The 56,357-nt window shown below is 62.2% G+C and carries 55 protein-coding genes and 2 tRNA genes (1 of these 57 running past the window's edge); 36 read left to right on the plus strand and 21 right to left on the minus strand.

The features are described 5' to 3' along the window. The 5 genes from Q3Y64_RS18580 to Q3Y64_RS18600 form a co-directional block, all read left to right on the plus strand. A partial coding sequence (locus Q3Y64_RS18580) for a type VI secretion system Vgr family protein (RefSeq protein WP_303564261.1) occupies window positions 1–1,710 on the plus strand: 1,710 nt, incomplete at its 5' end. 3 nt (window positions 1,711–1,713) lie between these two features. Next, window positions 1,714–3,996 carry a M23 family metallopeptidase gene (locus Q3Y64_RS18585; protein ID WP_303564265.1) on the plus strand — a complete coding sequence of 761 codons (2,283 nt, stop codon included), beginning with the start codon at window positions 1,714–1,716 and terminating at the stop codon, window positions 3,994–3,996. Then, window positions 3,993–4,526 (plus strand): hypothetical protein, encoded by a 534-nt coding sequence (locus tag Q3Y64_RS18590; protein WP_303564267.1) that lies wholly within the window; start codon window positions 3,993–3,995, stop codon window positions 4,524–4,526. The genes Q3Y64_RS18585 and Q3Y64_RS18590 overlap by 4 nt, the downstream gene beginning before the upstream one ends. A 274-nt stretch (window positions 4,527–4,800) precedes the next feature. After that, on the plus strand, window positions 4,801–6,189 hold the full coding sequence (locus tag Q3Y64_RS18595; RefSeq protein WP_303564270.1) for a hypothetical protein: 1,389 nt from the start codon (window positions 4,801–4,803) through the stop codon (window positions 6,187–6,189). A 356-nt stretch (window positions 6,190–6,545) separates the two neighbouring features. Then, the gene (locus Q3Y64_RS18600; protein ID WP_368506666.1) at window positions 6,546–6,860 is read left to right on the plus strand and encodes a contractile injection system protein, VgrG/Pvc8 family; all 315 of its coding nucleotides are present in this window, start codon (window positions 6,546–6,548) and stop codon (window positions 6,858–6,860) included. A 151-nt stretch (window positions 6,861–7,011) separates the two neighbouring features. Here the strand turns inward: Q3Y64_RS18600 and Q3Y64_RS18605 are convergent. The 11 genes from Q3Y64_RS18605 to orn form a co-directional block, all read right to left on the minus strand. Continuing rightward, window positions 7,012–7,088 (minus strand) — tRNA-Pro (locus tag Q3Y64_RS18605). A 60-nt stretch (window positions 7,089–7,148) separates the two neighbouring features. After that, on the minus strand, window positions 7,149–7,523 hold the full coding sequence (locus Q3Y64_RS18610; RefSeq protein ID WP_303564274.1) for a MerR family transcriptional regulator: 375 nt from the start codon (window positions 7,521–7,523) through the stop codon (window positions 7,149–7,151). Next, entirely contained in the window at window positions 7,507–7,809 is a 303-nt protein-coding gene (locus Q3Y64_RS18615) for an integration host factor subunit alpha (RefSeq protein WP_101944294.1), read from the minus strand. The genes Q3Y64_RS18610 and Q3Y64_RS18615 overlap by 17 nt, the downstream gene beginning before the upstream one ends. A 19-nt stretch (window positions 7,810–7,828) precedes the next feature. After that, on the minus strand, window positions 7,829–10,204 hold the full coding sequence (gene pheT / locus Q3Y64_RS18620; RefSeq protein ID WP_303564276.1) for a phenylalanine--tRNA ligase subunit beta: 2,376 nt from the start codon (window positions 10,202–10,204) through the stop codon (window positions 7,829–7,831). 5 nt (window positions 10,205–10,209) lie between these two features. Then, window positions 10,210–11,244, minus strand: coding sequence for a phenylalanine--tRNA ligase subunit alpha (gene pheS / locus Q3Y64_RS18625; RefSeq protein WP_368506667.1), 1,035 nt, complete (start codon window positions 11,242–11,244; stop codon window positions 10,210–10,212). Between the two features lie 93 nt (window positions 11,245–11,337). Continuing rightward, on the minus strand, window positions 11,338–11,697 hold the full coding sequence (rplT, locus tag Q3Y64_RS18630; RefSeq protein ID WP_101944211.1) for a 50S ribosomal protein L20: 360 nt from the start codon (window positions 11,695–11,697) through the stop codon (window positions 11,338–11,340). 19 nt (window positions 11,698–11,716) lie between these two features. Next, window positions 11,717–11,914, minus strand: a complete 198-nt coding sequence (gene rpmI / locus Q3Y64_RS18635; protein ID WP_101944212.1) for a 50S ribosomal protein L35 — start codon at window positions 11,912–11,914, stop codon at window positions 11,717–11,719. Between the two features lie 127 nt (window positions 11,915–12,041). Continuing rightward, window positions 12,042–12,566, minus strand: coding sequence for a translation initiation factor IF-3 (gene infC, locus Q3Y64_RS18640; protein ID WP_101944213.1), 525 nt, complete (start codon window positions 12,564–12,566; stop codon window positions 12,042–12,044). 28 nt (window positions 12,567–12,594) lie between these two features. Beyond that, window positions 12,595–14,511 carry a threonine--tRNA ligase gene (thrS, locus tag Q3Y64_RS18645; RefSeq protein WP_303564279.1) on the minus strand — a complete coding sequence of 639 codons (1,917 nt, stop codon included), beginning with the start codon at window positions 14,509–14,511 and terminating at the stop codon, window positions 12,595–12,597. Window positions 14,512–14,673: 162 nt separating this feature from the next. Beyond that, window positions 14,674–14,750: transfer RNA gene (locus Q3Y64_RS18650), tRNA-Val, on the minus strand. 45 nt (window positions 14,751–14,795) lie between these two features. Continuing rightward, window positions 14,796–15,347, minus strand: a complete 552-nt coding sequence (gene orn / locus Q3Y64_RS18655; RefSeq protein ID WP_303564282.1) for an oligoribonuclease — start codon at window positions 15,345–15,347, stop codon at window positions 14,796–14,798. Between the two features lie 71 nt (window positions 15,348–15,418). Here orn and Q3Y64_RS18660 point away from each other — a divergent pair, with 71 nt between their 5' ends. The 10 genes from Q3Y64_RS18660 (at window position 15,419) to Q3Y64_RS18705 (ending at window position 26,446) form a co-directional block, all read left to right on the plus strand. After that, window positions 15,419–16,669, plus strand: coding sequence for a M48 family metallopeptidase (locus Q3Y64_RS18660; protein ID WP_303564284.1), 1,251 nt, complete (start codon window positions 15,419–15,421; stop codon window positions 16,667–16,669). Beyond that, window positions 16,666–17,565 (plus strand): ribosome small subunit-dependent GTPase A, encoded by a 900-nt coding sequence (gene rsgA / locus Q3Y64_RS18665; protein ID WP_101944217.1) that lies wholly within the window; start codon window positions 16,666–16,668, stop codon window positions 17,563–17,565. Before Q3Y64_RS18660 ends, rsgA begins: the two co-directional genes overlap by 4 nt. Before the next feature lie 80 nt (window positions 17,566–17,645). Then, window positions 17,646–18,542 carry a 5'-nucleotidase gene (locus Q3Y64_RS18670; RefSeq protein ID WP_101944218.1) on the plus strand — a complete coding sequence of 299 codons (897 nt, stop codon included), beginning with the start codon at window positions 17,646–17,648 and terminating at the stop codon, window positions 18,540–18,542. A gap of 123 nt (window positions 18,543–18,665) precedes the next feature. Beyond that, entirely contained in the window at window positions 18,666–19,460 is a 795-nt protein-coding gene (locus Q3Y64_RS18675) for a BPSS1780 family membrane protein (RefSeq protein WP_303564290.1), read from the plus strand. Between the two features lie 45 nt (window positions 19,461–19,505). Then, the gene (locus Q3Y64_RS18680; protein ID WP_101944220.1) at window positions 19,506–20,192 is read left to right on the plus strand and encodes an RDD family protein; all 687 of its coding nucleotides are present in this window, start codon (window positions 19,506–19,508) and stop codon (window positions 20,190–20,192) included. Then, window positions 20,189–21,175 carry a stage II sporulation protein M gene (locus Q3Y64_RS18685; RefSeq protein ID WP_170023293.1) on the plus strand — a complete coding sequence of 329 codons (987 nt, stop codon included), beginning with the start codon at window positions 20,189–20,191 and terminating at the stop codon, window positions 21,173–21,175. The genes Q3Y64_RS18680 and Q3Y64_RS18685 overlap by 4 nt, the downstream gene beginning before the upstream one ends. Next, window positions 21,165–22,694 carry a DUF4129 domain-containing protein gene (locus Q3Y64_RS18690; protein WP_303564295.1) on the plus strand — a complete coding sequence of 510 codons (1,530 nt, stop codon included), beginning with the start codon at window positions 21,165–21,167 and terminating at the stop codon, window positions 22,692–22,694. The genes Q3Y64_RS18685 and Q3Y64_RS18690 overlap by 11 nt, the downstream gene beginning before the upstream one ends. Beyond that, complete coding sequence (locus Q3Y64_RS18695; RefSeq protein WP_303564298.1) at window positions 22,687–24,150, plus strand: DUF4350 domain-containing protein; 1,464 nt, start codon at window positions 22,687–22,689, stop codon at window positions 24,148–24,150. Before Q3Y64_RS18690 ends, Q3Y64_RS18695 begins: the two co-directional genes overlap by 8 nt. After that, complete coding sequence (locus tag Q3Y64_RS18700) at window positions 24,147–25,118, plus strand: MoxR family ATPase (protein ID WP_101944224.1); 972 nt, start codon at window positions 24,147–24,149, stop codon at window positions 25,116–25,118. Before Q3Y64_RS18695 ends, Q3Y64_RS18700 begins: the two co-directional genes overlap by 4 nt. Next, window positions 25,115–26,446 carry a DUF58 domain-containing protein gene (locus Q3Y64_RS18705; RefSeq protein ID WP_303564300.1) on the plus strand — a complete coding sequence of 444 codons (1,332 nt, stop codon included), beginning with the start codon at window positions 25,115–25,117 and terminating at the stop codon, window positions 26,444–26,446. Before Q3Y64_RS18700 ends, Q3Y64_RS18705 begins: the two co-directional genes overlap by 4 nt. Window positions 26,447–26,501: 55 nt before the next feature. Here Q3Y64_RS18705 and Q3Y64_RS18710 read toward each other — a convergent pair whose 3' ends face one another. From Q3Y64_RS18710 to Q3Y64_RS18730, 5 genes are all read right to left on the minus strand, one after another. Further along, on the minus strand, window positions 26,502–27,413 hold the full coding sequence (locus Q3Y64_RS18710) for an amino acid ABC transporter substrate-binding protein (protein WP_101944226.1): 912 nt from the start codon (window positions 27,411–27,413) through the stop codon (window positions 26,502–26,504). Window positions 27,414–27,544: 131 nt separating this feature from the next. Further along, window positions 27,545–28,387, minus strand: a complete 843-nt coding sequence (locus Q3Y64_RS18715; protein ID WP_303564303.1) for a DUF4349 domain-containing protein — start codon at window positions 28,385–28,387, stop codon at window positions 27,545–27,547. Between the two features lie 57 nt (window positions 28,388–28,444). Continuing rightward, a complete protein-coding gene (locus Q3Y64_RS18720; protein WP_303564305.1) occupies window positions 28,445–29,089 on the minus strand; it encodes an HAD hydrolase-like protein in 645 nt (214 codons plus the stop codon). Further along, window positions 29,086–30,174 (minus strand): S9 family peptidase, encoded by a 1,089-nt coding sequence (locus tag Q3Y64_RS18725; protein WP_303564307.1) that lies wholly within the window; start codon window positions 30,172–30,174, stop codon window positions 29,086–29,088. The genes Q3Y64_RS18720 and Q3Y64_RS18725 overlap by 4 nt, the downstream gene beginning before the upstream one ends. A 21-nt stretch (window positions 30,175–30,195) precedes the next feature. After that, the gene (locus tag Q3Y64_RS18730; RefSeq protein ID WP_303564311.1) at window positions 30,196–31,305 is read right to left on the minus strand and encodes an AIR synthase-related protein; all 1,110 of its coding nucleotides are present in this window, start codon (window positions 31,303–31,305) and stop codon (window positions 30,196–30,198) included. Between the two features lie 139 nt (window positions 31,306–31,444). Here Q3Y64_RS18730 and hda point away from each other — a divergent pair, with 139 nt between their 5' ends. The 9 genes from hda (at window position 31,445) to panB (ending at window position 38,988) form a co-directional block, all read left to right on the plus strand. Continuing rightward, the gene (gene hda, locus Q3Y64_RS18735; protein WP_303564314.1) at window positions 31,445–32,158 is read left to right on the plus strand and encodes a DnaA regulatory inactivator Hda; all 714 of its coding nucleotides are present in this window, start codon (window positions 31,445–31,447) and stop codon (window positions 32,156–32,158) included. A gap of 15 nt (window positions 32,159–32,173) precedes the next feature. Then, window positions 32,174–32,884 carry an HAD family phosphatase gene (locus tag Q3Y64_RS18740; RefSeq protein ID WP_303564317.1) on the plus strand — a complete coding sequence of 237 codons (711 nt, stop codon included), beginning with the start codon at window positions 32,174–32,176 and terminating at the stop codon, window positions 32,882–32,884. 68 nt (window positions 32,885–32,952) lie between these two features. Continuing rightward, window positions 32,953–33,336, plus strand: a complete 384-nt coding sequence (locus tag Q3Y64_RS18745; RefSeq protein ID WP_101944231.1) for a DUF6394 family protein — start codon at window positions 32,953–32,955, stop codon at window positions 33,334–33,336. A gap of 7 nt (window positions 33,337–33,343) precedes the next feature. Then, on the plus strand, window positions 33,344–35,041 hold the full coding sequence (locus Q3Y64_RS18750) for an NAD-binding protein (protein ID WP_101944232.1): 1,698 nt from the start codon (window positions 33,344–33,346) through the stop codon (window positions 35,039–35,041). Window positions 35,042–35,189: 148 nt separating this feature from the next. Next, window positions 35,190–36,545: a polynucleotide adenylyltransferase PcnB gene (gene pcnB, locus Q3Y64_RS18755; RefSeq protein ID WP_101944233.1), complete on the plus strand. Its 1,356-nt coding sequence runs from the start codon at window positions 35,190–35,192 to the stop codon at window positions 36,543–36,545. A gap of 3 nt (window positions 36,546–36,548) precedes the next feature. Next, window positions 36,549–37,040: a 2-amino-4-hydroxy-6-hydroxymethyldihydropteridine diphosphokinase gene (gene folK / locus Q3Y64_RS18760; RefSeq protein ID WP_170023307.1), complete on the plus strand. Its 492-nt coding sequence runs from the start codon at window positions 36,549–36,551 to the stop codon at window positions 37,038–37,040. A gap of 10 nt (window positions 37,041–37,050) precedes the next feature. Next, window positions 37,051–37,392, plus strand: a complete 342-nt coding sequence (locus tag Q3Y64_RS18765) for a DMT family protein (RefSeq protein ID WP_101944235.1) — start codon at window positions 37,051–37,053, stop codon at window positions 37,390–37,392. 9 nt (window positions 37,393–37,401) lie between these two features. Further along, window positions 37,402–38,037 carry a deoxynucleoside kinase gene (locus Q3Y64_RS18770; protein WP_101944236.1) on the plus strand — a complete coding sequence of 212 codons (636 nt, stop codon included), beginning with the start codon at window positions 37,402–37,404 and terminating at the stop codon, window positions 38,035–38,037. Window positions 38,038–38,172: 135 nt separating this feature from the next. Next, the gene (gene panB / locus Q3Y64_RS18775) at window positions 38,173–38,988 is read left to right on the plus strand and encodes a 3-methyl-2-oxobutanoate hydroxymethyltransferase (protein WP_303564328.1); all 816 of its coding nucleotides are present in this window, start codon (window positions 38,173–38,175) and stop codon (window positions 38,986–38,988) included. Window positions 38,989–39,128: 140 nt separating this feature from the next. On the opposite strand, the gene Q3Y64_RS18780 is transcribed toward panB, so the two are convergent. Together Q3Y64_RS18780 and Q3Y64_RS18785 are read right to left on the minus strand one after the other, a co-directional pair. After that, window positions 39,129–40,352 (minus strand): J domain-containing protein, encoded by a 1,224-nt coding sequence (locus Q3Y64_RS18780; protein WP_101944238.1) that lies wholly within the window; start codon window positions 40,350–40,352, stop codon window positions 39,129–39,131. Next, window positions 40,352–41,602 (minus strand): ankyrin repeat domain-containing protein, encoded by a 1,251-nt coding sequence (locus Q3Y64_RS18785; protein ID WP_303564330.1) that lies wholly within the window; start codon window positions 41,600–41,602, stop codon window positions 40,352–40,354. The genes Q3Y64_RS18780 and Q3Y64_RS18785 overlap by 1 nt, the downstream gene beginning before the upstream one ends. A gap of 179 nt (window positions 41,603–41,781) precedes the next feature. Between Q3Y64_RS18785 and pgi the strand changes: the two genes are divergently transcribed. Further along, on the plus strand, window positions 41,782–43,416 hold the full coding sequence (pgi, locus tag Q3Y64_RS18790) for a glucose-6-phosphate isomerase (protein ID WP_303564333.1): 1,635 nt from the start codon (window positions 41,782–41,784) through the stop codon (window positions 43,414–43,416). Between the two features lie 96 nt (window positions 43,417–43,512). Further along, a complete protein-coding gene (locus tag Q3Y64_RS18795; protein ID WP_303564335.1) occupies window positions 43,513–43,668 on the plus strand; it encodes a hypothetical protein in 156 nt (51 codons plus the stop codon). Window positions 43,669–44,000: 332 nt separating this feature from the next. Here Q3Y64_RS18795 and secA read toward each other — a convergent pair whose 3' ends face one another. After that, window positions 44,001–46,730: a preprotein translocase subunit SecA gene (gene secA, locus Q3Y64_RS18800; RefSeq protein WP_101944241.1), complete on the minus strand. Its 2,730-nt coding sequence runs from the start codon at window positions 46,728–46,730 to the stop codon at window positions 44,001–44,003. Window positions 46,731–46,910: 180 nt separating this feature from the next. Between secA and Q3Y64_RS18805 the strand changes: the two genes are divergently transcribed. Further along, window positions 46,911–47,354 (plus strand): DciA family protein, encoded by a 444-nt coding sequence (locus tag Q3Y64_RS18805; RefSeq protein ID WP_158239275.1) that lies wholly within the window; start codon window positions 46,911–46,913, stop codon window positions 47,352–47,354. 56 nt (window positions 47,355–47,410) lie between these two features. Here the strand turns inward: Q3Y64_RS18805 and Q3Y64_RS18810 are convergent, their stop codons facing one another. Both Q3Y64_RS18810 and lpxC read right to left on the minus strand, forming a co-directional pair. Then, window positions 47,411–47,599, minus strand: a complete 189-nt coding sequence (locus Q3Y64_RS18810; RefSeq protein ID WP_101944243.1) for a hypothetical protein — start codon at window positions 47,597–47,599, stop codon at window positions 47,411–47,413. 7 nt (window positions 47,600–47,606) lie between these two features. Next, a complete protein-coding gene (gene lpxC / locus Q3Y64_RS18815) occupies window positions 47,607–48,530 on the minus strand; it encodes a UDP-3-O-acyl-N-acetylglucosamine deacetylase (RefSeq protein WP_303564344.1) in 924 nt (307 codons plus the stop codon). 123 nt (window positions 48,531–48,653) lie between these two features. Here lpxC and amrB point away from each other — a divergent pair, with 123 nt between their 5' ends. From amrB to Q3Y64_RS18860, 9 genes are all read left to right on the plus strand, one after another. Next, on the plus strand, window positions 48,654–49,469 hold the full coding sequence (gene amrB / locus Q3Y64_RS18820; protein ID WP_303564346.1) for an AmmeMemoRadiSam system protein B: 816 nt from the start codon (window positions 48,654–48,656) through the stop codon (window positions 49,467–49,469). A gap of 6 nt (window positions 49,470–49,475) precedes the next feature. After that, a complete protein-coding gene (gene amrA / locus Q3Y64_RS18825) occupies window positions 49,476–50,030 on the plus strand; it encodes an AmmeMemoRadiSam system protein A (protein WP_303564348.1) in 555 nt (184 codons plus the stop codon). After that, a complete protein-coding gene (gene amrS / locus Q3Y64_RS18830) occupies window positions 50,027–51,100 on the plus strand; it encodes an AmmeMemoRadiSam system radical SAM enzyme (RefSeq protein ID WP_303564351.1) in 1,074 nt (357 codons plus the stop codon). Before amrA ends, amrS begins: the two co-directional genes overlap by 4 nt. Window position 51,101: 1 nt before the next feature. Further along, window positions 51,102–51,755 (plus strand): hypothetical protein, encoded by a 654-nt coding sequence (locus Q3Y64_RS18835; protein WP_303564353.1) that lies wholly within the window; start codon window positions 51,102–51,104, stop codon window positions 51,753–51,755. A gap of 82 nt (window positions 51,756–51,837) precedes the next feature. Continuing rightward, a complete protein-coding gene (locus tag Q3Y64_RS18840) occupies window positions 51,838–52,944 on the plus strand; it encodes a pectinesterase family protein (protein ID WP_303564355.1) in 1,107 nt (368 codons plus the stop codon). A gap of 91 nt (window positions 52,945–53,035) precedes the next feature. After that, the gene (locus Q3Y64_RS18845) at window positions 53,036–54,478 is read left to right on the plus strand and encodes a hypothetical protein (protein WP_303564358.1); all 1,443 of its coding nucleotides are present in this window, start codon (window positions 53,036–53,038) and stop codon (window positions 54,476–54,478) included. Window positions 54,479–54,577: 99 nt separating this feature from the next. Next, window positions 54,578–55,288, plus strand: a complete 711-nt coding sequence (gene aat, locus Q3Y64_RS18850) for a leucyl/phenylalanyl-tRNA--protein transferase (RefSeq protein ID WP_101944250.1) — start codon at window positions 54,578–54,580, stop codon at window positions 55,286–55,288. Then, window positions 55,288–56,034: an arginyltransferase gene (locus Q3Y64_RS18855; protein ID WP_101944251.1), complete on the plus strand. Its 747-nt coding sequence runs from the start codon at window positions 55,288–55,290 to the stop codon at window positions 56,032–56,034. Before aat ends, Q3Y64_RS18855 begins: the two co-directional genes overlap by 1 nt. A gap of 259 nt (window positions 56,035–56,293) precedes the next feature. Next, window positions 56,294–56,357: the 5' portion of a FadR/GntR family transcriptional regulator gene (locus Q3Y64_RS18860; RefSeq protein ID WP_158239276.1), read on the plus strand. 677 nt of this gene lie beyond the right edge of the window; only the first 64 of its 741 coding nucleotides appear in the window; it begins with the start codon at window positions 56,294–56,296; its stop codon lies beyond the right edge, outside the window.

The raw sequence follows: 56,357 nt of genomic DNA on the forward strand, positions 1-56,357 counted from the left end.
GGCGTCGAGCAAGGAGAGGATGACGCCTTGCTCACCCCGGCCCGCAGCCGGGGCTACGCCAATCAGTTTGAGGCTCAGCGCGTGCATGTACCCTGGCGCCCGGCTTTGCTTGATGGCACTGGGGGACGAATCAATCCACGGCCTACGGCAATGGGCCCGCAAACCGCTACCGTGGTCGGCCCGAATGGGGAGACCACGCCCGGCGAGGCGGGCGAGATCCATACCGATGCACTGCACCGGGTGCGCGTGCAGTTCCACTGGCAGAGCGCCAACCCTGAGCGCAATGAGGCGTGCTCACCCGGCAGTGCCTGGCTGCGCGTGGCGAGCCGCTACGCCGGCAAGGGCTTGGGCGTGCAGTTTGTGCCACGCATTGGTCAGGCGGTGCTGGTGGGGTTTCTGGAGAACGATATCGATCGCCCCATTGTGCTCGGCAGTTTGTATGACGGCGCGGGCGATGAGGGCGTCACCGCCACGCCGGGCGGGCAGGCGTCCTCTCAGTCCTCAGCGCTCAGTCCTCAGCCCTCCTTCCCCCAAGCGAAGGATCACAGCCCCGCACATCAGGGCAATCGTGTCGCCGCCGGCCATAGCCCGGCCTGGCATGGCGAGGCTTCGGCCTATGGACCGATGCGCAACCGCGCTGCACTGTCGGGCTTCAAGTCCTGCGAGTTCAATACCCCACATGCGGGCTATACGCAGCTGGTGTTTGACGATACCGATGGTCAGCAGCGTATTCAGCTGGCCACTACCCAGGCGGCCACGCAGCTGAATCTGGGGCACCTCATCCATCAGGCGGACACCTATCGCGGCAGCCACCGTGGCGATGGCTTTGAGTTGCGCACCGACGCTTACGGGGCGCTACGTGGGGGCCGCGGCTTGCTCATCACCACCTGGCCGATCCAGGCTGCGATCAATCAGGCGCAGAGCGAGCCGGCCGGAGATGCCACCGCCCCCACCGCCCTGCTCAAGCAAGCCAGCGAGCTCTTCAAGAACACCAACCAGATCGCCGCCACACACCAGACCGTGAAGGTCGCCGCCAGCGAGGGTTCAGCCGGGGCGAGCAAGAGTGCGCTCAAGCGCGATCTCGCACCCCAGGCGGCAATGCTCAAGTCTGCCAAGGGGATGACGGATACTCAGTCCTCAGCACTCAGCACTCAGCACTCCGCCAAAGGCGGCAGCGCGGTGCCGCATTCCGAAGACCCATTGCTGACCCTCGCCGGCCGGGGCGGCCTCGGCATCGTCGCCGGTCAGAGTCTGCAATGGGCCAGCGGCGAGACGATCAACTGGGCCAGCGGGCAGGACAGCAACTTCGCGCTCGCCAGCCACCTGCGCATTCACACCGGCCAGGCGCTCGGCCTCCTCAGCAGCGCGCAAGGCAGCGGCCACCTCAAGCTCATCGCCAACAGCGGCCCAGTGCTCGTCCAGGCCCAGGCCGATGCGATGACCCTCGCCGCCAAGGAGCAACTGAAGATGGTCTCCGTCTCCGGCAAGCTGGATATCGCCTCCGCAAAGAAAATCCACCTCGCGGTGGCAGGTGGATCAGCCATCACCATCGAGGGCGGGAACATCACCGTGCAGTGCCCGGGGATGCTCACCGTGCATGCGAGTCAGAGGAGTTTTGTGGGTGGGGCGAAGGTGGAGGCGGCGTTGCCCAAATTCCCGCAAGGGCCGCTGGAATTCAAGTTCAAACGTCGATTCATGTTCTCGGTATAAATCATGCTAATCAGCCCACCCTTTCTACCGACACGCCTGGAGAACGAAGCAGAGGAGGCCTGGCTCAATCGAGCCTTTGAAGTAGCCGCTGGCGAAGGCATGTATCCAGTTAGTAGCAGTTTGTGCTGGCACGGGGGCATCCATCTAAACGCTCCAACAGCTACCGTGGCGAACCAGTTCCTGCCCGTGCGCGCTGTTGCAGACGGCACCGTGGTTTTCCTACGCCGTGGCGAAGCAACGAGAAGCGATGATCCGACCCACGTGCTCAACTACGACGGAGGCTGGACCAGCGACGGTTGCATCGTAATCGAGCACAACACGGAAATCGGCGCGGATGCGCAGAACAATCCCGTGGCGGTTCGTTTCTACTCGGTCTATATGCACCTGATGAACATCCCCACGACGATTCAGCAGGGTCGCCCTATCTATCGCAAGGATTCACTAGGCGATGCGGGCTACATCCGTGGCGAACCGAACCGCATGCACTTCGAGATCGCTTGCGACGCTGCCAATCTGCAACACCTCATCGGGCGCACCACAGGTGACCTGCCCATCACGCAAGACGGGTGCAGCAGCGTGGTGTTTGGGGAGTTGTATTTCCACCTGCCGTCGGGCACACCGATCTATGCCCAGAAGCCCTTGGACAACACGGCTACAGCAGTCTCCTATCAACCACCTCGCCCCACCCCCAACGCACCATTGCCTCCGGTGCAGCCCCTTACGATCCTGACACCCACCACCCTGCCCTGCATTGTTGGCATGCGCTACGCCTGCGGCGAAGGCGTAGCAGCGAATCGCGGCGACCTCACCGTCAGCACCTACCTTGAGGACGGCACACGCTGCGGCGCCGCGCTGCGGGAAGCAGAGTACGAGTACAAGCTCTACACGCGCGCGAAAGAGATCAGCGACGCCTATCCCGCAACCGGCAGGCCCGCACCCAGCGCGGTGCTGGAGTTGCTGCGCTTTGGACGCGTCATCAACACAGCCAACGAAACGCTGACACCAAATGATGTGCCGCACTGGCGCGAGATCGTAATCCCGACCGCAGATGGCACGGGTACGCAACGCGGCTGGGTGAACCTGAACAATCAGGCGCTGGAACAAGTCGTCCGCAAGTTCAGCGACGCCGACTTTCCTCAATGGGCCGGTTGGCGCGTGTTTGATGATGACCTCACAGCGGGAGACAGTCGCTGCGAGTCGACAGCTTTCAAGACGCTTCTGGACATTGATCGCAACGGCGCCGTGACGCCGGACGAACGCCGCACCCGCATGCAAGATGCTGTAGTACAGGCAAAAGCCAAGTGCGCCATCTGCGCCATGCCTTCAGAGTGGAATGCGGCAGATATCGACGCCCGCTGGAGCTGGTTGAAAACCGTCACCGAAGAAAACCCTCTAGCCCTTAGTGAAGAGGACTTTGCTGGGTTCAGTGCGCATGTGCGTGCCTTGTGTGTCGCTGTGCCGGCATTGCATGCGGCGACTTACAGGTTTCATCCGCGAACCTTTATTGAAGCTTTCAGGAAGTGCGGGTGGTTGAGCGCATCGGAGGCTGTTCAAGTACTACCTCGGCGCTTCGTTGGTGAGCACCATGGGACGCGTACGCTCTACCGCTCCTCAATCACCCTCTCACAAGCCCGTGCCCGTATCGGCGGTATGGCGCTTGAGCTTAACCAAACGATGAGAAAGTATTTGATTGAGTCGCGCCAGCGTCAGTCCATCTTTTTAGCCAATGCAATTGTCGAGTCCAGCTACATGGCTCAGTTCTATGAAGGTGGTCGTGGTGCCGGTACTCGATATGGAGACTGGTACGGACGCGGGATCATCCAGATAACCTGGGAAGAGAACTATCTTGCGTACTTCCGATACAGAGGAAGGAATACCTCCAACTCTGCGCAGAACACTGCGTGGCGTGACCGGATCGAAACGGATCTCTATGAGAGGTGTGACAGTGCAGGGTTCTGGTGGGCAAGAAATACCGCCAACCGGCATTCAAGTTCCATAACCGCGAATCAAGCCTGGACAATAACTGTTTGCGAAAATTTTGATTGGCGGCGGCGCCTGTGCGCAGGTGGCTCGACTACGGAAACTCGGCTGTCAAATCCGACACTAGATGTGGTCGGCCGCTTAGTCAACACAGGGGGAGTTAACACGACCGTGAGAGTAAACGGTCTTGTCGAACGGCGAGACATCTTTACTCATGTTCAAACAGTCTTAACTGAAACAGTCTACCCAGATGAAAGCGGCAACCTAACCCGCCTAACCCCTCTTTTCTTTACGGCACAGCGATGAACGCACCGAAGGCATTGACCACTTTCATGCTTGTTTTCCTAGCCACCGCTTGTACGGCTGCACCAAGCCTATCGGCAGCTAATTCGGTAACGATTTATCCAGCAAAGGAGTGCAGTATCGGTGTATCAACAATCGGAGCGGCTATTGCAAAAAAGTTAGACGACCAACGGATCGAACTAACTTGGAAAGCAGGTCAGCTGTCGCTAAAGACTGAACTGCGATTCACATGCAGTACCGCTCAACTAGATCAAGCATTAAGCGAAGCTGGATTTGAACAATCCAAAGGAAAATGGATGCTCTCGGCAAACGGTCAAAACAACAAAGCCTTAGCGGTAAAAACGACAACTTGGTCCGGCTTTTCTGGGACCTACTTCCAAGGGAATGTCTGTCGGGCAGTAGTAGGGGAGTCGGCCAACAAATCGGTAACGTTCACGATCGACTACTGCATTTCCGAACAAGAGTATTCAAAGGCATCACGTCAATTTGAACTACTAGAAAGAAGTGTTGTGCTGAAACCTATTCAGAACTAGCCAGTCCCTTAATCAGATCAATGGTTTTGTTGCACAAATCGCCGAGCATCCATCTTGTGGCCGATAAACTTTCAGGAAGCGCAAGCCGCCGAAGCCGAAATACCGCACCACTAGTTGGAGATCTTTGAGGCGGGGCTCTTCTTTTGGCTAACCAAAACTGATATATATGCACGCAGACGACAACTCAAACGAGGTTTCCGTTATAGTCAACAGCGACGCACCGGAAACATTTAAGAAAAAAAACAGATACCGATAATGTTTTTAAAGAACTGCTATGAAGCATTTTATTTTTATATTTTTATTGCTTGCTCCAGCCAGCCTGATTGCCTCCAGTGGAGAAGGTGAGAATATTGTCGAACGGCCTTCCCCTTCTGCAATAATCAATATTGACAGCCCAATTCAAGATTTCTCCATAGGAGAAAAACACATAAACATTATTCATGTTGTGCCAAACTCACAGCAACAGCTTACTGTATTCGCAATTAAAGACGGCTCTCAATCGTGCACCATTCGCCTCCCCCAAGACGCTGTATTCTCCAGCTCAAAGAAACATCTTATTTATTACAACAATAGCTTTGTGAGAATCGATAATTTAGACAACATCTGCAACACAAACCTCAGTAAAGCAAAAAAAATAACCATAGACAAACACCCTGGATGCCACCGCCTAACAAACCACAACTGCCTAGACATCGACAAAAACGAAAAATACTATGCAATGGCAGAGGATAAATCCAAGGTTGTTTATATCGAAAAAAACGGAACCACATCCAATATAGTAAATATAACAAACTATGTTTTTGATGTAAAGACAGGCCGGCAGGTTATAAAACAAAAATCAAACTCTCTTTACGGCGACTCGATCAGAATTTCGGACGGAGGGGAGTATGTTATTTTTGGAGAAAACCACGGAACCGTTAATGACCTTTCCGCATTCAAACTCAGCACCAGGAAAAACGCTAATAACGACGGAGATTACTCTGATTATGATAGCGCGACATACAGGCACAGCATGCCGGACGACGAAGATCGCGATATAAAATGCCCGCCAAAAAACCCTTGGCCATACTTTGTAACTGAAGACGATAGATCAAAATCATTTTCAGGACTAGACGAAAGCTCTACTAGATTTTCGATCAACATTAAAGGGGATTTTGTTTTTTTAAGAACAATTATTCCAAACCATACTCTACTATTTACGTATTCAAAAACCCATCCCTCTGCGAGTAAAAACACTTCCCCCGTTTTAAACATCCGCAGAATGCCCCCTTGTCTGCCACAAATCTCGCCGAATGACTCCAAATTCAAAATGAAACACCTGAAACTCATCTCCCTGCTCGCACTTGCCCTGTGCCTCACCGCCTGCAAAAGCCGCGAAGAAGAAATTGCTGCCGAGCACGCCAAAGGCACTGCTCTCGTTGAAGACAAGGCCGCCCGCGTGAAAGGCATTGGCGAAGCACTTCAAAGCGACGGCCAGAAAGCAGCGGCTGAACTTTCTACGGGTGTTGGCAAGGTGATCGGCGGGGTCACGCAGGGCATTGACCGCGCCAAGGAAGCCAAGATCACGACCGATGATGGCGCCACAAAACTTGGCGTCAGCAGCGACCGTGCGGTGCTGGAGGTCAATGGCAGGAGGGACAGAACACACTCAAGGCCTATGTAAAGTCTGCCCAAGCGTTCAAAGGCAGTCTGCATCTGCGCGGCTTCGACAACAACAACCGCGAAGTGGGTCGGAGCGCAAAGGAAGAGCGAAGCTTGGCTGCTGATGATGCCGAATACATCGCCTTCACGTTTGATTCGGCCACCCCCATGAATCGCGTAGAGAAGTGGGTGTTGTTCGCAGCAGCCAAATAAAGCTTGGTGGGTAGCGTGCGTACTCCGGCAGCAGTGCAAGGCCCAAAGGCCCAGACCCCCACCGCCCTGCCGAAGCCATGAACCAGGCCTTAGACCCCCGCAGCCTGCCCGCCGCAGCGAGCGCACTGGAGGCGCTGGCCGGCCTGCGTTCCGATACCCGGCTCTATGAATGCGCCATCGAAGGCCTCTCGCGCGTCAAGGCGCCGATCGAGTTCGAAGCCTTCTGCAGTGAGAAGCACACGCAGCTACTGCATGCAGCATCGCGAGAGCGATTTCGATTTCGTCTCGCGCCTGCTCGCGGATCCATTTTCACCGCGCGGACAAGTCAGGAATCCCCGACCTTCTACATGTTGGATGTGGCTTACCTCGACCAACACCGCGCCGGCCGCTAACTTCGTCAGGGAAGTATCGCCCGGAGTCAACGATGCATTACGGCGCTTGATGCGAAAACTGGAAGAGGTACCGGCCGACAGCCAGTAAGAAACCCGTGGCGCCCTCTAGCGAGATCAGATCAGCCCGTTCGCCAGCAGATTAAGCGCACTAGTGTTCGTCAAACGGCAACCAGAAACGATACTTGGCGTTAGATAGCAAAAAGGCCACTCTTCCGAGTGGCCTAAGTGCTTGTTTCTGTTGGTCGGGGCGGCGGGATTCGAACTCGCGACCCCTTGCACCCCATGCAAGTGCGCTACCAGGCTGCGCTACGCCCCGACACAGAAGAGAGATTATAGCAGGAGATTCTAATCTTGCCAGCCTCCAAAGAGGCTTTTCTTATTCGCGCAGGAGGGCAAGGATTGATTGCAGTTCGCTACGCACCTGCGCGTTGGTTGCACGGCCACGCTCGACGATTTCGTCCGTCTCGCGGCGCAGGATCTGGTACTCCTCCAGGCGATTGCGCGCACCACTGATGGTAAAACCTTCGCTGTAGAGCAACTCGCGAATGCGACGCACGAGGAGAACTTCGTGGCGCTGATAGTAGCGGCGGTTGCCGCGCCGCTTGACCGGCTTGAGCTGCGTGAACTCCTGCTCCCAATAGCGCAGCACATGCGGCTTCACTCCGCACAGCTCACTCACCTCGCCAATGGTGAAGTACCGTTTGGCGGGGATAGGGGGAAGCTCTGTTAGTTCTTCAAGCTGATGGTCCATCGCTCAGTTGTTCAACTGCCGTCTTAAGTTTCTGGCTGGCATGGAAAGTCACAACCCTTCTTGCTGTAATGGGAATTTCCTCACCCGTCTTGGGATTGCGTCCAGGCCGCTGGGGCTTGTCACGTAGTTGGAAATTGCCGAAGCCAGAAAGTTTCACTTCTTCACCACGTTCAAGTGCGTTGCGGATTTCTTCGAAGAAACCTTCAACCATGTCCTTGGCTTCACGCTTGTTCAGCCCCACGCGATCGAACAGAAGATCCGCCAACTCAGCCTTGGTCAGCGTGATCCCGTTTGTCTTGCTTTCATCAGGCACGAAGCTGTCCCCCAAGCTCACGCTCTGCGGCACTCACAAGTGCACGCATAGCGTTGTCGATTTCCGTCTCTTCCAGCGTGCGTTCAGTGTGCTGAAGCACCACACGCAGTGCAATGCTCTTGTGATCGGCGGCAACACCCTTGCCCGCATAGACATCGAATACGTCAACCGTCCGGACAATTTCAATCGCAGCCGCGCGCAACACGCGCAACAGATCTGCAGCAGACACTTCCTGTTTGAGCACAATGGCCAAGTCGCGCAGCACAGCCGGGTGACGCAGCAGGTCTGCGTGTGCAGGAACGCCAACGGCCAAGGCTGCGGCGAGATCCAGCTCAAATACGACCGGAGCATTGCCCAATTCGTAGCTTTGTACCAGAGCCGGATGCAGCTCGCCCATGAAGCCTGTCACAGTCCCGTTCACTTTGATTTCTGCCGAACGCCCGGGATGCAGCGCGGGATGCTTGGCAGCAGTGAACTCCGCTTGCTCCCCGAGCAGACGCTCGACATCACGCTTCACATCGAAGAAATCCACCTTGCGTGCGGCCTGCCCCCATTGCTCGGGCGCTACCGCCCCCCAGGCCAGGCCGGCCACACGCTGCGGTTGCGCAGCCGGATCGAGTGGCGTTTCGGCAGCGTTGCTGGCAAAGCAGCGACCCACTTCAAACAGACGTACGCGGCTAGCGCGACGACGCAGATTGGCTGACAAGGCGCCGACGAGACCACCCAGCAGGCTGGAGCGCATCACACTCATCTGGCTGGCGATCGGGTTGGCAAGCTTCACCGGATTGCTGTTGCCGGCGAAATCCTTTTCCCAGGCTGCGTCCACGAAGGCGTAGGAGATCACTTCCTGATAATCCTGAGCCGCCAGCCAGCGGCGCAGGCGATGCACCGGGCGCTCGGTTTCGGTACTGGCCAGCATGTTGGCCGGGCCTTTCGGCGGCAGCGGCTGAATATTGTCGTAACCGTAGACGCGAGCAACCTCTTCGATCAGATCCTCTTCGATGACGATATCGAAACGGTAGCTCGGCGGAGTGACTTCAAGCGCCTCACCCTTTTGCTCGACCTGCATGCCGAGCAGGCGCAACGAAGCCTCGATCTGCTCGTCGGCGATCTCGAAGCCCAGAACCTTGCGGCCACGGGCGGGACGGAAGCTCACGGCAGGACGCTGCGGCAGCTTATCCGCCACCATTGCATCCGTAATCGGGCCCGCCGAGCCGCCGCAGATATCGAGAATCAGCTGGGTGGCGCGCGCCATGGCTTGCGGCGCGAGCTCGAAGTCGACCCCGCGCTCGAAGCGATGGGATGCATCCGAAGAGAAATTCAATGCGCGGGCACGGCCGACAATGGCGTCCGGCTGGAAGAAGGCGGATTCCAGAAAGATCTCGGTCGTCTCATCAGACACACCACTGTCTGCTCCGCCCATCACGCCAGCCAGCGCGAGAGCACGCGCTTCATCAGCGATCAGCAGCATATTGGCAGCCGGCAAGATTTCCTGGCCGTTGAGCAGGGTGAGCTTTTCACCGGCCAGCGGCCAGCGCACGTGGATGGCGCCTTGCAGCCTGGCATTGTCGAAGGCATGCAGCGGCTGTCCGAGCTCCAGCATCACATAGTTGGTGATATCCACAGCAGCACTGATCGAGCGCACACCGCAGCGCGCGAGGCGTGCCTTCATCCAGTCCGGCGTTGCGGCCTTGGCGTTCACACCGGTAATCACGCGCCCGAGATAGCGCGGGCAGCCTTCCGGCGCATCCAGCACCACGGCGCGCTGCTGCGCGTGGCCCACTTCGACGCTGCGCGGCGCGGTAATTTCCGCAGGCGTACCGGTCAGGGCCGCCAGTTCGCGCGCCACACCGGCGAGGCTCAGGCAATCAGCACGGTTCGGCGTGAGCTTGATGGTGATTTTTTTGTCATCCAGCGACAGGTATTCGCGGATGTTCATGCCCACCGGTGCGTCGTCCGGCAGCACCAGCAAGCCATCGTGATCCTGGCTCATGCCCAGCTCGTCGGCCGAGCACATCATGCCGAAGGACTCCATGCCGCGCAGCTTGGCCGGCTTGATCTCGAAGCCAGGCAGCTTCGCACCGACCAGCGCGCAAGGCGCTTTCATGCCTTCGACAACATTCGGTGCGCCACACACGATCTGCAGCGGCTCGCCCTGCCCCACATCCACGCGGCACACGCGCAGCTTGTCGGCATTCGGATGCTTTTCGAAGCTGACAATCAGGCCCACCACCACGCCGGTGAAGGGCGGCGCAACAGCCTCGACCTCTTCCACTTCGAGGCCGGCCATGGTCAGCAGATGACACAGCGCCTCGGAATCGAGCGCCGGATTGCATAGGCTACGCAGCCATTGTTCAGAAAACTGCATGTCGATCAGTCCTGGAATTGAGCGAGGAAGCGCAGATCGTTCTCGAAGAACAGGCGCAGGTCATTCACGCCGTAGCGCAGCATGGTGAGGCGATCCAGCCCCATGCCAAAAGCGAAGCCGGTGTAGTGCGTTGGATCAATACCGCCGTTCTCCAGCACCTTCGGATGGGTCATGCCGCAACCGGCAATTTCCAGCCAGCGGCCCTTGTTCGGGCCGCTCATGAAGGCAAAGTCGATCTCGGCGGAAGGCTCGGTGAACGGGAAGAAGGAGGGGCGGAAACGCACCTGCAACTCATCCGTTTCGAAGAAACGCTGCAGGAAATCAATGATCACGCCCTTGAGGCCGGCAAAGGAAACCTCCTCTCCCACCCACAGGCCTTCGACCTGATGGAACATCGGCGAGTGCGTGGCATCGGAGTCCACACGATAGACACGGCCCGGCGCAATGATGCGCAGCTCGGGCATGCTCGCGGCATCCTTGAATTTCGCCGCATGCATCTGCATGGCGCGGATCTGCACCGGGCTGGTGTGGGTGCGCAACAGCACATCCTTGGCACCGTCGATGTAGAAGGTGTCGTGCATCGAACGCGCAGGATGGTTGTCCGGCGTGTTCAAAGCGGTGAAGTTGAACCAGTCTTCCTCGATTTCGGGGCCGTCAGCCACTTCGAAACCGATGGAGCGGAACAGGGTCTCGAAGCGCTCCTGAGTGCGCACGACCGGGTGCAGGCCACCGCGCCCCATGCCACGCCCAGGAAGGGTCACGTCCAGCGCCTCGGCTGCGAGCTGGGTTTCAAGTTGAGCCATGCGCAGGGCCTCACGACGGGCCTCCAACGCCTGCTCGATGGCACTTTTGCAACGGTTGATCTCAGCCCCGGCGCTCTTGCGCGCCTCCGGATCCAGCTTGCCAAGTCCCTTGAGCAGCTCGGTCAGGCTGCCACTCTTGCCAAGATAGATCGCCTTGGCCTGCTCCAGTGCATTCATGTCGGCTGCAGCGGCGAAGGCGGCGGCAGCGTCCTTGAGCAGTTGATCGAGGTGTTCCACGTCAATACCCGCAATTCTGGTTCGCGGCCTGCTCGGAGCAGGCCAGAAAAGAAAAAAGGAGGCTTACGCCTCCTTTTTTTACTCCCGGACAGCTCAGGCGCCGAGCTGTGCCTTGGCCTGATTGGCCAGCGCCGCAAAGGCGGGCTTGTCAAACACAGCCAGATCAGCCAGCACCTTGCGGTCGACTTCGATCGCAGCCTTCTTCAGGCCGTTCATGAAGCGGCTATAGGTCAGACCGACTTCGCGGGCGGCCGCGTTGATACGGGCAATCCACAGGGCACGGAACTGACGCTTGCGCTGACGACGGTCACGGTAAGCGTACTGACCGGCCTTCATTACCGCTTCTTTGGCGATACGGTATACGTTCTTGCGACGGCCGCGGTAACCCTTGGCTTTGTCGAGGACTTTCTTGTGACGGGCGCGAGCCGTTACACCACGTTTAACGCGAGGCATGTTTTATCTCCTTCCTGAATCAAGCGTAGGGCATCATGGCGTGGATGCGGGCGGTATCGGTGTCATGAACACCGGTCATGCCGCGCAGCTGACGCTTTGCCTTGGTGGTTTTCTTGGTCAGGATGTGGCGCTTGAACGCCTGGCCGCGCTTGACGCTGCCACCCGCACGAACCTTGAAGCGCTTGGCAGCGCCGCTCTTGGTTTTCATCTTGGGCATTTGATACTCCAACGATTTTAGATATGACCCCCGGTGGCTCCGCCTGGAGCGCTTCAACTACCGGAACATCACTTGTTTTGCAGCAATCAGCCGATGCTCTGGCCAGGGCTGCTGCGCCCCTTCAAACTTAAACCTTCTTCTTCGGCGCAATCACCATGATCAACTGGCGACCTTCAAGCTTCGGAAACTGCTCAACCACGATGGTGTCGCCCAGATCCGCCTTGATCCGCTCAAGCTGGCGAATACCGAACTCCTGGTGGGCCATTTCACGGCCGCGGTAACGCAGGGTTACCTTGACCTTGTCGCCCTCTTCCAAGAAGCGGACCATGTTACGCATCTTGATCTGGTAGTCATTCTCGTCCGTTGCCGGGCGCAGCTTGACTTCCTTGACCTGGATCTGCTTCTGCTTCTGCTTGGCTTCGTGAGCCCGCTTCTGCTCCTGGTACTTGAACTTGCCGTAATCCATCAAACGGCAGACCGGGGGCTTTGCCTGGGGGGCGATTTCAACCAGATCGACCTCGGCTTCTTCAGCCATGGCCAGCGCCTGATGAGTCGGAACAACACCAAGTTGTTCGCCTTCTTCACCTACCAGCCGCACCTCGGGAACACCGATTTCCCGGTTGATGCGATGCGAGTTCTTTTCCTGAGCTATGGCAGAAACCTCCTAGAAAAACAAAAAATCAAGCCTCGGCGCCACGGCTTTCCAGCTCGTGTTGCCAACGCTCAGCCAATTCCGTGATGGACATTTGCCCCAGATCCTGACCGCCCCGGACGCGCACTGCGACCTTGCCGGCTTCTTTTTCCTTGTCGCCTACGACAAGCAGGTAGGGTAGCTTTTGCAAGCTATGTTCGCGGATTTTATAGGTAATTTTCTCGTTCCGCAAATCCGATTCGACACGGAAGCCCTTGGCGCGCAACTCTGCCACAACATCTTGCACGTAATCGGCCTGCCCTTCGGAGATGTTCATCACCACCGCATGAGTCGGCGCCAACCACAAAGGGAAGGCACCGCCATGATTTTCGATCAGGATGCCAAGGAAACGCTCAAGCGAGCCAAGGATCGCCCTGTGCAGCATCACAGGGCGGTGGCGGGCATTGTCTTCAGCAACGTATTCGGCGCCAAGGCGCTCGGGCAGCACGAAATCCAGCTGAATCGTGCCGCACTGCCAGGAGCGCCCCAGCGCATCCTTGATGTGATACTCGACCTTGGGGCCATAGAAAGCGCCTTCGCCGGGCAATTCTTCCCACTCCTTGCCGGAAGCCTTGAGCGCCGCGCGCAGACCGTCTTCCGCCTTATCCCAAGTAGCGTCGGAACCGGCACGTTTTTCAGGACGCAAAGCCAGCTTCACCGCCACATTATTGAAGCCGAAATCCTTGTACACACTCATCAGCAGCGCGTCGAAATCGGTTGCCTCGGACTCGATCTGGTCTTCGGTACAGAAGATATGTGCATCATCCTGCACGAAACCGCGCACGCGCATCAGGCCATGCAGCGCGCCAGACGGCTCGTTGCGGTGACAGGAACCAAACTCAGCCAGGCGCAGCGGCAAGTCGCGATAGGAGCGCAGGCCGTGGTTGAAAATCTGCACATGACCCGGACAGTTCATCGGCTTCACCGCGTAGTCGCGCTTTTCCGACTCAGTGGTGAACATGTTGTCGCGGTAGTTTTCCCAGTGACCGGACTTCTCCCACAAAGTGCGATCCATCACCATCGGCGTACGCACTTCCTGATAGCCCGCAGCATTCAGACGTCCGCGCATGTACTGCTCGACTGCCTGCCACAGGGTCCAGCCCTTCGGATGCCAGAACACCATACCGGGCGCCTCATCCTGCAGATGGAAGAGATCAAGCTGCTTGCCAACACGGCGATGATCACGCTTTTCCGCTTCTTCCAGCATGTGCAGATAGGCTTCCAGCTCTTCCTTCTTGGCCCAGGCCGTACCGTAGATACGCTGCAACTGCTCATTCTTGGCGTCACCGCGCCAGTAAGCGCCCGCCACCTTCATGAGCTTGAAGAACTTGAGCTTGCCGGTAGAAGGCACATGCGGGCCGCGGCATAAGTCGATGAAATCGCCTTCTCGGTACAAGGAAATGGTCTGACCTGCCGGGATCGCAGCAATCAACTCGGCCTTGTACTTTTCACCCAACCCGAGGAAGAACTTGACCGCTTCGTCACGACCCCACTCTTCCCGGCTGATGCCGATATCCTTCTTGGCCAGCTCGGCCATGCGTTTTTCAATGGCTTCGAGATCTTCAGGGGTAAAGGGACGGGAGTAGGCAAAGTCGTAATAAAAGCCATGTTCGACCACCGGACCGATAGTGACCTGGGCTTCCGGGAACAGCTCTTTCACTGCATAGGCCAACAGGTGGGCCGTGGAGTGGCGGATAACTTCGAGACCATCGGCATCCTTCTCGGTCACGATCGCCAGCCTTGCATCAGCAGCCATCACATGCGAGGTATCGACCAACTGGCCATCCACCTTGCCAGCCAGCGCAGCCTTGGCCAGACCAGCACCAATCGAGGCCGCAACCTGGGCAACCGAAACCGGTGCCTCAAAACTGCGGACGGAACCATCAGGGAGGGTGATATTCGGCATTGTCTGGCCTCAAGCAATCGAAAATGCGGGCAAAAAAAAAGTGCGGGCTTAGCCGCACTTTTTCAATTTTCTACCAAATCGGGGACGCGCGGCGGTGAGCGCTCAGAAAGCAATCATCACCGTGCGAGTTCGAAACATTTTTAATCCCCGCTTCAGGAATTTTGGTAGGCGCGATTGGACTCGAACCAACGACCCCCACCATGTCAAGGTGGTGCTCTAACCAGCTGAGCTACGCGCCTGAAGAGCTGCGCATTATAGAGATTTTTTTTCGGCTGTCAAAGACTTCAGACGGGAAGCCGCAAGAAATTTGCGCGGTAGTAGCGCAGCTCCTCGATGGACTCACGGATATCGGCCAGCGCGGTATGCGCTTCGCTCTTCTTCACGCCTGCAGCCAGCGCCGGATGCCAGCGCCGTGCCAGCTCCTTGAGGGTGCTGACATCGATATTGCGGTAGTGGAAGTAAGCCTCCAGCGTAGGCATGTAGCGCGCCATGAAGCGGCGATCCTGGCCGATAGTGTTGCCACACATCGGCGTTGTGCGTTTCGGCACGTATTGCGCCATCCACTCAAGATAGAGTGCTTCAGCTGCAACCTCATCCGTGGTGGAAGCCTTCACGCGCTCGATCAGGCCGGACTTGCCGTGGGTATTCTTGTTCCAGTCGTCCATGGCGTCCAGCACAGCCTCTGATTGATGCACGACCACTACCGGGCTTTCGGCGATCACATTGAGGTTCACATCAGTGACGATCATGGCGATCTCGATGATGCGGTCGCGATCCGGCTCCAGCCCGGTCATCTCCATGTCCAGCCAGACAAGGTTGTTCACATCCTGTGCCATATAATCCTCCAGCGCTTGCAAAGCCCGGATTCTCGCATGTACGAGCCTTTTCACCTTAGCCGCAGACCCTCATGACCGCTTCCACGCTGACCGCCCTGTTCTTGCTGGCCCTTTTCCTCTCCAGCGGCATCCGCCTGTGGCTATCGCTGCGCCAGGCCCGGCATGTGGCAGCACACCGCTCAACCGTCCCCGCCGAGTTCGCGGCCAGTATCGAACTGACCGCACATCAGAAGGCGGCGGACTACACACTTGCCAAGGGCCGCTTCGGTCGCATCGAGCTGGCGCTGGGGCTGATCTGGGTATTGGCCCTGACCCTGGGCGGTGGCTTGCAGCTCATGCACGACCTGCTTGCGCAATGGTTTGAGCCAAGCAAGCTGTGGCACGGGCTCGCCCTCTTCGGTTTGCTGTCCGTGGCCGGCTTCGTCTGGGAGCTGCCGGGCTCGCTGTATTACACCTTCGTGCTCGAAGCACGTTTCGGTTTCAATAAAACCACCGCCAAGACCCTCATTCTCGATACGCTCAAGAGCAGCCTGCTGACTGTGTTGATCGGCGGACCTTTGCTGTGGTGCGTGCTGTGGCTGATGCGCAGCATGGGGGCGAACTGGTGGCTGTGGACCTGGGGCGTGCTGATCGCTTTCAATCTGGCGGCGATGGTGATCTATCCGCTCTTCATTGCACCGTTGTTCAACAAGTTCGAGCCGCTCAAGGACGAAGCCCTGGCTGCCCGCATCAACTTGCTGCTGGCCCGCTGCGGCTTCCAGAGCAAGGGCCTGTTCGTGATGGATGGCTCCAAGCGCAGTGCTCACGGCAATGCCTATTTCACCGGCTTCGGAGCGGCCAAGCGCATCGTGTTCTTCGATACCCTGCTCGCCACACTCACGCCTGAAGAAGTCGAAGCCGTGCTGGCCCACGAACTGGGTCACTTCAAGCACCGCCACATTGCCCAGCGTGTAGCACTGTTCGCCGTGCTTTCACTGGCTTTTTTCGCGCTGCTGGGCTGGCTAGCGCAGCAACCGGCCTTCTTTGCCGGACTGGGCGTCGAGGCACACAGCGAAGCGCTGACCCTGATCCTGTTCTCGCTGATCCTTGGCCCCTTCACTTTCCCGCTCACCCCCATGATGAGCTTCTGGTCACGCAAGCATGAGTTCGAAGCGGACGCCTACGCCGTGGCCAATGCCCAGGCAGGGGATCTGGTCTCGGCACTGGTGAAGTTGTATCGAGACAACGCCGCCACCCTCACGCCGGACCCGCTCCATTCGCTGTTCTACGACTCGCACCCGCCTGCCGCGATCCGCATCGGGCGCCTGAAAGCCGCGGCATGAGCGCGCGCCAGATCGGCACGGTCATCGCCGCCTTCGGGCGCCAGTACGCGGTGCGCCTCGCAGACGGCAGCCAGCTGCTGTGCGTGCCGCGCGCCAAAAAGAGCGAAGTCGCCTGCGGTGATCGCGTGGAGCTGGCCATGGCCAGTGCAGATCAGGGCGTGATCGAAAAGATCAGCGAACGCGCCAGCCTTTTCTACCGCGCCGACCAGTGGAAAGAGAAGCTCATCGCTGCCAATGTGAGCCAGGTCGTCGTCGTCGTAGCCACCGAACCCGGCTTCTCGGACGAGCTGATCACACGCTGCCTAGTGGCCGCCGATGCGCAGGACATCCCGGCCCTGATCGTGCTCAACAAGTGCGACATCACCGCCGGGCTGGAGAGTGCGCGCCGGCAGCTCGAAACCTTCGTCAAGGCGGGCCACGACCTGCTCGAGCTCAGTGCCAAGGGCGATGTGGAAGCGCTGCGCACTAGGCTCGCCGGGCATGTGAGCCTGCTGGTCGGCCAGTCCGGCATGGGCAAATCCACGATCACCAATGCGCTGATTCCGGAAGCCGATGCGCGCACCCGCGAGATCTCGGCCGTGCTCGATTCAGGTAAACACACCACCACTCACGCCCGCCTCTACCCTCTGCCCGGCGGCGGTGAGCTGATCGACAGCCCCGGCCTGCAAAGCTTCGGCCTCGCCCATCTGACGAAGAATGAAATCGAGTGCGGCTTCCTGGAAATCCGCGCCCTGCTCGGCACCTGCCGCTTCCGCGACTGCAGCCATATCAAGGAGCCGGACTGCGCGATCCGCGCCGCGCGGGATGGCGGCCAGTTCAACGAGCGCCGCTATGCCACCCTGCTGCAGATCCTCGACGAACACGAGGTGGCACGCAAACACAATCTGGAACATTGATGGGTAGGTGCGACTTCAGTCGCACAAGCCCCCTGTGCGGCCGACTGACGTCGGCCCTACGAACGACAAGGAGCCCGCACATGCCATTCGATCTTTCCGACAAGCTGGTTATCGGCCTTTCCTCCCGGGCCCTGTTCGACCTTGAGAGCGAAAACGCGCTCTACGAGAAGCAAGGCGTAACAGCCTATTCCGACTATCAGCGTGCTCACGAAGATCAGGTGCTCTCCCCTGGCACGGCCTTCCCGCTGGTGAAAGCCCTGCTGGGCCTGAATGAACTGGTGTCAGGCAAGCAGTTTGTCGAAGTGGTGCTGATGTCACGCAATACCGCAGACACCGGCATGCGCGTATTCAACAGCATCGAGCACTACCAGTTGCCGATCACCCGCGCGGCCTTTTCCGGCGGCGAGCCGATCGCCTCCTACCTGCAGCCCTTCAAGGTCGATCTCTTTCTCTCCAAGTCCCAGGATGACGTGCAGAGCGCCGTGAATGCCGGCCTGGCCGCCGCCACGCTCTACGCCCCGCCCACCGCCAACGCCGCGCGGCAGGAACAGATCCGCATCGCGTTTGACGGCGATGCCGTCCTGTTTTCGCCCGAATCCGAATTCATCTACAAGGAAAAAGGGCTGGACGCCTTTTACGCCCATGAACAAGCCCACCGTTTCGACTCGATGCGCGAAGGCCCCTTCGCCAAGCTACTGATCCTGCTCGCCAAGCTGCAAAAGCAGTTTCCGGCCGAACGCTGCCCGGTGCGCATCGCGATTGTCACCGCGCGTGCCAGCCCGGCCCACGCCCGCGTGGTACACACCCTGCGTGCCTGGGGGGTGACGGTGGACGAAGCCTTCTTCCTCGGCGGCGTCACCAAGCATGAAGTGCTCGCTGCATTTGGTGCACATATCTTCTTCGACGATCAGGATGTGCATCTGGCCAGCGCAGCACCGCTGGTGCCCAGCGCCAAGGTACCCTATCGCCAAGCCTGAAGCAGTACCAACCGGATGTCGTAAAGACATGACACCCGGCTCCACCGAACTTGCAGCCGGCATGTCCCTGCGGCATGCTGCCGGGCGATACACACCCCACACAACAGATCAGGGAGCGCTTTCATGCAAACACAGGGCAACAACCCGTACGCACCACCGGCTGCAATCGTTGAAGATGAACAGAACTGGCAGCAGGACGGTCAGTACATCCCCGGTGGCCGCACGGTCAGCGCAGGTCGCGGTGTGTCCTGGTTCGGCATGGGCTGGGAGTTTTTCAAGCAAAGCCCGCTGGGCTGGATCGTGCTGCTGATCGTTTTCGGCGTGCTGTGGATGGTGGTGTCGATGATCCCGCTGGTGAACCTGCTGGCCATCGTGCTCTTCCCGGTACTCAACGGTGGCGTGATGATCGCCTGTGAAAACCAGCGCCGGAATGGCTCCCTCGCTATCGGTGACCTGTTCGCTGGCTTCCAGCAGAAGTTTGGGCCGCTGGCCATCCTCGGGCTGACTTCCTTCGGCGTCATGCTGGTCAGCATGATCCCGGTCATCGCCATCATGGGCTTTGGTTTTGCATCGGCCCTGATGGGTGGCCAACAGATCGACCCCTCAATGATCATGGGCATGATGGGCTCTTTCGGTCTCGCCATGCTGCTGATGGTTGTGATCTCGATGCTGATGTACTCGGCCCTGTGGTTTGCACCGGCGCTGATTACCCTGCAAAACCTGTCTCCCGTAGAGGCGATCAAGGCCAGCTTTGCCGGCTGCTGGAAGAACTTCCTCGCCGGTCTGGTGTATTTCATCACCGCCACCATCCTGATGATTCTCGGTGCCATCCCGCTCGGACTGGGCCTGCTGGTCGTGCTGCCGATGCTCATGGTGTCGATCTACGCCGGCTACCGCGACATTTACATCGAAGAGTAAAACGCCCTCCTTCACGGTGGCACTCACAGGTGCCACCGTACTCCCATGCTCGACACCCTGCGTCACGTCACCACCCCGGAACTCATCGAACTGCAATTGCGCCCGGCGGGCCTCCTGCCGCGCAGCCTTGCCTGGACGATAGACCTCCTGATCCGCATGGCCCTGCTGCTGTGCCTGATTCCACTGACCAGCGGCCTCGGGCGTGCCGGCGGCGGGCTATGGCTGCTCGCCTACTTCCTGCTGGACTGGTTTTACCCGGTTTTCTTCGAAGTCTGGCGCCAGGGAGCTACCCCAGGCAAAAAAGCACTGGGGCTCATGGTGGTGAATGACAATGGCACGCCCGTGGGCTGGGGGGCGTCGCTCTCGCGTAACCTGCTGCGCGTGGCCGACATGCTGCCCATGGCTTACGGCTGCGGCCTTGTCACGATGCTGTGTCATCACGAATTCCGCCGCCTTGGCGATATCGTGGCCGGCACCCTGGTGGTCTATCGCGAGAAACCGGTGGCCCTGCCCGCCCTCGAAAAAACGGCCGCCATCGCGCCTGCAGAGCCGCTCGACCGGGCGACCCAACGCGCCTTGCTGGCCTTTGCCGAGCGCGCCGCGAGCCTCACCCCAGCGCGCCAGGAAGAACTGGCTAGCCTGTTGCCCCAGCTCTCGCAAGGCAGCTATGGCCCGCAGGGCGCGGCGCGCCTGCTTGGCCTGGCGAGTCATCTGATTGGGCGGCGCACATGAAGCAGGACACTTTCGAACTGCATCATCGCCAGGACTGGGCGGCCTTCGAAACCTGGCTGACGTATGCCGCACTACCGCTGCGGCAACGCAATGCACAGCAACCGCCCTTTCCGGCCCACGAGCTGCCACAGCGCTATCGCCACCTGTGCCAGCAACTCGCCCTGGCACGGGACCGCGACTACAGCCTGTCGCTGGTCGAGCGCCTGCACGCCCTGGTCCAGCAAGGGCATGACCTGCTCTACGGTGCGCAAGGCAATCTGGGGCAGCGCGTCTGGCGCTACGCGGCCGGAGGTTTTGCGCGTGATGTGCGCCGTGAGCGCTGGTGGGTGCTGGCGGCAGCCCTGCTGCTGTTCGGCCCGCAGCTGACGATGATGCTGGCGGTGCACCTGAAACCGGATCTGGCTTACCTGATCCTGGATCCGCAGCAACTCAGCCAGATCGAGCACATGTACAGCCACGAGGTGAAGAACCTCGGCCAAGTAGCGCGCGAGGCCTCAACCGATTTCCAGATGTTCGGTTTCTACATCTTCAACAACGTGAGTATCGCCTTCCGCTGCTTCGCCGGTGGCATCAGCGCCGGACTGCTGACGATCTTTGCTCTGGTGCACAACGGTCTGTTCTTCGGCGTGATCGAGATGCGCCTGATTCAGGCCGGGCTGGCGGAGAACTTCCATTCCTTCGTGATCGGCCACAGCGGCTTCGAGATGGGGGCGATCGTGCTCTCCGGCGCGGCCGGCCTGCGCCTGGGTTTCGCGGTGCTGGCACCGGGCCAGCGCACCCGCAGCGCCGCCCTCGCCCACACCGCCCGCAGCCTCATCGGCATGGTCTGCGGGCTGGCAGTGATGCTGGTGATCGCAGCCCTGATCGAAGCCTTCTGGTCTCCTTTGCGCCTGGCCTTCCCGATCAAGCTCGGTGTGGGCAGCCTGCTGATCCTCACCCCCTTGTTGTACTTCCTTTTTGCCGGGAGGCGTGATGGATCTTGAACGCCTGTCGGTCACCCTGCGGCCACGCAATCACTGGGAGGCCATCGATCTGGGCGTGCGCTTCGCGCTGAGCCGCGCCCGCCCACTGTATGCCGCCTGGTTCGCGCTGACACTGCCGGTGCTGGCTGCGCTGACGCTGATCTTTGCCTTGTGGCTGGGCGAGATCTCCTGGGTATTGCTGATCATGTGGTGGCTCAAGCCGGTCTTTGACCGGCTCGCCCTGCATGTGGTGAGCCACGCCGTGTTCGGCGAAATTCCGAGCCTGCGCCAGAGTCTGCATGCCTTGCCGGGCCTGCTGCGCAACTCGCGCCTGCTGGCCGCCCTCACCTGGGAGCGTTTCAGCCTGACGCGCAGCATCCGGCTGCCGGTGGATCAGCTTGAAGGCCTGCGCGGCAAGGCCGGGCGCCAGCGCAAGAGCCTGCTCGGCCGGCGCATCGGCAGCGCCGCAACCTGGCATACGCTGGCCTGGCTGCATCTGGAAACCATTCTGTGGACCGGTCTGCTGGGCCTTGTCTGGCTCCTGATCCCGGAAGACCTGATGCCGGCCGGGGTGACGCTCTGGAAACTCCTCACGGCGCAGCCACTTTGGTTCTCCTGCCTGCTCTACCTGCCACTGCTGGCCTGCAGCCTGCTGCTGGAGCCGCTCTACGTGGCGGGCGGCTTCATGCTCTATCTCAAGCGCCGCACCGATCTGGAAGCCTGGGATGTCGAGCTGCAGTTCCGCCGCCTGGCCCTGAGCCACACCGCGCGCAGTGGCCTTGCCTCGGTATGCGTCGCGATCCTGCTCGGCCTGTTGCTCGGCGTAGCAACGCCGAGCCCGGCCGAGGCGGCCGACAGCGCAAGCCTGCGTGAAACGCAGATCAGCCAGTCCGGCGAAACCATCAAGCAGGTAATGCAGGACCCGGCCTTCGGCAAGGAAGAAACGGAACGCCGCCTGCACTGGCGCAGCAGCGATGAACCCAAAAACAAGGATGCCTTCAAGCTGCCGGACGGGCTGCGCGGACTCTTCCAAGGGCTGGAGGGCTTTTTCGAGTGGATCGGCAAAGCCCTGGCGATGCTCGGACGCATCGGCGGCTGGTTGCTGATCCTGGCGGCTCTGGGGTTGCTGCTGTATCTGGCCAGTCGCTTCGGTTGGTTCAGAAACAGTGGGGAAGCCAAGGCGCCGCCCGCCGAACTCGCCGGTTTCGATATCCGCCCGCAGTCCCTGCCGGATGATCTGGCCAGCGCCGCACACGCCCTGCTCACCGCAGGCGATGCGCGAGGAGCCTTGAGTCTGCTCTTCCGCGGCAGCCTGTCGCGCCTCGCCCATCGCGAGCAGGTCGCCTTCGCCCGCGGCGACACCGAGGGCGACTGCCTCGACCGCACCCGTCAGCAAGCCGCCGCCCGCGCGCCATATCTGGCCCGCCTGCTCGGCTGCTGGCAGCGCCTGGCCTACGCCCATCAGGTGATTCCGCCGGCCGAAATCGAAGCCCTGTGTCAGGACTGGCGCAAGCACTTCGAGGAGGTTTCGCGTGGATAAGCGCAGCCTCCTCACCGCCCTGCTCGCACTGTGTGCACTGGCATTTGCCGGCTGGTACGTGACCGAGCATCTTGAATGGCGCGAAGAGAAATCGCGCAGCGGCTACTCGCCAGAAGCACGCACCAACACCTGGCATGCCGGCCAGCTCCTGCTGGGCCGCCTGGGCTATGCGGCGGACTTCGCCAGCACCGAACGGGCGCTCGACCAGCTCGCTCCGCAAGGCACCCTGATGCTCTCCGGCATGGATCGTTTCGCCGACCCGGAACTGCGCACCAGGCTGCTTGACTGGGTGAAACGGGGCGGCCACCTCGTACTGCCGCTCAGCACCGAAGACAAGGATCGCGAGCTCCTGCGCGAATTGCAGATCGACATTCGCGGCGGCCTGCAGACCGGCGGCGAACTGATCGGCGCGATGAGTGAGAAATTCGGCGTGGATATCGATCTGATTGGCCGGCGCAAACTCAGCGCCGAGGGTCACGCCGCGCAGCTTGTGCTCCACGATGCGCCGGTTTTCCGTGCCGGCCTCTTCGCAAAGCGCCCCGGCGAATGGCAGGCCAGCCTGCGTGGAAGGCTGTCCGGAGACGAAAACCAGCCGGACGTGTTCGAACCGCTCAGCGAGGACGAGCAGGAGCCTCCGCCTGCCCACAGCGAAAGCAGCCCCAATCCACAGCCGGCCGCGCCCGCTGAAGCCGATAGCGAAGCGGTGCCAGGGGAGTCTCGCAGCGAGCTGATTCCGCTGGCCGACAGCCCGCCTGCGCCGCCAGAAGCAGCCGCTCCGGCAAGCGAGGAGGACACGCCAGATGCCGCCGAGGAAGACGAGCCCGCCCACGTTGAAACCCTCGCCCTGTATTCTCGCTTCCGCCTTGGTGAAGGCATGGTCACCGTCGGCAGCTTCGCGCCCTTCACCAACGAGCGCATCGAGAAGTTTGATCACGCCGCCTTCTTCGTGCGTCTGCTGACCCTGCCGACCGGGCCGCGCCCGGTACTGATGCTGGTGCTGCCACCTTACCCGGGCCTCTTCAGCTGGCTCATTGATCACGCGCCCGAGGCCTTGCTGGTTGCCACCCTGTTGCTGCTGGCCGCCTTGCGCCGGGTGATGCCGCGCTTCGGCCCCTTGCTGCCGGATGCGCCGCCGCAGCGCCCGGGCCTGCGCGAGCACCTCGCCGCCAGTGGTCATTTCCTGCTCCGCCAGCACTGCTACGAAGCCCTGCTCGCCCCGCTGCGCGAAGCCGTACTGCGCCAGCTCGACGGGCTGCAGCATCGCCACCCCGAAATCGAGGGCCGCGAGCAACTCGGCGAACACCTTTCCGGCATCAAGGCCGCCGACATCCAGCGCGCCCTGAGCCCAGATCCTGCCAACGCGCATGAATTCCTGCGCCGCGCCCGCATCCTTGCCACGCTGCGCCAGCAATGCCGCCTGCTGCAACGCCCATCCCTTCCCGGAGCCGAACCATGAGCCTGCCCACCACGCCGCTTGAAGCCACCGAACTCGCCCGCGCCCTGCGCCAGGAACTCGGCCGCGTCTTCGTCGGCCAGAGCGCCGTCGTCGAACACACCCTCTGCGCGCTGGTCGCCGGCGGCCACATCCTGCTCGAGGGCGTGCCCGGTCTCGGCAAGACCCTGCTGGTCAAGGCACTCGCCAAGACCTTCGGCGGCCAGTTCTCGCGCATCCAGTTCACGCCCGATCTGATGCCCGCCGACGTCACCGGCCACACCCTGTTCGATACGCGCAGCAGCCAGTTCGTGATCCGCCGCGGCCCGGTCTTCGCCAATCTGGTGCTGGCCGATGAAATCAACCGCGCGCCGGCCAAGACCCAGGCCGCCCTGCTCGAAGTGATGCAGGAAGCCCAGGTCACCATCGAAGGCAAGACGCTTCCGCTACCGCCGCCCTTCCTGGTGCTCGCCACCCAGAACCCGATCGAGCAAGAAGGCACCTACGCGCTGCCCGAAGCCCAGCTCGACCGCTTCCTGCTCAAGGTGCTGATCGACTATCCGAGCCTGGATGAAGAGCGTGCGCTGGTTGCCGCTTCCTGCACCGGCCGCACCGGCGACAAGCTGGAAGTCGAAGCCGTGCAGCAGGTTGCTACACCGGAGCAACTCATCGCCATGCAGCAAATTGCCGCCGGCCTGCGCATCGACGAGGCTGTGCTGGACTATGCAGTACGCATCGTGCGCAACACCCGCGAATGGAGCGGAATCGCCATCGGCGCCGGCCCGCGCGGTGCGATTGCGCTGGTGCGTGCAGCCCGTGCCTCAGCCCTGCTCGCCGGGCGCGAATTCGTCACCCCGGATGATGTGAAGCGTGTTGCCCTGCCGGCCCTGCGTCACCGCATCAGCCTCGTACCGGAAGCCGAGATCGAAGGCCTGTCGATCGACAGCGTGCTCACCAGCCTGCTCGCCCGCACCGACGCTCCACGCGCATGATGCTGCCCGCCAAGGCCCTGCTTGCGGCCCTCGCCGCCTGGCTCGTACTGGCCATTGCCAGTGCCATCGAACCCGCCCTGCAGCCGCTCGATAACGCCGCGGGGGGAGCGCTATTGCTGTGGGCGGCGGTGGACTGGTTGCGCGCGCGCAGCGAAGCCCAGCCTGCCGCCCAGCGCGTGGTGAATGCCACACTCGCCGTCGGAGAATGGGCACAGGTGGAACTGCGCTTTCATTGGGCACACCGCGTGCCAGCAGAGCTCAGCGTGTTCGATCACCATCCCTCCAGCTTTCAGCAGGAAGGGCTGCCCGCAGCCGTTCGCACCGCCGGCAATAACGCTCAAGCCCTGCGCTACCGGGTACGCCCGCAGGCCCGCGGCGATCACGCCTTCGGCCGCATCGAACTGCGCATCCGCTCGCCCTGGGCGGCCTGGTTGAGGCAAGTACAGGTCGCCGAAACGCAAGAGGTGCGCGTCTATCCCAACTTTGCACCGTTGGCCCGCCACGCGCTGCGCGCGGTGGATTACCGCAATGCACGCTTCGGCCTGCAGCAAAGGCAGCGACGTGGGCAGGGGATGGATTTCTCGCAGCTGCGCGAATATCGCGAAGGCGACTCGATGCGCCAGATCGACTGGAAAGCCACCACGCGCATGGGCAAGATGATCTCGCGCGAGTATCAGGATGAGCGCGACCAGCGCATCCTCCTCCTGGTCGATTGCGGTCGGCGCATGGGCGCCAGGGAAAACGAATCCGGGCAAACCTCGGGAAGCGATCTCTCGCACTTCGATCACGCGCTGGACACGGTGCTGATGCTTGCCTATGTGGCGCTCTCGCACGGCGACCGCGTTGGCCTGATGACCCTCGGCGGCCCCGAACGCTACCTGCCGGTGCAGCACTCGGCCGCCACCGTCAGCCGCATCCTGCGCGAGACCTACGATCTGCAACCCACGCTGCAGGTCAGCGATTTCGAACGCGCGGCCCAACAACTGTTGCTGCGTGAGCGCAAACGTGCGCTGGTGGTATTGATGACCAATCTGCGCGATGAAGATGATCAGGGCCTGCTGGCTGCTGCGCGCCTGCTCAGCAGCCGCCATCTGGTGCTGGTCGCCAGCCTGCGTGAAGCAGCCCTCGATGCGGCGCAGGACGAAGGCATCCAGGACGCCTTCGATGCTGCCCGCGTCACCGCTGCGGTGGACTACGCGCGGCGCCGCGAAGCCACGCTGCGGCGGCTACGTGCGGAAGGCGTACTGTGTCTGGACGTAAAGCCCGAAGATCTGGCGATCGAAACGGTGAACCGCTATCTGGCGGTCAAGGCGGCCAACCGGCTGTAACAGCCGCTCTCCGCCCAGAAGCTTACGATCTCACTGCGAGACCGTGAGCCGCTTCTCAGAGCATATAACCCAGGCCCAGTGCGGTCGCCCGGCTGTTGCAAGGCCTTCTGAAGCAATCCGCCAACATCAGCGAGACCGGCGTGTTCAGCTTGGACGTCTTGAACCAGCGCTCGTAAATCGAACTGATTTCACCCGAGGCATAGAGGTTCGCGAGGGTCTTGTCGACCACAGCCTTGAAAGCCGGATCTTCTTTCCGGACCATCAGAGTCATCGGCTCGATGGAGAGGGACTTCGTACTGATCGCGTACTGAGCCGGCTGAGCGCTGCTCTGGCGCATGCCTTCTAGCAGGATGTCCAGCTGGGCGACGGCCGCCACGGAGCCGGCTTCCAGAGCCTTCATTGCATCCTGATTCTTGCTGAAAACCACCAGCTTCATGGACTTGAGTGTGTCATCGCGCAACTGGTTGAAGAGCTTCTCAGCCGTGGTGCCCTTGACGATGCCAACCGCCTGATTGTTAAGCTGGGTGTAATCGCTCAAGCCTGCGGACTGCTTGCTCATGAAGCGCGTACCCGCGATGAAGTGGGCATAGGAAAACTCCACATCCTTGGCGCGCGTCTGGGTGTTCACGGTCGTGCCGCACTCGATGTCTGCTACGCCATCGCGCACCTTGGCCAGGCGGTCAGCCGCCGTCACCACGACATATTGCACACGCAGCTCGGAGAGCTTCAGTTCCTTTCTGATCTGCTCGGCAACTTTCTGGCACAGATCGATCGAGTAGCCCGACGCCACGCCCTGGCTATAGCCCGCGAAAGGCAGGTTGTCTTCGCGGACGCCGATGTTGAGCACCTTGCTCTTGCTGATCTTCTCCAGCGTCTGGGCTTGTGCCCCACTCTGCAGACCACAGGCCACGGCCAACACCACCGCCCAAGAGAATGTTTTCTGCCACTTCAGGCCGTACTGTGCCATCACCTGCTCCGTAAGTTTTAACGTCGAACGATCTGAATCCTCTCACAGATCTTTTCCGCCAAAACAACAACAAATGTAGCATCGGATGGATGGACAGACGGCCCTGCGCGGCACCTCAGCGCCAAGCCGGGCTAGGATTTCGGGCCCGACTTGCGCGCCCGCCACAAGCGCCGCCCGCCCCACAACACGGCAGCGCCGACTGCGAACCAGGGCAACCCCCCCACCAGAAAATACATCAGCATCGCAAGACTCTCGGCAAAAGTGCTGCCCAGCCGGCGCCAGGCCTCGCGCAGCGGCTCCCAGCTACCGGGCTGGCTCAGCGAGGCCGGTGCGCGGAACTGGATATCGAAGCTGACTTTCTCGGTGACCGCCAGGGTGGCGCGCATCTGGCCTTCCAGCGAATCGATCTCGCCCTGCACCCGGGCCAGCTCGCGCTCGACTTCGAGCAGATCACGCACCTTGTCGACCCGCCCGGCCAGCAACCCGCGCAAGCGATCCCGCAAGGCTTTCTGGTTGGCCAGGCGTGCCTGCAGATCCACCACCTCATTGGTGCGATCGTTCTGACTCATCTCATGCTGCGCCAACTTGCCCAAGCCACGCAGGGTCGCCAGCAATTCCCCCGCCCGCCCCGGCACAATGCGCAGTGCAAGATTTGCGCTGGCCATGTCACCGCTCTGGTTCGCGACTCCCGCCGCCACCACCTCACAGGCCGGCAACTGGCAGGCCTCCAGCTGTGTGCGCCAGACGGCTTCGAGCCGATCCTCCGCCACTTCGATCACCACGTTGTGGCGCAACTCGATATGGCGCGGTACGCTGGCGGGCTGGCCGGCATCGGTCTGAGGCGCCTCCAGCTTGCGTGCCATCTCGACGGCCGGCGCAGCCGCCAGCATCGGCGCAGCCGCCATCTCTTCCTTCCGGCCGCAGGCAGCCAGCACCAGCAGCACACAGATCCCGCTCACCAACTTGCGCATCATGGTTTCTCTCCGAAAAAACGCTCGTAGCACTTCAACGGGCGAATACCCGTCTGCGGGCTAGCCTGCCAGTGCGGGATAAATTTCAGCGGGCTGACTGAATAGATAACGCGGCGCCCCGGCAGCCAGCTCGGCATGCGAGCCAAAGCCCCACAGCACGCCCCCAGCGGCCAGGCCGTTGCGGTGAGCGGCGTCGATATCCACCTCGCGGTCGCCCACCATCAGGCTGGCCCGGCTCACGATGCCGTCGGCCACGAGTGCGGCGATCTGCTCCCACTTGTGGATGTCCACGTCGCCACCACTGACGAAGTAGAAGTGCTGGCGCAGACCGAAGAGATCGAGGATGCGCTCGGCGAAATCGGCCCGCTTCGAGGTGCATAAGCCCATCGGAATGCCCGCCGCGTCGATGGCCGCCAGCGCCTCCGGAATGCCAGGATAGAGCGTGTTCTCGGCGTAACCCACATCACCGTAGCGCTCGCGGTATTTGTCGATCAGCTCACGCACATGCGCGTCGGAATCCGTGCCGGTCAGCTCGCGGAAGCTGTATTTCAAGGGCGGCCCCACGCAGAAGCGCAGATCGTCGAGCGCCCGCTCGGGATAGCCGAAATGCGCCAGCGCGTAATTGATCGAACGGCCGATACCCTGCAGCGGATCGCTAAGGGTGCCGTCGAGGTCGAAGAGGATGAAGTCGTGTTTCTTGCTCATGGTTTCGCTTTATTGATCCGCTGCTCCAGCCAGTCCGCCATGATTTTCAGGGCTGCCTGTGAAAAAGTCTCATCAATGCTTCCGTACTCGGCAAGCGCGCCCGTCTGCGCGGTCTGGAACAAATGGTTCAGACCCGGCAGGGCCTTGAGCGTGACATCCCGATTGCCACCTGCCTTGAGGGCTCGCTCGATGGCAGGCAGATTGTCGATGGCGCTCACCTGAGTATCCTTTTCGCCATTCAGGGCGAGTACAGGGCATTGCACGCGCTGCAGGAACGGAGCTGGATCCAGCGCCAGGAAATAGCGCTGCCAGGGCCATGCCAGACTCGACACTAGCCGTCGCGCAACATCCGCTCGGGTCTGCGGAGAAATCTGCAACATGGCCGCTACGAGCAAATCAATCAGCGCCTCTGGGCTGGCATCCGGATGTTTGAGCACAACCGAGTTGAGCGCAGCCTGGATACGGGCATTCCCTTTGGCCACATCAGGGCTGATGTCGGAGGCCAGATTCAGGTCCTCAACCTGACGCTGCAGAAGGAGGTCGCCCGTCACGCCCGGGCCGGCCAGCATGATGATGAACGCCACCCGGTTCGCAGGCTCTGCCGCCAGCATCGGCGCAATCACGCCACCTTCACTGTGCCCGATCAGGCCGACACGCGCGGCGTCAATCTCGGGGCGCGCGCGCAGCACCTCAAGTGCGGTGCGGGCATCTCCGGCGAAGCTGGCTGTCGTGGCGTTCTGCCAGGACCCACGCGACAAGCCCACTCCCCGATCATCGACGCGCAGGCTGGCTATGCCGCGGCGCGCCAGATAGTCCGCAATCACCAGAAAGGGTTTGTGGCCAGAGATCGTCTCATCACGATCCTGCGCACCGGACCCCGTAATCAGCAGCACAGCCGGATGCGGCCCTTTTCCGGGCGGCAACATCAGGCTACCGGCCAGATGCACGCCCGCCTCGTAAGGGCTGTCGAATTCCAGTTCGACTTCGCTGTACGGAAACGGGGCCTGTGGCGTCTGTGAACGCAAAGGAGCGGCCGTAGCCGCTCCCAGCATCATGCTCAGACACAGGCCCAACAGACTTTTCATCCATGAGCCTCGTGTCATGACTCAGGCCCGCAGATGCAACTCATCCGCCGCGTAGGTCAGATCCAGCGGCTCGATCACGACCTGCTTCGGGCCGGCTTCAACGCGGCCGGCGACCCAGGCCTTGATGCCCAACCCATTAGCGATACGCGCCACTTCCTCAGCCTGCTCGGCGGCGACATAGAAGGCGAAGCCAGCGCCCATGTTGAGGCTGCCATAGGCTTCGCGATCATCAATGCCGGCGTGCTGCTGCATGAAGGCGAGCACCGGTGGCACGTCCGGCAGGGTGTGGATGCGGTAGGTGAAGTTGCCCGGGTGACGCATGATCTTGCGCCAGCCGTGGCCGGTGATGTTGGCCGAGTAATGCGGCACGATGCCGGCCGCGAAGAGGGCTTCGGTGACCGGTACATAGAGCGTGGTCGGGTCCAGCAGGGCTTCGCCGTAGAGGCGACCGTCCGACAGCTTGGAGGCATAGCCTTCGGGCAGGCGCTCGACCAGCTTGCGCGCAAGGCTTACGCCATTGGCGTGAATGCCGGAAGACGCCAGCAACACGATGGCGTCGCCATCCTGCATCTTGTCGCCCAGCGTCAGGCGCTCGCGCGAAGGGATGATGCCGACCGAGGAGGCCGCCAGATCGATCCGGCCAGCTTCCACCACGCCCGCCAGGGCCGGGGTTTCACCGCCGCCCCAGCTCACCTTGCACACGTCGCAGGCCTTCTGCCAGCCAGTCACCAGATCGACCATGCGGGCTTCGTCGGCAAACCATTCGCTGCCGCCGGCCGACCAGTAGGCGTGCACCGACAGCGGCGTGGCGCCGACGGTGATCAGGTCATTCACCGCCATGGCGATGGTGTCTTGCGCGATGGCGTCGTAGTGCGTCTTGCCGGTTATCGGGCGCACCGCGTCGGCCACCAGCGCCTTGGTGCCAAGGCACTCGGTGATCGAGGCGATCAGGGTGCCGCCGATATCCATCACATAGGCCGACTCGCCGCGCGACGCGGGAATCTCGGTCACGCCGTGGCCAGCCAGATTCACGGCCGTGGCGCTGGCGGATTTCTGGGCAAGGATCTTGAGCGGGTCGATCTTGGTGTAATCGACGCCAGCAGCGGCGTAGTCGAGAGGGGTCTGGGCCATGATGGGGAACTCGGTCAAGCGGGAAAGGCCGGCATTTTACCTGCTCGGGCGGCTTGGCGCCCGTCGGATCTGCAGGCGGATGTGCTGTGAGGGCGCGCCGACAGGTAAAATCGCGCCCTCACTCATCGCCGCCATCTCCATGCCCGCCCTCCCCAGCCCCTATCCGACGCATCAGCTCACGCTCGACGTGCGCCCGCGCGTGCCGGTCACGCTGGATAATTTCGTGGCGGGGAACAACGAGGCCCTGCTGCTGGCCCTGCGCCGCCAGCTCGGCGCGCGCGATGGCAGCTGGCTTTACCTGTGGGGTACCGCCGGCTCCGGACGCAGCCACCTGCTGCGCGCCGCAGCAGCCGAAAGCTGCGCTGCCGGCCGGCCCGGCGCCTACCTGAGTGCGGCGCAAGGCGCCACGCTGCAGATGGAAGACGACCTGCTGGTGGCGCTCGACGACATCGACCAGCTCGATGCCGAAGGCCAGGCCGCCCTCTTCCGCGCCCTGATCCAGGCCCGCGAAGCACAAGGCTCGCTGATCCTCGCCGGCAAGCTGCCCCCCCAGCATCTGGCGCTGCGTGAAGATGTACGCACCCGCATTGGCCAAGCCCTGATCTTCGAGATCCAGCCACTGGATGACGATGGCAAGGGGGTGCTACTGATCCAGAACGCCCTGGCGCGCGGCATCACGCTCGACGCCGATATCGTCGAATACCTGCTGCGTCACGGCCGACGCGACGCTCGCTGGCTGATGGGCGTGCTCGATGCGCTCGACGAGGCCTCCCTGACCCAGTCCCGCCCAGTCACCCTGCCGCTCTTGCGCGAAGTGCTGCGCGAGGACTGCGAACCTGAACTCCCCTTCTGATAAAGCTGAAACACCATGAACCTCGCTCTCTTTGATCTCGACAATACGCTGCTCGATGGCGACTCCGACCACGCCTGGGGCCAGTTCCTGTGCGACAAGGGCGTTGTCGACCCGGTGGAATTCAAGGCTCGCAACGACGCTTTCTACGAGCAGTACAAAGCCGGCACCCTGAACATCGACGAATTCCTCGATTTCGTGCTGGCCCCGCTGGCCCGCCATTCGCGCGAAGAGCTGATGAAGCTGCATGACGAGTTCATGAACGACGTAGCCTTCGGCATGATCAACGAGATGGGCAAGCAACTGGTGAACTGGCACCTGGCGCAAGGAGACCTGTGCGCTGTCGTGACCGCCACCAATGCCTTCGTCACCGAACGCATCGTGCGCTACTACTTCCATGTGCCGCACCTGATCGCCACCGTACCGGCCCTCGAAAACGGCCGCTTCACTGGCAAAGCGCGCGGCACGCCGGCCTTCCGCGAAGGCAAGATTACCCGCGTGAATGCCTGGCTGGAGTCGATGGCGCTGGATCTCACCTGCTTTGAGAAGAGCTGGTTCTACAGCGATTCGGCCAATGACATTCCGCTGCTCGAGCAGGTCAGCGATCCTGTGGCTGTTGATCCCTGCATCGCCCTGCGCCTGCGCGCCGAAACCCTCGGATGGCCGATCATCAGCCTGCGCGAAAAGAATCAGGACGGCGCCGGCAGCGGCATCATCCTGCAAGCCTGATCGGGCAATCCCTTGTCTGCCCGCACGATGCACTGGCAGGATGCGGGCAGCACATTGGAGACTCCGCCATGAACCTCGAAAAAGTCATCTTCGGCTTCTTCATCATCCTCGCCTGCACGCTGAACTTCGGCTTCTTCATCGGCGACATCGATCGCCCCGAACTGCACCACGCCTCCGAGCTCTTCGCCGCCATCGTGGTGAACCTGATCGCCACGGTGCTCAAATTCGGTGACCGCACCCACATCGGCGCCACCCACCTCGCCACCAGCCTCGTCGCCGTGCTGCAACTGGTCGCCGCCAGCCTGGTCTGGGCCTGGCACCTGTATATCGCCCAGCACCCGATCGACGGCCAGACCATTTCGGTAGTGGTGTCGCTGTCCGGCGGTGCGCTGCTGGCCAACCTCATCTCGGTGATCCTGCTGATCGGCGAGACCCTGCGCCAGAGCCGCTGAGCTCGGCATGGGTGACGTTCTCTTCATCGCGCTGCGCCGCCTGCGCACGCCGCTGATCACCCTCATCCTCGCCTATGCCATCTCGGTGGCCGGGCTGGTCGCCATGCCCGGGCTGGACGGCAGTGGCCAGCCCATGAAGCTGGGCTTCTTCCACGCTTTTTACGTGGTGAGCTATACCGCCACCACCATCGGTTTCGGCGAACTGCCCTGGGTCTTCACCGACGCCCAGCGCGCCTGGATCACCTTCACGATCTATCTCTCGGTCACCTGCTGGGCCTATGCGCTGGGCAGCATCTTCGCGCTGGTGCAGGAACCGGTCTTCCGCACGGCCGTGGCGCGCAGCCGCTTCACGGCGCGGGTCCGGCGCCTTGACGAACCCTTCTACATCCTCTGCGGCTACGGCCAGAGCGGCACCGCCCTGGCGCACGCCTTCGATGCACTGGGCACCCGCAGCGTGATCATCGAAACCCGCCCCGAGCGCGCCGCCCGGCCAGACGTGGAAATCTACCAGGAGCCGCCCTGCTGTCTTGCGGCGGACGCGCGCTGGCCCGACGTGCTGCAGGATGCTGGCGCGACCCATCCGCGCTGCAAGGCCCTGATCGTGCTGGTGAGCGACGACGAAGCCGCTCAGGCCATCGCCATCGGTGCGGCGGCCCTGAACCCCGGCCTGCCGATCATCACCCGAGTGCATAGCGCACTGGCACGCGCCAACCTCGACAGCTTCCCAAACATCACGGCCATCGACCCCTTCGACACCTTCGCCACCAATCTGGAAATGGCACTGGCCGCACCTGCCGTGCTTTGGGTGGAGGACTGGCTCTCCAGCGTGCCCGGCAGCGCCTGCCCACAGCCACCGATCATCCCGCAAGGTCACTGGCTGGTGCTGGGTTTCGGCCGCTTCGGCCACGCCGTGGCACGGGCCCTGGAGCGCACCGGTTCGACCTGGACCGCCATCGACTCCAACCTGCACCTGACTGATGAACCCCATCTGCAACACAGCGACAATTCGGTAGAGAGCCTCGGCGCAGCCGGCATCGACCGGGCGGTCGGCATCATCGCCGGCACCGACCGCGACGCCATGAACCTGGCCCTCGTCACGCGGGCCCGCAAGCTCAATCCGAAGCTGCACGTGATCATCCGCCAGAACCATGTCGCCGAGCGCAGCCTGATCGAAGCCGCTCGCGCCCAGCAATGCTTCGTGAAATCCGAAATCATGGTGCGCGAATGCCTGCAGCTGCTGGTTGCCCCGCTGCTCAACCGCTTCCTGCTGCAGGTGCGCAAGCACGGCGCGGAGCTCGCCGAACAGATCGCGGTACGCTTGCTCACCGGGCTCGAAGAGCGCGTGCCACACATCTGGGTTTTCAACGCCTACGCCTCCTACCCGGGCCTGCGCGCAGCGCTCAGCGGCCAGGCAGGAGCCCCCTTGCGCCTGAAGGAACTGCAGATCCACCCGCTCGACCCGAGCTTGCGACTGTGCGCCGTGCCCCTGCTGCTGCTACGTGGCGAGGAAGAGTTCATGCTGCCGGCACTGGACATGGAGCTGCAGTCCGGCGACCGGATCCTGTTTGCCGGCCGCGAGGGCGAAGAACGTCTGCAGCACCGCTTCCACCTCGACCCCAGCCCGCTCGAATTCGTCCGCAGCGGCGTGGAGCCCGCTCGTAGCTGGATCTTCCGTCAGCTTCAAAAACGCCCCCGCGTGCGCTGATCATCCGCCAGCGCGGCACGCATGCGACAGTACCCGACGCTGTTTGTTCGTGCGCCCCGGCACTAAATTCCGAAGCAGGCATGCCAGGCGATATACTTCCGGGCTTCAAGAACCTCTTCAGGGCCCTCGGCCCCCAGCCCACATCGGCATGATCCGCAAACTGCTGCGTCGCGTCTTCAAGAAAGCCCCCGCCTCCCTTCCCGTGGCCGAGGCGGCTGCCATACCGCTGGAACTTCACGGCATCCGCCGCGAAATGGTCTCGCCCGCCTCGCGCAAGGTCTGCCATGTGCTGCAGGAAGCCGGCTTCAAGGCCTACGTGGTCGGCGGTGCGGTGCGCGACCTGATCGCCCGCATCGACCCGAAGGATTTCGACGTGGCCACCAATGCCACGCCGGAAGAGGTGCGCCACCTGTTTCGCCGCTCGCGCATCATCGGCCGGCGCTTCCGCATCGTGCACGTGATGAGCGGGCCGGAGACCATCGAAGTCTCCACCTTCCGTGCGCTACACGACGAAGACACCGTCACCGACGAGCACGGCCGCGTGTTGCACGACAACACCTGGGGCACGATCGAAGCCGACGCCACCCGCCGCGACTTCACGGTGAATGCGCTCTACTACGATCCGACCACCGAAACCGTGCTGGACTTCCACCACGGTGTGGCCGACCTCAAGCAGAAAACCATGCGCGTGATCGGTGACCCGGCCACCCGCTACCGCGAAGATCCGGTGCGCATGCTGCGCGCCGTGCGTCTGGCCGCCAAACTCGATCTGGCCCTCGATCCGGACGCCCGCAAGCCAATCCGCGAAATGAGCGAGCTGCTGGCCAATGTGCCCGCAGCACGCCTCTTCGACGAAATGCTCAAGCTGCTCTCCTCCGGCTACGCCGTGGTGAGCCTCAAGCGCCTGCGCGACGAGGGCCTGCACCACGGCCTGCTGCCCCTGCTCGACGTCATACTGGAGCAGCCGCAGGGCGAGAAATTCGTCTGGCTGGCCCTCGAAAATACCGATGAGCGCGTGCGCGCCGGCAAACCGATCTCCCCCGGTTTCCTGTTCGCCACCCTGCTGTGGAACGAAGTGCTGAGCAACTGGAGCGCCCGCAAGGAGCGGGGCGAATATCCGCAGCCGGCGCTGTTCGAAGCCATGGACGAAGTGCTCGCCTCACAGGCCGAGAAGCTCGCCATCACGCGCCGTATCGCAGGTGATATCACCGAAATCTGGGCACTCCAGCCACGCTTCGAGAAGCGTGCCGGCAAAGCTCCTTTCCGCCTCATTGAACAGCCACGCTTTCGCGCAGCGTATGACTTCCTGCGCCTGCGCGCAGAATCCGGCGAGATCGAGATGGCGCTGCCGGACTGGTGGGATGATTTCGCCAATGCCAACACCGATGATCGCGAAACCATGCTGGTAGCAGACAAGAAAGGCGACGGCGCAGCCCGCAAGCGTCGCCCCCGCCGCCGCAAGCCACGCAGTGAAACCGGCGGCGCCGAGCCGGCAGGCGAATAAGCGATGGCTGTACTCGCCTGGATCGGACTGGGTGCCAATCTCGGCGACCCGGTCAACACCCTCAGGGAAGCCTTCACCGCATTGGGCCAGCTGCCCGGTTGCCGCGTACTGACGTCCTCCAGCCTCTACCGCACCGCCCCACAGGGACCGGGCACCGAAGGCCAACCGGACTATGTCAATGCCGTAGCCGCACTGGATACCACCCTCGCCGCCCCCGAACTGCTCGAAGCCCTGCTCGAACTCGAAAAGAACTTCGGCCGCCAGCGCAGCACCCGCAACGCTGCCCGCACCCTGGATCTCGACCTGCTGCTCTACGGCTGCGAGATTCTCGATGCGCCCGGCCTGCACCTGCCCCACCCGCGCATGCACGAACGTGCCTTCGTGCTCATCCCGCTCGCCGAACTGGCGCCGGAAACCCGCATTCCCGGCCGCGGCCCGGTGCTCGAACTGCTCAACGCGCTGCCAGACCAGCGCATCGCACGTATCGCCGACTGAAGGAAAGCCGATGCCGATCTGGATGCAAACCGCCGGCCTGCTCGTCGCCTCCAACGTGTTCATGACCTTTGCCTGGTATGGCCACCTCAAGCATCTCGGCAATCGCCCCTGGTTCATCGCCGCGCTGATCGCCTGGAGCATCGCCCTCTTCGAGTACCTGTTGCAGGTACCAGCCAACCGCATCGGTGCCCAGGCCTACTCGCTGGGTCAGCTCAAGATCATGCAGGAAGTGATCACGCTCGCCGTGTTCGTGCCCTTCGCCGTGTATTACATGGACGAACCCCTCAAGCTCGATTACCTGTGGGCCGCGCTATGCATGCTGGGTGCGGTGTACTTCATCTTCCGCACCTGAAAGCCAGGAATGCTCGAAAAAGCCCGCTACATTGTCGTCGAAGGTCCGATCGGGGCCGGTAAGACCAGCCTCGCCCGGCGCCTCTCGGAGCGCCTGTCGGCCAGTCTGGTGCTCGAACAACCGGAGATGAACCCTTTCCTCGCCCGCTTCTACGCAGAGCGCGAGCGCTGGGCCCTGGCCACCCAGATCGAATTCCTGTTCCAGCGCGCCGGCCTGCTCGCCGAAGCCACTCGCCTCTTGCAGGGTGGCCAGCGCGTCATCAGTGATTTCGTGCTCGAGAAAGATCCGCTCTTCGCCAGTCTCAACCTCACCGAGGACGAAGCGCGCCTGTACGAAAAGGTCTTCACCCAGCTGCGCCCGGCGCCGCTCAGGCCGGATCTGGTGATCTACCTCCAGGCCCAGCCTGAGACCCTGATCGAACGAGTCAGGAAACGCGGGCTGGATGCCGAGCGCCGCATCACCGAGCAATACCTCGGCACCGTGTCGGAGCGCTATGCGCGCTTCTTCCACGATTACAACACCGCCCCGCTGTTCGTGATCAACGCCGAAGTCCTGAACCCGGTCGACGAAGATGACGACTTCGAACTGATCCTGCAGCGCCTGCAAGCCATGCGTGGCTACCGCGAATACTTCAGCTACGCCTGACCCCGTCTCGCTGCGCAGCGTTCATGCATCTATAAAAAGGCTGGATGCCCGTCAGCAGGAGATTGACGGACAATGCGCTCCCGTTCGCCGGCGACGCATTCGCCCGGCCCGTCGCCACACCGTACAGGAGTCGACATGAGTTACCTCGAAAACGCCAAGCCCGTCACCCTCACCAGCCTGGCCGCGATGCGCCAGAACGGCGAGAAGATCGCCATGCTGACCGCCTACGATGCGAGCTTCGCCGCCCTGTGCGAGCGCAACGGCGTGGATGTGCTGCTGATCGGAGATTCACTCGGCAACGTGATCCAGGGCCAGAAAACTACCCTGCCGGTGACGATGGAACAGATGGTCTATCACACCGAGTGCGTGACACGCGCCGCCCAGCGTGCCTGGGTGATCGCCGACCTGCCCTTTGCCAGCTACCAGGAAAGCCCGCAGCAGGCCCTGCGCAACTCGGCGCGCCTGATGGCCGCCGGCGCCCAGATGGTGAAGCTCGAAGGCGGTGCCGTGATGGCCGAGACGGTGCGTTTTCTGGTCGAGCGCGGCGTACCGGTATGTGCCCACATCGGCCTCACGCCGCAATCGGTGCATCAGCTCGGCGGCTACCGCGTGCAGGGCAGAACTGAAGCGGGCGCGGCACAGATGAAAACCGATGTGCTGGCACTCGAAGCGGCGGGTGCAGCCATGGTCGTACTGGAAATGGTACCCGCCACCCTGGCCGCCGAACTGACCACTCAACTCAGCAGCATGGCCACCATCGGCATCGGTGCCGGCAAGGACTGTGATGGCCAGGTGCTGGTGCTGCACGACATGCTGGGCGTGTATCCCGGCAAGAAGGCGCGCTTCGTGAAGAACTTCATGGACGGCTCGGCGAGCATCGATGCGGCCGTAGCCGCCTATGCCGCCGCGGTGAAGGACGGCAGCTTCCCGGCACCGGAACACACCTACTGAGTTGCAAGCAGCAAGGGCGCGCCTTCGGCGCAACAAGCTTCAAGTAAAACCCGGCCGGATGCGCGGCCAAAACTCTTGGTTTGCGGGCTACAATCGCAACTTACTTGTGACTTGAAGGCGCTTAGCGGTGCGCTGGCAAGCTACTCGCACTGACTGCGGATGAACTCCGCCATCTTGCGCAGCCGCGCCGCATCAAAGGTGCCGTCGGCCTCATCACGAGTCACGAAGAGATTGATGCCGGCATCAAAGCCATTGGCGGCGAACCAGCCTTGGCGCTCCTGCCAGGCGGTACGCAAAGCTTCGCTCTCAAGCACGCCCAGATGCTCCCATAGCAGGCTCTGCCCCTTGGCATCCCGGATCGTGAAGGCCGGCTCACGCTCACCCGGGCGGGCGCTGCCGGCCAGGGGCTGACGGTAGGCGTACTCCAGCCCTAGTTCGTCGAGCAGCGCGGCGATCGCCAGCTCGGCCGGGCTGCACTGTGGCTGGCGCGTCTCGGCCTCATCCTCTGCCGGTTCGTCCGGTGCATCGCCCGGGGCGCCTTCCGGGCTGGGCTCGCACGCCGCAGCCACTTCAGCGGCCACCGGCATCAGGGCCTGCTGACGCAGCCGGGCGAGCTCGTTCTCGGCGCGGGCAATATCGCGCTCGATACCGATCTCGATGATGCGCAGCTTGTCCTCTCCGCGTGCCTCTGCCTCCTCCACCGCCTTGTAGAGCCGGTAGAGGCCGGACTCGCGCAGGGTCGCGGTGGTCTGGCCGATATTGCTGATCTGCTCCCGCACCCGTGACATCAGGCGAATGGTGCGAATCAGGCGCGTAGCCGCATCGTCCTCGCCCGGCTGGGCGCGCATCTGGTATTCGTCGATCAGGGCCTGGATGGTGTGCACATGGCCATCGCGATAGGCCACATTGATGCGCGACATGATCTCGTCACGCAGGCTGCGGTCGTCGTCATCGCCGGCGCGGTCCGGGTGTACGATCTTGGCCGCCATCCGGTAGTACTTGCGCAGATCATCACTGGGCATGAACTCCTCAGCACCCGGATCGATATCGATGGCGCGGGCAGCTTCAGCGCTGGCCTGAGCCTGAGTACTGGCAGCGCGGGCGGCAGCCTGGCGCAGCGCATCGCGTGGTGCGAGGCGCACGCGCAACTGGGCAATCTCTGCGCGCACGCGATCGAGCCGCGCATACAGATCGCCTACCCGGCGCCAGTAGCGCAACTTGAAGGCAGCCAGGCCATTCTGCAGGGTGGCGTATTCGGTCTGCACCTCGGCGTAGCGCTCTTCGAGCACTTCGAGCTGCTGCAGCTTGGCTTCGAGCTCAAGCTCCTCGGGTGCAGGGCGATCACTGCTGAGCCACTTGAACATCAGGTCTGACTCCTGCCGGCCCACTCACGATAGGCGCGGGCGAGATGCGGACGGTTTTCGGGGCCCAGGGTTTCTGCGAGCCAGTCGCTGAGCACCAGCAGGCTGCGATTAGAAAACGGGGATTCGACCAGCAGGTTTTCGAGAAAATCGCGCTGTTCGGCATAGTCATCCGGACTGCAGCGCACCAGTTGTTCGTCGAGCGGACCATAAACCGCGTCAGGCTGCCCCTGCAAGGCCCGCTGCAGCACACCGGGCAGCAGCGGATTGCCGCTGCGTAGCGCCATTTCCAGCGCGCTTTCGCCGCTGGCTGGCTCGATCAATGCTGGGTTGGCGCCGTAGCACAGGAGCATCGCGGCCGCTTCCAGATGACCATTCACTACCGCGTAATGCAAAGCGCTGAGCCCGGTCGTGCCACCTTCAAACGCACAGACCTCCTGAGCATCCGGCTCAGCGCCAGCGGCCAGCAGCACCTCCAGCACCCCCACCGCACCACGTGCGGCCGCGTAGTGGAGCGGCGTGCGCAAGTCGGCGCCCGCTGCGTCACGCGTGGCGCCGGCCTTCAGCAGCAGAAAGGCGGTGGCGGCGCAGTTGCTCAGGGCGGCAGCATGCAGGGGCGAGCCGCCACCGAATGCACCGAGCTGATCATCAAAGGAATGCCAGCCAGACATCGCATCCACATCCGCTCCGGCAGCAATCAAGGCTTCGACCAGCGCCGTCATGCCTTGCCCGGCCGCCAGATGCAGTGCGCTTTCGCGCCGCCCCGGCAAGCTCGCATTGGGGTCAGCCCCGGCCGTCAACAAGCTCAGCGCAGCGTCCTCACAACCCGCCTCGCAAGCCACCAGCAAGGGCGTAGCGCCCGGAAAAAACACGCCTTCGCGCAGATGGCCGCTGGGAGAATCAAGCGGCGCGCCCTGCTCGACCAGCAAACCGAGTGCCGCCAGCGAAGCACGCCGGGCTGCAAAGTGCAGCAGTTGATGGCCCTCGTCGTCGTCCGAACGGTATTCCAGCAACTCCGGCTCGTCGCGCAGCAGGCGCGCCAGAGGGGCCAGCTCGTTGCGTTCGATGAGGGCACAAGCCTCGGCGTACTGCACAGCCAGATCACCTGCCACGCGATCGCGCCACAGGATGGCCAGCCCGCGATTGACGAAGCCAGCGGCATCCTGCACCAGCACGGCCAGCTGGCGCTCGGGTGTAGCCAGCGCGGCGTGGGGCGTGACAAGCGTGCTGAGGCTGCTGGCTTCCGGGTTCATGCAGGGCCGCGAAAAGGGTGGATGACCCTGCATGATACTGGCCCCAGCCTATGCCTGCGCGGGCTCATACTCCTAGAGGCAGCGCGGCCCGCCGTATTCCGCACTCGCCCGCAGCGCCCCGGCCGGCTTATCATCACAGAACTGAACTGAATGCCATTGACCGACCGGAATCCACGCCGATGAACCCGACCCAGACCCTTGCCTGGCAACAACTCGCAATGCACGCCCGTGCGCTCGAAGCCACCCACCTGCGCGAGCTCTTCGCGGCCGATCCCGACCGCGCCGGCCACTTCAGCAGCAAGGCCTGCGGCATCCTGCTCGATTACTCGAAAAACCGGATCACGGCCGACACCCTGCGCGAACTGCTGGCTCTCGCCGAAGAATGTGCGCTGGATAGCGAGATCCGCGCCATGTTCGAGGGAGGCGAGATCAACAACACCGAACACCGCGCCGTGCTGCACACCGCGCTGCGCGCCCAGGGCGACGTTCAGGTCCGTGTGCAGGGCGAAGACGTGATCCCGGCGATCCGCGAAGTCCGCGCCCGCTGTGCAGCCTTCAGCGAACGCGTACGCAGCGGCGAATGGCGTGGCTACAGCGGCGAGACCATTACCGACATCGTGAACATCGGTATCGGTGGTTCCGACCTCGGCCCGCTGATGGTCTGTGAAGCACTGAAACCCTATGCCGACGGCCCCCGCCTGCATTTTGTCTCCAACGTAGATAGCCTGCACCTCACCCAGACGCTGGCTGGCCTGAACCCGGCGCGTACCCTGTTCATCATTGCGTCCAAAACCTTCACCACGGTCGAGACCCTGACCAATGCCCGCAGCGCCCGTGCCTGGCTGGTCAAGGCCGCCGGCTCGGAGTCGGCTGTCGCCAAGCACTTCGTGGCGGTATCGACCAACGCAACCAAGGTTGCTGAGTTCGGCATCGACACCACCAACATGTTCGGCTTCTGGGACTGGGTCGGCGGCCGCTACTCGCTGTGGAGTGCCATCGGCCTGCCTATCACCCTCGCCATCGGTGCGGCCGGCTTCGATGCCCTGCTCGAAGGTGCTGCCGACATGGATCAGCACTTCCGCACAGCCCCGTTCAAGGACAACCTGCCGGTGCTGCTGGGCCTTCTGGGCGTGTGGTATGTGAACTTCCTGGACTGCCGCTCACAGGTCGTCGCCCCCTACAACCAGACCCTGCACCGCCTGCCGGCCTTCCTGCAGCAACTGGACATGGAATCCAACGGCAAACAGGTGCGCGCAGACGGCAGCCCGGTCGACTACGCCACGGGCCCGGTGATCTGGGGTGAGCCCGGCACCAACGGCCAGCACGCCTTCTTCCAGCTGATCCATCAGGGCACGGCGGTGATCCCGGTTGATTTCATCCTCGCCCTCTCGCAACCGGGTCAGCTCGCTAACCACCGCGTGAGCCAGATCGCCAACTGCCTTGCCCAGTCAGCCGCCCTGATGCAAGGCAAGACAGCGGACGAAGTACGCGCCGAGATGGAGGCCAAGGGCGTCGCCACGGCAGAAATCGAAGCCTTGCTGCCGCACCGCGTCTTCCCCGGCAACCGACCGAGCAACACCTTGCTGCTGGACGATCTCTCGCCACGCACGCTGGGCGCACTGCTGGCGCTCTACGAACACAAGGTCTTCGTGCAAGGCAAGATCTGGGGCCTGAACTCCTTCGACCAGTGGGGTGTGGAGCTCGGCAAACAGCTTGCCAGCGGGATTGAGCAGCGCCTCAGTGCAGCGAGTGGCCCTCGCTATGACACATCGACTGAAGCGCTACTGGCTTACATCGGCAAATCCATATCCTGACCCCTTCAGCAAACATTCATCAGAAAGCCGGTCCTTAAAATCGGCTTTCTTGCTTTCAGCCTCCCGCTTTGACGCGCCATCAGACAGCTTGGGCGCATGGCTATCTCAAGCATCACGCTCGCCGAGCAGGTGCATGGCGCTGGAAACAGCAGCCAGATTTCACGCAACCTCACCGTGGTGGAAGACTTCTGCAGCCGCCTGGCCGTGCCGCCCCATGGCGAACGCGAGGCATATCATTACGGCAGCCTCTGAGCCGCGCTGGAGAAAACGGGCCAGCCCATCGGCGTAAACGATCTGCATAAGGCAGCCCACGCTCGCGCGCAGGGACTGACGCTGATCAGCATTAATCTGCGCGAATTCGACCCCGTGCCGGGCCTGTTATCCGAGAACTGGGTGTCAGTACCAAGATTTCGACAGACACAAAAAAGCCAGACTCGAAGTCTGGCTTTTTTGCATTCATCACCGCCCGAACCAGGCGTTAGCGGAAAGCGTAGCGAGCGGGCCGCGATTGAGGCGAGACACGCAGCCGTATGCTTTCTATACGGCGAGCATCACAGCCTCAAGCCCGGTTCGCGCAGCACGCTTTAAGCCAATGCCCCGTGGCACTGCTTGTACTTCTTGCCTGAACCGCATGGGCAAGGATCATTGCGCCCCACGCGCAAGCCGTTGTTTTCAACCGGCAGCTGCTTCTTCTCGGTGACGGCCGCCTCCGCCAGCGCTTCGTCGTAGTCAGCGTGGTGGTATTGCACGTTTTCCACACCCGGATGCTGTTCGGCGACCTCTTCGATCTGCTCCTCTGAACGCACCTGCACGGTCATCAGCAAACGCACCACTTCGGTCCGCACGGTGTCCAGCAAGGATTCGAAGAGTTCGAAAGCTTCGCGCTTGTATTCCTGTTTCGGGTTCTTCTGCGCATAGCTGCGCAGATGGATGCCCTGACGCAGATGATCCAGCGCAGAAAGGTGTTCGCGCCAGTGCTGATCAAGGGTATTGAGCATCACGCTGCGCTCGAAACCAGCCCAAGCGTCGTGCTGCACATCCTTGACCTTGTCGGCATAGGCCTGATCGGTCGCTTCAACCACCTTGACGAGCAGGTCTTCGTCAGAGAGACGGGTGTTGTCCTTGGCCCACTGGCCCACCGGTACCTCTACACCATACTCGGCCTTGAGCGCCTTCTCGAAACCGGCCAGATCCCACTGTTCTTCGACCGACTCGGCCGGCACATAGGTGCGGAACAGTTCGGCGATCACACCCTGGCGCATGGCAGTGATGGTCTCGCCAATATCGCTGGCTTCAAGCAGTTCGTTGCGCTGGTGGTAGATGACCTTGCGCTGATCGTTGGCTACGTCATCGTACTCAAGCAGTTGCTTGCGGATATCGAAGTTGCGCTGCTCGACCTTGCGCTGGGCGGACTCCAGCGAACGGTTGACCATGCCCGCTTCGATCGGCTCGCCTTCAGGCATCTTCAGGCGCTGCATGATGGCGGAGAGACGCTCGCCGCCGAAGATCTTCATCAGCGGGTCTTCCAGCGACAGGTAGAAGCGGCTGGCGCCGGCATCCCCCTGACGACCGGAGCGGCCGCGCAGCTGGTTGTCGATCCGGCGCGATTCATGGCGCTCGGTACCGATGATCTTGAGGCCACCAGCGGCCAGCACCTGCTCGTGCAGGCCCTGCCACTCATTGCGCAGGGTGGCGATCTTGTCGGCTTTCTGCTCATCAGAAAACTCGGCGTTTTCCTTGACCAGCGAGATCTGCTTCTCGACGTTGCCGCCCAGCACGATGTCCGTACCACGGCCGGCCATGTTGGTGGCAATGGTGATCACGCCGGGACGCCCGGCATCCGCCACGATCTCGGCTTCACGGGCGTGCTGCTTGGCATTGAGCACGTTGTGCGGCAGCTTCTCGACCTTGAGCAGTTCGGACAGGAGTTCGGAAGACTCGATCGATGTAGTACCGACCAGCACCGGCTGACCGCGCTCGTGGCAGTCCTTGATGTCCGCAATGATGGCGGCGTGCTTTTCCTTCTCGGTGCGATAGACCAGATCGTTCATGTCCAGGCGGATCATGGGGCGATTAGTCGGGATCACCACCGTTTCCAGCCCATAGATGGAGTGGAATTCGTAGGCCTCGGTATCGGCCGTACCCGTCATGCCGGCAAGCTTGCCGTACATGCGGAAGAAGTTCTGGAAGGTGATCGAGGCCAGGGTCTGGTTCTCGGAGTTGATCTTCACGCTTTCCTTGGCTTCCACGGCCTGATGCAAACCGTCGGACCAGCGGCGACCCACCATCAGGCGGCCGGTGAATTCATCAACAATGATCACTTCGCCGTTCTGCACCACGTACTGCTGATCCTTGTGGAACAGCGAGTGCGCGCGCAGGGCGGCGTACAGGTGATGGATCAGCAGAATGTTGCCCGGCTCGTAGAGGCTGCGGCCTTCGGGCAGCAGGCCCAGACGCACCAGAATCTCTTCAGCATGGTCATAGCCTTGCTCGGTCAGCAGCACTTGCTGCTGCTTGAGGTCGACGGTGTAGTCGCCCGGCACGGTAACGTTGTCGTCCTCACCTTCCTGCTTGGTCAGCAGGGGCGCCACAGCATTCATGCGCACATAGAGGTCGGTGTGATCTTCGGCCTGGCCGGAGATGATCAGCGGCGTACGGGCTTCGTCGATCAGGATCGAATCCACCTCATCGACGATGGCAAAGTTCAGGCCGCGCTGGGCGCGCTGACCGAGCTCGTAGACCATGTTGTCGCGAAGGTAGTCGAAACCGAACTCGTTGTTGGTCCCGTAGGTGATGTCCGCAGCGTAGGCGGCAAGCTTCTCGGCTTGCGGTTGCTGCGAATAGATCACGCCGGTGGACAGGCCCAGGAAGCTGTAGATGCGCCCCATCCAGTCCGCATCGCGGCTGGCAAGGTAATCGTTCACCGTCACCACATGCACGCCCTTGCCGGAGAGCGCATTCAGGTACACCGGAAGCGTGGCAGTCAGGGTCTTGCCTTCACCGGTGCGCATTTCGGCGATCTTGCCGTCGTGCAGCACCATGCCACCGACCATCTGCATGTCGAAGTGGCGCATGCCGTGGACCCGCAAGCCGGCTTCGCGGACTACCGCAAAGGCCTCCGGCAGCAGTGCATCAAGGCTTTCGCCCTTGGCGATGCGCGCCTTGAATTCCTCGGTCTTGCCGCGCAGCGCTTCATCGCTGAGCGCCTGGATCTGCGGCTCAAGGGCGTTGATGGCACGCACCTTGTGCATGTATTGACGGACCAGCCGGTCATTGCGGCTGCCGAAGACTTTCTTGAGAAGGCCAGCGATCATTTTGGATGGACGAGTAAGGCGCGGCAAAGACGCGGATTCTAGCATGCGGCCCCGGCATGGCCCGCCGGGCGTTTCGGAGGCCGATCAGCTCTTCCTTGCTTGCTTGCTACAACGCAAACACGGCATGCTTGAGCCCTGCTGACTCACTCCCCCTTGTGCGCCCACATGGGGCCGATTTCGATGGCTACAAGCCCGCTCAACCGTTTCATCGGACGCTCGGACGTCCTCGCCCGCCTGCAGGATCACGCCGCCCTCCTGCAGCGCCTGCAGCGCAAGCTCGACGCTGCCTTGCCGGCCGTGTCGCGCGGGGCTGCGCAGGTCGCCAATTTCCAGGATGGCGAGCTGATCCTGCACGTGGCCTCGCCCGTGATGGCCACCCGCCTCAAGCTGGGGCTGGAAACCCTCAAGCATTCACTGCAGGTGGCCGGCGAACCAATTCAGAGCATCAAGGTGAAAGTACGAGCCAGCCCCTTCACAGGCAACGGGCGTGAAGAAGAAGTCATCGTGCGGCCGATTGGCGCCGACGGGCGGGCTGCGCTACTGGGGCTGGCTGAAGGCCTCAAGCCGGACGATCCGCTGGCACGGGCCCTGAAGCGGATGATCGAACGCAGCGCAAAGGGCTGATGCCTGAGCGCTTGAGCAGAAGCCAGCGGCCCGCGCGTTTCCAGTAGGAGCGGCCCTCAGACCAGCGGTGCGATCAGGCGCTCGAACACCAACAAGACTAGGGTGACCAGCCCCACAACGAGTCCGTAGCGGAACAGATTCCAGGCCCAGCGGAAGAAGTATGGCTGCCGCGTGAGCAGGCCCAGCGCGGCACACACGCCGATGGCCAGAGCCAGTGCGAGGGCAACCAGGCGCAAGATCAGCATGACCGCCTCAGGCAAAGGTCAGCTGGGTTTCGAGCTGGCCGCGCAGGGTTTCGGGCAGCTTTGCGTCATCCTCGAAAGTGACGATTTCCCAGGCTTCCTTATCCTCCAGCAGCACGCGCAGGATCTGGTTGTTGAGCGCATGGCCAGACTTGTTGGCCACGTAATGCGCGAGCAGCGGATGACCGCACAAGTAGAGATCGCCAATGGCGTCGAGCACCTTGTGCTTCACGAACTCATCCGCATAGCGCAGGCCATCCGGATTGAGGATCTTGTATTCGTCCAGCACGATGGCGTTATCGAGGCTGCCGCCCTGGGCCAGGCCCATACCGATCAGCACCTCCAGATCCTGCACGAAACCGAAGGTGCGGGCCCGCGCTACGTCGCGCGAATAGCTCTGATTGGCAAAATCCACGGTCACTTCGGTGGCCGTGCCATCGATGGCCGGATGATTGAAGTGGATCGCGAAAGAGAGCTTGAAACCATCATGCGGCAGCAGGCGCACGGATTTGTCGCCTTCCACATACTCCACCGCCTTCTTCACGCGCAGGAAACGCTTGGGAGCATCCTGCAGCTCGAAGCCCACCGACTGCAACAGGAACACGAAAGGCGCGGCGCTGCCATCGAGAATCGGGATCTCGGGCGCGTCGACGTCCACATAGCAGTTATCCACGCCCAGCCCAGCCAGCGCCGACATCAGATGCTCCACCGTACCGATCTTGGCACCGTCCTTCTGCAGACCGGAGCACATGCGCGTATCGACGACCGCATAGGGATCGCAGAACAGATCCACCGGTGGCGTCAGATCTACGCGACGAAACACGATACCGGTATCGGGGGCTGCGGGTCGCAACGTCATTTCCACGCGCTTGCCGCCATGCAGGCCCACGCCGGTTGCCTTGACCACTGCTTTCAGGGTTCTCTGTCTGATCACGCCGCTATCCTGTTGTTCATATTGAATAATTCATACGATTGTAACGGACAGCCGGGCAATTCAGCCCGGCCAGGTGGGGTTCCCGCTACCTATAATCAGGATAGCCTCTCACTTTTCCCCGCCATGGCCACCCAGCCCGTTCGCCCCGCCGCCGTTGCCGGTCTGTTCTACCCGGCCGACCCGCACACGCTCAGCGCGCAGTTGCACAGCCTGCTCGCACAAACCGAGCGGCCGTCCGCCCTGCAGCCGCCCAAGGCGCTGATCGTGCCGCATGCCGGCTACATGTACTCCGGCCCGATTGCCGCCAGCGCCTACTGCATGCTGGAAGCCTTGCGCGACATCATTCGCCGCGTAGTACTGGTGGGCCCCAGCCACCGCATGGCCTTTGCCGGTGCCGCCCTGCCCGGCTGTGCTGCCTTCGCCACCCCGCTCGGCAATGTGGAAATCGATAGCGACGCCGTGTTCACGCTTGCTCAACGCCCTGGCGTGGTTTTCGATGACAGTGCCCACGCTCAGGAGCACGCGCTCGAAGTCCAGCTGCCCTTCCTGCAAACCGTGCTGGAGCACTTTCGCATCCTGCCGCTCACCCTCGGCATGATCGAAGCCCAGCAGGTCGCCGAACTGCTCGAAGCGGTGTGGGGCGGGCCGGAAACCCTTATCGTGGTGAGCTCCGATCTCTCTCACTACCACCCCTATGCCCAGGCCCAGGCCGACGACATGGACGCCATTGGCCTGATTCTCGAAGGCGAAGGCCCGCTCAATCATGAGCAGGCTTGCGGTGCGACCGCCATCAATGCCTTGTGCATCACCGCCCGGCGCCACGGCCTGCTGCCGCGCCTGCTCGATCTGCGCAATTCGGGCGACACGGCAGGCGACCGCTCACGCGTGGTCGGCTACGCGGCCCTGAGTTTTTCGCCCGGCCAGCGCCGCACTCACTGAGTCGCCATGACCACCGACGCCGCACTCGGCCCTCTTCTCCTTGCCCAAGCCCGTGCGGCAATTGCCGGCACGCTGGGGCTGAAGGCGGCCGAACCCGGCGATCACCCGGCCCTGCATGAGCTCGGTGCCAGCTTCGTCACCCTCACCCGCGAAGGGCTGTTACGCGGCTGCATCGGTCAGCTACAGCCGGTCAAGGCGCTCGGACCGGACGTAGCCGACAACGCCCGCGCAGCGGCTTTTCGCGACCCTCGCTTTGCCCCGCTCACAGCCGAAGAATGGCCCGATCTGCAGATTGAGGTTTCGGTGCTGGGGCCAGTAAGCTTCGTGCACTGCCCCACCGAAGAAGATTGCCTGCGCCAGCTCACGCCTTTCGAAGACGGCGTGATCCTCGCCAGCGGCGCGCGCCGCGCCACCTTCCTGCCACAGGTCTGGGAGCAATTGCCGGAGCCACAGGATTTCATCCGCCAGCTGCTACAGAAGGCCGGCCTGCCAGTCGCTCTTTGGCCAGCCGATATGCAGCTCGGCCGCTACCGCGTCACGAAATACAAGGAAGCCGGATGAATCACCCGGCGCGCTGGTGGCATCTGCTTGATGACGGCCGCCTCCAGTGCGACCTCTGCCCGCGCGACTGCCGCCTGCATGCCGGCCAGCGCGGCGCCTGCTTCGTGCGCGAGCGGGTCGGCGACGAGATGGTACTCAGCACCTACGGCCGCAGCTCCGGCTTCTGCCTCGACCCGATCGAGAAGAAACCGCTCAACCACTTTCTGCCGGGCAGCTCAATCCTTTCCTTCGGCACCGCCGGCTGTAACCTCGCCTGCAAGTTCTGCCAGAACTGGGACATCTCGAAATCCCGCGACATGGACCGCCTGATGGATCAGGCCAGCCCGCTCACCATCGCCCGTGGCGCGCGCAAGATCGGCGCGGCCAGCCTGGCCTTCACCTACAACGACCCGGTGATCTTCGCCGAATACGCCATCGACATCGCCACCGAATGCCATGTCGAAAATGTGCGCACAGTGGCCGTCACCGCCGGCTACATTCATCCCGAACCGCGGCGCGAATTCTTCGCCGTGATGGACGCCGCCAACGTCGACCTCAAAGGCTTCACGGACGATTTCTATGTGAAGCTCTGCGGCGCCCACCTCGCCCCGGTGCTCGACACCCTGCAGTGGATCCGGCACGCAAGCACCTGCTGGCTGGAAATCACCACCCTGCTGATACCCGGCGCCAACGATGGCGATGCCGAGATCAAGGCGCTGAGCGACTGGATCTGCCGCGAGCTGGGCCCTGAAGTGCCGCTGCATTTCACCGCCTTCCACCCCGACTACAAGCTCACAGACCGGCCGCCCACGCCGCTCGCCAGCGTGCAGCGGGCGCGCCGCATCGCGCTGGATGCCGGGCTGCGCCACGTCTACGCCGGCAACGTGCATGACCCGGCCGGTGCCACCACCCACTGCGCACACTGCGGTGCCAGCCTGATCGAGCGTGAGGGCTATGCCATTCGTCGCTACCGGCTCAATCCCCAAGGCAAATGCCCCGACTGCGGCCAGCCACTCGCCGGGCATTTCGCCGCCCAGGCCGGCAATTTCGGCAACCGGCGCATTCCGATCCAGCTGGCCCGCGAAGGATGAAATGACAAGCACCCATGAATTACGTATCCAGACTGGCAAGGTCTGGCTCGATGCCCTCCACGCCAGCCCCGCACAGCCGCGCGGCCTGATTCTCTGTGCCCTGCCACACATTGCGCAGCTGCGCGATTCACGCGACAGCCACGCCGCCGGCTTCCTGCATGAAGCCGGTTTCACCACCCTGCTAGTCAGCCTGCTCACCCCCTACGAGGCCCAGCACGATTCCGACGCGCATTACGACATTGCCCTGCTCGACCAACGCATCGCCGCCCTACTCGAATGGATCGCTCAACAGCCAAGTCTGCAAGGCCTGCCGCTGGGCGTACTGGCGAGCGACAGCGTACTCAGCGCCTGCATCCGCCAGTTCGCACGCGAGCCCGGCCATGTGAGCGCACTGGTCAGCCGCGCAGGGCGCCCGGAACTTGCCGGCGCCGCCCCGCTGCGCAGCCTGCAAGTACCACTGATGATGATCGTGCCCGAAGCCGCCAGCGAACTCACAGCCCCCAGCCAGCAAGCCTGGAAGCTGCTCGGCGGCGAAAAACTCTGGCATACCGTTCCCGGCGCCAGTGCCAGCCTGATCGAGCCGGGGAGCCTGGAGAACGCCAGCCGTGCTGCCTGCGCATGGTTCCTGCGGCACATGCCAGCCGCAGAGCGCTGAAACCTGCTTGGCCCGCCTGCATTGGCACCGGAAACACGGCGCTGCTATCCTGCCCGCGAACCCGTTTTCGCTGGAGCCCGCCATGAATCCTGATCGCCGCCAATTTCTCACCCGCAGTAGCGTCGCCTTCGCCGCCCTCGGCCTCGGCGCCTGTGCCAGCACCCCCGCTCAGCCCAAGGACGGGCCGGACAGCGTGGTCGACGCCAGCTTCACTGGCAAGGCCGGCAGCCTCATCAATGGCCGCCCCACCTACCAGACCGTGCAGCAGGCGCTCGACGCCGCTCCGGTCTTCGGTGACTGGTGGGTCCAGCTCAAGCCCGGGCGCTACGTCGAAAAGATCACCGTCATGAAGAACGGCCTGCGCCTCACCGGTGAAGACCGCGAGCGCTGCATCCTGAGCTTCGATGCCTACGCCGGCCAGGTCAAACCCACTGGCGGTTTCTGGGGCACAGATGGCAGCGCCACACTGACGATCCGTGGCACAGACTTCAGCGCCGAAAACCTCACCATCGAAAACAGCTTCGACTACCTCGGCAACATGGCGCGCGACCGCAGCAGCCCCGATTTCATCCGCGGCAGCCAGGCGCTGGCCGTGTACATCGGCGGCCAGGCCGACCGCTGCAGCTTCCGCAACGTGAATCTGCTGGGCTATCAGGACACCCTCTGCCCCCACGTGGGCCGCAGCTATTTCGAGCGTTGCCTGATCGCCGGCAATGTCGACTTCATCTTCGGTGGCGGCCAAGCCTGGTTCGAGGAATGCGAACTGCGCGCCCGCCCCGCCGGCTACGCCACCACCAAGGTCGGCTATCTCACCGCACCGAGCACGCACGTCAGCCAGAAATACGGCTTCATCTTCAATCGCTGCCGCTTGAGCCGCGAAGCCGGCGTGCCGGACGCCACCGTCGCGCTGGGCCGCCCCTGGCATCCGAATGGCGCGGCAGACGCCATCGGCCAGTCCGTCTTCCTCGAATGCTGGATGGATGCCCACATCACCGCCGAGGGCTGGGACTCGATGAGCTCCACCACTAAGACAGGCGAACGCGTCACCTACACCCCGGAGCAATCCCGCTTCTTCGAATACCGCAGCAGCGGGCCGGGGGCCGCCATCAACGCCAGGCGCCGCCAGCTGACCGATGCACAGCTGGCCGACTTCACCCGGAACAAACTGCTCGGCAGCTGGCGGCCTTGAGGAGACGGCCCGGAGCCATACGCCATGCGCTCAACGCATCAACTAAAATACGCAGCGTCATAAAAACAAGAGCGAACAAAAAGGGGAAAACATGAAAGGAACACAACTGCTGCACGCAATGCTTGCTGCAGCTGCCATGCTCATGCTGAGCACGACACAAGCTGCACTGAGCTTCATCCCGAAAAATGAAGTACTGCTGGTGCAGGGCAAGGCCGAAGCGGGCGACGCAGAGCGCCTGCAAGCCGCGCTGACCCCTAGCATCACCACGCTGGTGCTGCGCGCACCGGCGGGCAATAACTGGCAAGTAGCTGCGGAGTTGGCTGAAAAAGTAGAGAAAGCCAAACTCACCACCGTCGCACACGGTAGTTGCGAGAGTTTCAGTTGCGCCATGATGTTTCTGGCCGGACAGCGGCGCATGTTCAGTGGCGCAGGCCGCCCAGAGATTCACTACGTTTCATTGATGTTCGCCGACACCACCTATCGTCAGACCGAGGATCAGACACCGATGCTCAGAGTCGTCGATTGGTGGGAAGACCACACGACCCTCTCCGGCAAGGACCTGCTGATCCATCGCGACTCGATCTTTGCCAGCAACATGGACGGCATTTATGACCGCAAGGTTTTCTTCGCTCCGGGCGCTCGGCACTCGCTGGGCGCGGTCCTGCACTGCTCCGGCGAGCGGGCCAAGAAACTGGGGCGCTTCCAGTATCTGAACGACTGCATGCCCACCCCCGGCACGGCACTGCAGAAGAAGATCATCACAAGCGAAGAGCGCTTCACGCACGCCTCCTTGGTCGAAAAAGAGGACCTCTCACCCCCACCGGCCACCCAGCTCGCAGCCCTTGAGAGCAAGCCCATTGCCCCGCTCACCGATGAATGCGCGGAGCGCTACAAACTTTTCCTCCAGCAGGACTCTCCGCGCGCCTTCGTGATTGGCGCCAACCAGGCTTGCTGGTGGGCCAATGCCCAGGTTCCGCGCCCTTACGAAGCCACTATCAACGCCTGCCGCAACGCAAAGATCGGCGAATGCCGCTTCTACGCAGTAGATGACAAAGTGGTCTTCGTCCCGTTTGATCTGCCCGCCCCGGCCATTGCCGCAGCGGAAACGAGCGCCAAGCCGCCCAGCGCCTCAGCCCCCAATGCGACTGCCAGCAGCAGTGCACCCGGCTATTTCACCCCCACCCTCAAGCCCGAGCACGTCACGCTGAGCCTGGCCCGCGATTACAGCAAGGATGCAGGCCTGCAGGGCATCGCCGACCAGTTCACGCTGGAAGGCAAGGTCGTGCTCTTTGCCAACATCTCGTGGGAACCTGCAGACTGGGCACCTGGCCTGCAGCACATCGAAGTCAAATGGTTCAAGGGCAACCAGCTGATTCGCACCCAGCGCAACACCAAGGTTGAGTACAAGCGTTCGCCCGGTACTTTCTGGGCCACACAAACCACTGTCGGACTGGGCGAAGGCCAGTGGCGCGCCGAGTTCCACGCCAACGGAGTGTTGCTCGGCAGCAAGACCTTCACGATCAGCGCCAACTGATCGCATTGACGCACGCCGTTCAGGGGCGGTTTTTCTGCAGAAGGCCGCCCCTGTTCATTCATGCCCTAGAATGAACGCAAGCCCGCCAGTCCAAGCCGCATGATCCCCTGCCTCAACCCCGAGCATCCGCCTGCCTTCCCGCCGGTCAGCCGCGCTCTGCGCGACCCGGCGGGCCTGCTTGCGGCCGGCGGCAGCCTTGCCCCGGAGTGGATTCTCATGGCCTACCGTCAAGGCATCTTTCCATGGTTCTCCGAGGGCGACCCGCTGTTGTGGTGGAGCCCAGATCCGCGCATGGTGCTGCGCCCCGGCGAGGAGCGCATCAGCGCTTCACTGAAGAAGACCCTGCGCCGCGGTCACTATGAAGTGCGCTGCGACACCGCCTTTCCGGCTGTGATGGCCGCTTGCGCGGCGCCACGCAGCTATGCCGACGGCACCTGGATCGTGGCGGACATGCAGGAAGCCTATTGCCACCTGCATAAACTGGGCTGGGCGCACAGCGTGGAAACTTGGATTGATGGCGAACTCGTCGGCGGGCTCTATGGTGTAGCCATCGGGCGGGTATTCTGCGGCGAATCGATGTTTCACCGCGCCACGGATGCCTCCAAGATCGCCTTCGCCCATCTTGCCCGCCTGCTTGCACGCGAAGGATTTGCAATCCTGGATTGCCAGATGAACACCACTCATCTAGCCTCGCTGGGAGCCGCCGAGATTCCACGCCACGCTTATGTGGCCGGCCTCAAGGAATGGACCCGCGATGCCGTTCCCGGCACATGGCCCGCTGATTTTGCACGGGCCGACTGGAGGAGCTGATGTCCCAGTTGCAGGATCTGCCTTACGCCCTGCTGCAGTTCTACGCCACGGCGCCCTATGAATGCTCCTATCTGCCAGAGCGTCAGGCGCGCTCGCAGGTCGCCACGCCGGCCCACATGGTCGACACCCAGCTCTACAGCCAGCTCGTACGCGATGGCTTCCGCCGCAGTGGGATCTACACCTACCGCCCCTGGTGCGATGCCTGCCGCGCCTGCGTGCCGGTGCGCCTGCCCGTTGCCGAGTTCACGCCCAACCGCAGCCAGCGTCGCGCCTGGGCACAGCATCAGAATCTTGAGGCGCGTGAGGCTGAGCTGCGTTTCTCGGAAGAGCACTTCGACCTCTACCGCCGCTACCAGCATGCCCGCCATGAAGGCGGCGGCATGGATCAGGATGATCGCGAGCAATACGCCCATTTCATGCTCGAAAGCCAGGTCGACACGCGCCTGATCGAGTTCCGCGAAAACGGGGTATTGCGCATGGTGAGCCTGATTGACTGCCTCAGTGACGGCCTCTCCAGCGTTTACACCTTCTACGACACCGAAGTGCCGGGCGCCTCTTACGGCAGCTTCGGCATCCTGTGGCAGATCGCCAGCTGCCACAGTATCGGCCGCCCCTATCTGTATTTGGGTTACTGGATTCGCGACAGTCGCAAGATGAGTTACAAGCAAAAGTTCCGCCCCCTCGAAGGTCGCGTGGGCGGACAGTGGCGACGCCTCGAGGAAAGCGACTTCAGTCAGCTTGGCTAAAACGCCGATAAACGCTTGCGAAGCGACCCAGCTTGTTCAGCAGTTGCCTGACAAGCACTCCAGGGCATGCACAATCAAGGTTTATACGTAAGAAGTTGTCTTACCAGACGCCCCAAAATAGCCCAAAAGCATGCGGGTTAACACCTAGCAAACCCTTGCCAGATCAAAAAAAACGGGCTTTTCGATGACTTGTCCGAAAAAGGTTTACATCACCCACAAGGTGTAAGGCAAAATGCGCCGACTCTTACAGGAGGGGCACATGGCTGACATCCAGCCGGATAAAAAAACCAGGGCAAGCGGCACGAATCGGGTGGACACCGTTT

It is taken from the genome of Uliginosibacterium sp. 31-12 (genome assembly GCF_030548425.1).
GTDB classification, from domain to species: Bacteria; Pseudomonadota; Gammaproteobacteria; order Burkholderiales; family Rhodocyclaceae; genus Uliginosibacterium; species Uliginosibacterium aquaticum.

Bases quoted from the DNA above. Each gene is read 5' to 3' on its own strand.
- Q3Y64_RS18585 (WP_303564265.1), top strand. From the start codon at position 1,714: ATGCTAATCAGCCCACCCTTTCTACCGACACGCCTGGAGAACGAAGCA.
- Q3Y64_RS18590 (WP_303564267.1), top strand. From the start codon at position 3,993: ATGAACGCACCGAAGGCATTGACCACTTTCATGCTTGTTTTCCTAGCC.
- Q3Y64_RS18595 (WP_303564270.1), top strand. From the start codon at position 4,801: ATGAAGCATTTTATTTTTATATTTTTATTGCTTGCTCCAGCCAGCCTG.
- Q3Y64_RS18600 (WP_368506666.1), top strand. From the start codon at position 6,546: ATGAATGCGCCATCGAAGGCCTCTCGCGCGTCAAGGCGCCGATCGAGT.
- Q3Y64_RS18610 (WP_303564274.1), bottom strand. From the start codon at position 7,523: ATGGACCATCAGCTTGAAGAACTAACAGAGCTTCCCCCTATCCCCGCC.
- pheT (WP_303564276.1), bottom strand. From the start codon at position 10,204: ATGCAGTTTTCTGAACAATGGCTGCGTAGCCTATGCAATCCGGCGCTC.
- rplT (WP_101944211.1), bottom strand. From the start codon at position 11,697: ATGCCTCGCGTTAAACGTGGTGTAACGGCTCGCGCCCGTCACAAGAAA.
- rpmI (WP_101944212.1), bottom strand. From the start codon at position 11,914: ATGCCCAAGATGAAAACCAAGAGCGGCGCTGCCAAGCGCTTCAAGGTT.
- thrS (WP_303564279.1), bottom strand. From the start codon at position 14,511: ATGCCGAATATCACCCTCCCTGATGGTTCCGTCCGCAGTTTTGAGGCA.
- orn (WP_303564282.1), bottom strand. From the start codon at position 15,347: ATGGCACAGGATGTGAACAACCTTGTCTGGCTGGACATGGAGATGACC.
- Q3Y64_RS18660 (WP_303564284.1), top strand. From the start codon at position 15,419: ATGACCGCTTCCACGCTGACCGCCCTGTTCTTGCTGGCCCTTTTCCTC.
- rsgA (WP_101944217.1), top strand. From the start codon at position 16,666: ATGAGCGCGCGCCAGATCGGCACGGTCATCGCCGCCTTCGGGCGCCAG.
- Q3Y64_RS18670 (WP_101944218.1), top strand. From the start codon at position 17,646: ATGCCATTCGATCTTTCCGACAAGCTGGTTATCGGCCTTTCCTCCCGG.
- Q3Y64_RS18675 (WP_303564290.1), top strand. From the start codon at position 18,666: ATGCAAACACAGGGCAACAACCCGTACGCACCACCGGCTGCAATCGTT.
- Q3Y64_RS18680 (WP_101944220.1), top strand. From the start codon at position 19,506: ATGCTCGACACCCTGCGTCACGTCACCACCCCGGAACTCATCGAACTG.
- Q3Y64_RS18685 (WP_170023293.1), top strand. From the start codon at position 20,189: ATGAAGCAGGACACTTTCGAACTGCATCATCGCCAGGACTGGGCGGCC.
- Q3Y64_RS18690 (WP_303564295.1), top strand. From the start codon at position 21,165: ATGGATCTTGAACGCCTGTCGGTCACCCTGCGGCCACGCAATCACTGG.
- Q3Y64_RS18700 (WP_101944224.1), top strand. From the start codon at position 24,147: ATGAGCCTGCCCACCACGCCGCTTGAAGCCACCGAACTCGCCCGCGCC.
- Q3Y64_RS18705 (WP_303564300.1), top strand. From the start codon at position 25,115: ATGATGCTGCCCGCCAAGGCCCTGCTTGCGGCCCTCGCCGCCTGGCTC.
- Q3Y64_RS18710 (WP_101944226.1), bottom strand. From the start codon at position 27,413: ATGGCACAGTACGGCCTGAAGTGGCAGAAAACATTCTCTTGGGCGGTG.
- Q3Y64_RS18715 (WP_303564303.1), bottom strand. From the start codon at position 28,387: ATGATGCGCAAGTTGGTGAGCGGGATCTGTGTGCTGCTGGTGCTGGCT.
- Q3Y64_RS18720 (WP_303564305.1), bottom strand. From the start codon at position 29,089: ATGAGCAAGAAACACGACTTCATCCTCTTCGACCTCGACGGCACCCTT.
- Q3Y64_RS18725 (WP_303564307.1), bottom strand. From the start codon at position 30,174: ATGAAAAGTCTGTTGGGCCTGTGTCTGAGCATGATGCTGGGAGCGGCT.
- Q3Y64_RS18730 (WP_303564311.1), bottom strand. From the start codon at position 31,305: ATGGCCCAGACCCCTCTCGACTACGCCGCTGCTGGCGTCGATTACACC.
- hda (WP_303564314.1), top strand. From the start codon at position 31,445: ATGCCCGCCCTCCCCAGCCCCTATCCGACGCATCAGCTCACGCTCGAC.
- Q3Y64_RS18740 (WP_303564317.1), top strand. From the start codon at position 32,174: ATGAACCTCGCTCTCTTTGATCTCGACAATACGCTGCTCGATGGCGAC.
- Q3Y64_RS18745 (WP_101944231.1), top strand. From the start codon at position 32,953: ATGAACCTCGAAAAAGTCATCTTCGGCTTCTTCATCATCCTCGCCTGC.
- Q3Y64_RS18750 (WP_101944232.1), top strand. From the start codon at position 33,344: ATGGGTGACGTTCTCTTCATCGCGCTGCGCCGCCTGCGCACGCCGCTG.
- pcnB (WP_101944233.1), top strand. From the start codon at position 35,190: ATGATCCGCAAACTGCTGCGTCGCGTCTTCAAGAAAGCCCCCGCCTCC.
- folK (WP_170023307.1), top strand. From the start codon at position 36,549: ATGGCTGTACTCGCCTGGATCGGACTGGGTGCCAATCTCGGCGACCCG.
- Q3Y64_RS18765 (WP_101944235.1), top strand. From the start codon at position 37,051: ATGCCGATCTGGATGCAAACCGCCGGCCTGCTCGTCGCCTCCAACGTG.
- Q3Y64_RS18770 (WP_101944236.1), top strand. From the start codon at position 37,402: ATGCTCGAAAAAGCCCGCTACATTGTCGTCGAAGGTCCGATCGGGGCC.
- panB (WP_303564328.1), top strand. From the start codon at position 38,173: ATGAGTTACCTCGAAAACGCCAAGCCCGTCACCCTCACCAGCCTGGCC.
- Q3Y64_RS18780 (WP_101944238.1), bottom strand. From the start codon at position 40,352: ATGTTCAAGTGGCTCAGCAGTGATCGCCCTGCACCCGAGGAGCTTGAG.
- Q3Y64_RS18785 (WP_303564330.1), bottom strand. From the start codon at position 41,602: ATGAACCCGGAAGCCAGCAGCCTCAGCACGCTTGTCACGCCCCACGCC.
- pgi (WP_303564333.1), top strand. From the start codon at position 41,782: ATGAACCCGACCCAGACCCTTGCCTGGCAACAACTCGCAATGCACGCC.
- Q3Y64_RS18795 (WP_303564335.1), top strand. From the start codon at position 43,513: ATGGCTATCTCAAGCATCACGCTCGCCGAGCAGGTGCATGGCGCTGGA.
- secA (WP_101944241.1), bottom strand. From the start codon at position 46,730: ATGATCGCTGGCCTTCTCAAGAAAGTCTTCGGCAGCCGCAATGACCGG.
- Q3Y64_RS18805 (WP_158239275.1), top strand. From the start codon at position 46,911: ATGGCTACAAGCCCGCTCAACCGTTTCATCGGACGCTCGGACGTCCTC.
- Q3Y64_RS18810 (WP_101944243.1), bottom strand. From the start codon at position 47,599: ATGCTGATCTTGCGCCTGGTTGCCCTCGCACTGGCTCTGGCCATCGGC.
- amrB (WP_303564346.1), top strand. From the start codon at position 48,654: ATGGCCACCCAGCCCGTTCGCCCCGCCGCCGTTGCCGGTCTGTTCTAC.
- amrA (WP_303564348.1), top strand. From the start codon at position 49,476: ATGACCACCGACGCCGCACTCGGCCCTCTTCTCCTTGCCCAAGCCCGT.
- amrS (WP_303564351.1), top strand. From the start codon at position 50,027: ATGAATCACCCGGCGCGCTGGTGGCATCTGCTTGATGACGGCCGCCTC.
- Q3Y64_RS18835 (WP_303564353.1), top strand. From the start codon at position 51,102: ATGACAAGCACCCATGAATTACGTATCCAGACTGGCAAGGTCTGGCTC.
- Q3Y64_RS18840 (WP_303564355.1), top strand. From the start codon at position 51,838: ATGAATCCTGATCGCCGCCAATTTCTCACCCGCAGTAGCGTCGCCTTC.
- Q3Y64_RS18845 (WP_303564358.1), top strand. From the start codon at position 53,036: ATGAAAGGAACACAACTGCTGCACGCAATGCTTGCTGCAGCTGCCATG.
- aat (WP_101944250.1), top strand. From the start codon at position 54,578: ATGATCCCCTGCCTCAACCCCGAGCATCCGCCTGCCTTCCCGCCGGTC.
- Q3Y64_RS18855 (WP_101944251.1), top strand. From the start codon at position 55,288: ATGTCCCAGTTGCAGGATCTGCCTTACGCCCTGCTGCAGTTCTACGCC.